51 protein-coding genes and 6 pseudogenes (1 of these 57 running past the window's edge) are annotated in these 56,888 nt (G+C 61.9%); 27 read left to right on the forward strand and 30 right to left on the reverse strand.

Annotated elements, in window-relative coordinates:
• Nucleotides 1-70 precede the first annotated feature (70 nt).
• Both AC1DK4_RS25830 and AC1DK4_RS25835 read left to right on the forward strand, forming a co-directional pair.
• On the forward strand, nt 71-463 hold the full coding sequence (locus tag AC1DK4_RS25830) for a hypothetical protein (RefSeq protein ID WP_441621633.1): 393 nt from the start codon (nt 71-73) through the stop codon (nt 461-463).
• Between the two features lie 310 nt (nt 464-773).
• Nucleotides 774-1,331 (forward strand): hypothetical protein, encoded by a 558-nt coding sequence (locus tag AC1DK4_RS25835; RefSeq protein ID WP_441621726.1) that lies wholly within the window; start codon nt 774-776, stop codon nt 1,329-1,331.
• Between the two features lie 157 nt (nt 1,332-1,488).
• Here AC1DK4_RS25835 and AC1DK4_RS25840 read toward each other — a convergent pair.
• The 9 genes and pseudogenes from AC1DK4_RS25840 to AC1DK4_RS25880 all read right to left on the reverse strand — a co-directional run.
• A pseudogene (locus AC1DK4_RS25840) lies at nt 1,489-1,908 on the reverse strand (plasmid pRiA4b ORF-3 family protein); the annotation flags it as partial.
• 72 nt (nt 1,909-1,980) lie between these two features.
• A complete protein-coding gene (locus tag AC1DK4_RS25845; RefSeq protein ID WP_441621635.1) occupies nt 1,981-3,015 on the reverse strand; it encodes a LacI family DNA-binding transcriptional regulator in 1,035 nt (344 codons plus the stop codon).
• 66 nt (nt 3,016-3,081) lie between these two features.
• Nucleotides 3,082-4,008, reverse strand: a complete 927-nt coding sequence (locus tag AC1DK4_RS25850) for a tripartite tricarboxylate transporter substrate binding protein (RefSeq protein WP_441621718.1) — start codon at nt 4,006-4,008, stop codon at nt 3,082-3,084.
• A gap of 121 nt (nt 4,009-4,129) precedes the next feature.
• Nucleotides 4,130-4,273: pseudogene (locus AC1DK4_RS25855) on the reverse strand (porin); the annotation flags it as partial.
• 77 nt (nt 4,274-4,350) lie between these two features.
• On the reverse strand, nt 4,351-4,701 hold the full coding sequence (locus AC1DK4_RS25860) for a cupin domain-containing protein (RefSeq protein ID WP_441621637.1): 351 nt from the start codon (nt 4,699-4,701) through the stop codon (nt 4,351-4,353).
• The gene (locus AC1DK4_RS25865) at nt 4,698-5,675 is read right to left on the reverse strand and encodes a quinone oxidoreductase family protein (RefSeq protein WP_441621638.1); all 978 of its coding nucleotides are present in this window, start codon (nt 5,673-5,675) and stop codon (nt 4,698-4,700) included. Before AC1DK4_RS25865 ends, AC1DK4_RS25860 begins: the two co-directional genes overlap by 4 nt.
• A gap of 49 nt (nt 5,676-5,724) precedes the next feature.
• Nucleotides 5,725-6,609 carry a beta-keto acid cleavage family enzyme gene (locus AC1DK4_RS25870; protein ID WP_441643521.1) on the reverse strand — a complete coding sequence of 295 codons (885 nt, stop codon included), beginning with the start codon at nt 6,607-6,609 and terminating at the stop codon, nt 5,725-5,727.
• A 33-nt stretch (nt 6,610-6,642) separates the two neighbouring features.
• Nucleotides 6,643-7,392 carry an SDR family NAD(P)-dependent oxidoreductase gene (locus AC1DK4_RS25875; RefSeq protein ID WP_441621642.1) on the reverse strand — a complete coding sequence of 250 codons (750 nt, stop codon included), beginning with the start codon at nt 7,390-7,392 and terminating at the stop codon, nt 6,643-6,645.
• A gap of 60 nt (nt 7,393-7,452) precedes the next feature.
• Complete coding sequence (locus AC1DK4_RS25880) at nt 7,453-8,391, reverse strand: dioxygenase family protein (protein ID WP_441621643.1); 939 nt, start codon at nt 8,389-8,391, stop codon at nt 7,453-7,455.
• Nucleotides 8,392-9,354: 963 nt separating this feature from the next.
• On the opposite strand from AC1DK4_RS25880, the gene AC1DK4_RS25885 reads away from it, so the two are divergent.
• The 3 genes from AC1DK4_RS25885 to AC1DK4_RS25895 all read left to right on the forward strand — a co-directional run bounded on the left by AC1DK4_RS25885 (nt 9,355) and on the right by AC1DK4_RS25895 (nt 12,337).
• Nucleotides 9,355-10,242 carry an alpha/beta hydrolase gene (locus AC1DK4_RS25885; protein ID WP_441621645.1) on the forward strand — a complete coding sequence of 296 codons (888 nt, stop codon included), beginning with the start codon at nt 9,355-9,357 and terminating at the stop codon, nt 10,240-10,242.
• Nucleotides 10,239-11,285 carry an Ldh family oxidoreductase gene (locus tag AC1DK4_RS25890; protein ID WP_441621647.1) on the forward strand — a complete coding sequence of 349 codons (1,047 nt, stop codon included), beginning with the start codon at nt 10,239-10,241 and terminating at the stop codon, nt 11,283-11,285. The genes AC1DK4_RS25885 and AC1DK4_RS25890 overlap by 4 nt, the downstream gene beginning before the upstream one ends.
• 188 nt (nt 11,286-11,473) lie before the next feature.
• Nucleotides 11,474-12,337, forward strand: a complete 864-nt coding sequence (locus AC1DK4_RS25895; RefSeq protein WP_441621649.1) for a helix-turn-helix transcriptional regulator — start codon at nt 11,474-11,476, stop codon at nt 12,335-12,337.
• A gap of 25 nt (nt 12,338-12,362) precedes the next feature.
• Here the strand turns inward: AC1DK4_RS25895 and AC1DK4_RS25900 are convergent, their stop codons facing one another.
• The 3 genes from AC1DK4_RS25900 to AC1DK4_RS25910 form a co-directional block, all read right to left on the reverse strand.
• Nucleotides 12,363-13,499: an acetamidase/formamidase family protein gene (locus AC1DK4_RS25900; protein ID WP_441621651.1), complete on the reverse strand. Its 1,137-nt coding sequence runs from the start codon at nt 13,497-13,499 to the stop codon at nt 12,363-12,365.
• A gap of 75 nt (nt 13,500-13,574) precedes the next feature.
• A complete protein-coding gene (locus tag AC1DK4_RS25905) occupies nt 13,575-14,225 on the reverse strand; it encodes a c-type cytochrome (RefSeq protein WP_441621653.1) in 651 nt (216 codons plus the stop codon).
• Between the two features lie 34 nt (nt 14,226-14,259).
• A complete protein-coding gene (locus AC1DK4_RS25910) occupies nt 14,260-15,267 on the reverse strand; it encodes a Bug family tripartite tricarboxylate transporter substrate binding protein (protein WP_441621655.1) in 1,008 nt (335 codons plus the stop codon).
• Nucleotides 15,268-15,573: 306 nt separating this feature from the next.
• Between AC1DK4_RS25910 and AC1DK4_RS25915 the strand changes: the two genes are divergently transcribed.
• A complete protein-coding gene (locus AC1DK4_RS25915; protein ID WP_441621657.1) occupies nt 15,574-16,353 on the forward strand; it encodes an alpha/beta fold hydrolase in 780 nt (259 codons plus the stop codon).
• Between the two features lie 49 nt (nt 16,354-16,402).
• On the opposite strand, the gene AC1DK4_RS25920 is transcribed toward AC1DK4_RS25915, so the two are convergent.
• The 3 genes from AC1DK4_RS25920 to AC1DK4_RS25930 form a co-directional block, all read right to left on the reverse strand.
• Nucleotides 16,403-16,912, reverse strand: coding sequence for a GlcG/HbpS family heme-binding protein (locus AC1DK4_RS25920; RefSeq protein ID WP_441643522.1), 510 nt, complete (start codon nt 16,910-16,912; stop codon nt 16,403-16,405).
• Nucleotides 16,913-16,984: 72 nt separating this feature from the next.
• Nucleotides 16,985-18,037, reverse strand: coding sequence for a porin (locus AC1DK4_RS25925; RefSeq protein WP_441621660.1), 1,053 nt, complete (start codon nt 18,035-18,037; stop codon nt 16,985-16,987).
• A gap of 212 nt (nt 18,038-18,249) precedes the next feature.
• A complete protein-coding gene (locus AC1DK4_RS25930; RefSeq protein WP_441621728.1) occupies nt 18,250-18,564 on the reverse strand; it encodes a hypothetical protein in 315 nt (104 codons plus the stop codon).
• Here AC1DK4_RS25930 and AC1DK4_RS25935 point away from each other — a divergent pair.
• Both AC1DK4_RS25935 and AC1DK4_RS25940 read left to right on the forward strand, forming a co-directional pair.
• A complete protein-coding gene (locus AC1DK4_RS25935; protein ID WP_441621720.1) occupies nt 18,558-19,373 on the forward strand; it encodes an SLC13 family permease in 816 nt (271 codons plus the stop codon). The two genes, AC1DK4_RS25930 and AC1DK4_RS25935, sit on opposite strands and share 7 nt — an antisense overlap.
• Nucleotides 19,374-19,651: 278 nt before the next feature.
• The gene (locus AC1DK4_RS25940; protein ID WP_441621662.1) at nt 19,652-25,159 is read left to right on the forward strand and encodes a trifunctional serine/threonine-protein kinase/ATP-binding protein/sensor histidine kinase; all 5,508 of its coding nucleotides are present in this window, start codon (nt 19,652-19,654) and stop codon (nt 25,157-25,159) included.
• Nucleotides 25,160-25,193: 34 nt separating this feature from the next.
• Here AC1DK4_RS25940 and AC1DK4_RS25945 read toward each other — a convergent pair whose 3' ends face one another.
• Nucleotides 25,194-25,802, reverse strand: a complete 609-nt coding sequence (locus AC1DK4_RS25945; RefSeq protein ID WP_441621722.1) for a response regulator transcription factor — start codon at nt 25,800-25,802, stop codon at nt 25,194-25,196.
• A 523-nt stretch (nt 25,803-26,325) separates the two neighbouring features.
• On the opposite strand from AC1DK4_RS25945, the gene AC1DK4_RS25950 reads away from it, so the two are divergent.
• The 9 genes and pseudogenes from AC1DK4_RS25950 to AC1DK4_RS25990 all read left to right on the forward strand — a co-directional run bounded on the left by AC1DK4_RS25950 (nt 26,326) and on the right by AC1DK4_RS25990 (nt 34,356).
• Nucleotides 26,326-27,012, forward strand: coding sequence for a hydrolase (locus AC1DK4_RS25950; protein WP_441621664.1), 687 nt, complete (start codon nt 26,326-26,328; stop codon nt 27,010-27,012).
• A gap of 117 nt (nt 27,013-27,129) precedes the next feature.
• The gene (locus AC1DK4_RS25955) at nt 27,130-28,119 is read left to right on the forward strand and encodes an alpha/beta fold hydrolase (protein WP_441621666.1); all 990 of its coding nucleotides are present in this window, start codon (nt 27,130-27,132) and stop codon (nt 28,117-28,119) included.
• Between the two features lie 6 nt (nt 28,120-28,125).
• Nucleotides 28,126-30,072, forward strand: a complete 1,947-nt coding sequence (locus tag AC1DK4_RS25960) for an amidohydrolase (RefSeq protein WP_477131865.1) — start codon at nt 28,126-28,128, stop codon at nt 30,070-30,072.
• A 59-nt stretch (nt 30,073-30,131) separates the two neighbouring features.
• Nucleotides 30,132-30,566, forward strand: a pseudogene (locus tag AC1DK4_RS25965) (DoxX family protein).
• On the forward strand, nt 30,563-32,176 hold the full coding sequence (locus tag AC1DK4_RS25970; protein WP_441621669.1) for an MFS transporter: 1,614 nt from the start codon (nt 30,563-30,565) through the stop codon (nt 32,174-32,176). Before AC1DK4_RS25965 ends, AC1DK4_RS25970 begins: the two are co-directional and overlap by 4 nt.
• Nucleotides 32,177-32,213: 37 nt before the next feature.
• Nucleotides 32,214-32,507 carry a XapX domain-containing protein gene (locus tag AC1DK4_RS25975; RefSeq protein WP_441621671.1) on the forward strand — a complete coding sequence of 98 codons (294 nt, stop codon included), beginning with the start codon at nt 32,214-32,216 and terminating at the stop codon, nt 32,505-32,507.
• 4 nt (nt 32,508-32,511) lie between these two features.
• Nucleotides 32,512-33,267: pseudogene (locus AC1DK4_RS25980) on the forward strand (porin); the annotation flags it as partial.
• A 46-nt stretch (nt 33,268-33,313) separates the two neighbouring features.
• A complete protein-coding gene (locus tag AC1DK4_RS25985; protein ID WP_441621673.1) occupies nt 33,314-33,421 on the forward strand; it encodes a hypothetical protein in 108 nt (35 codons plus the stop codon).
• A 542-nt stretch (nt 33,422-33,963) separates the two neighbouring features.
• The gene (locus AC1DK4_RS25990; protein WP_441621675.1) at nt 33,964-34,356 is read left to right on the forward strand and encodes a response regulator transcription factor; all 393 of its coding nucleotides are present in this window, start codon (nt 33,964-33,966) and stop codon (nt 34,354-34,356) included.
• 57 nt (nt 34,357-34,413) lie between these two features.
• On the opposite strand, the pseudogene AC1DK4_RS25995 reads toward AC1DK4_RS25990, so the two are convergent.
• Nucleotides 34,414-34,863: pseudogene (locus AC1DK4_RS25995) on the reverse strand (response regulator transcription factor); the annotation flags it as partial.
• A gap of 180 nt (nt 34,864-35,043) precedes the next feature.
• Between AC1DK4_RS25995 and AC1DK4_RS26000 the strand changes: the two are divergent.
• On the forward strand, nt 35,044-36,150 hold the full coding sequence (locus tag AC1DK4_RS26000) for a porin (protein WP_441621676.1): 1,107 nt from the start codon (nt 35,044-35,046) through the stop codon (nt 36,148-36,150).
• Nucleotides 36,151-36,221: 71 nt separating this feature from the next.
• On the opposite strand, the gene AC1DK4_RS26005 is transcribed toward AC1DK4_RS26000, so the two are convergent.
• Nucleotides 36,222-36,503, reverse strand: coding sequence for a DUF1275 family protein (locus AC1DK4_RS26005; protein ID WP_441621678.1), 282 nt, complete (start codon nt 36,501-36,503; stop codon nt 36,222-36,224).
• Nucleotides 36,504-36,625: 122 nt separating this feature from the next.
• Here AC1DK4_RS26005 and AC1DK4_RS26010 point away from each other — a divergent pair.
• Nucleotides 36,626-37,081 (forward strand): annotated as a pseudogene (locus tag AC1DK4_RS26010) (DUF4158 domain-containing protein); the annotation flags it as partial.
• Nucleotides 37,082-38,055: 974 nt separating this feature from the next.
• On the opposite strand, the gene AC1DK4_RS26015 reads toward AC1DK4_RS26010, so the two are convergent.
• The 10 genes from AC1DK4_RS26015 to AC1DK4_RS26060 all read right to left on the reverse strand — a co-directional run bounded on the left by AC1DK4_RS26015 (nt 38,056) and on the right by AC1DK4_RS26060 (nt 47,600).
• Nucleotides 38,056-39,408, reverse strand: a complete 1,353-nt coding sequence (locus AC1DK4_RS26015; protein WP_441621679.1) for an epoxide hydrolase family protein — start codon at nt 39,406-39,408, stop codon at nt 38,056-38,058.
• A 112-nt stretch (nt 39,409-39,520) separates the two neighbouring features.
• A complete protein-coding gene (locus AC1DK4_RS26020) occupies nt 39,521-40,879 on the reverse strand; it encodes an epoxide hydrolase family protein (RefSeq protein WP_441621681.1) in 1,359 nt (452 codons plus the stop codon).
• 217 nt (nt 40,880-41,096) lie between these two features.
• The gene (locus AC1DK4_RS26025) at nt 41,097-41,480 is read right to left on the reverse strand and encodes a VOC family protein (RefSeq protein ID WP_441621683.1); all 384 of its coding nucleotides are present in this window, start codon (nt 41,478-41,480) and stop codon (nt 41,097-41,099) included.
• Nucleotides 41,481-41,620: 140 nt separating this feature from the next.
• The gene (locus AC1DK4_RS26030) at nt 41,621-41,800 is read right to left on the reverse strand and encodes a hypothetical protein (protein WP_441621684.1); all 180 of its coding nucleotides are present in this window, start codon (nt 41,798-41,800) and stop codon (nt 41,621-41,623) included.
• 637 nt (nt 41,801-42,437) lie between these two features.
• Complete coding sequence (locus AC1DK4_RS26035; RefSeq protein ID WP_441621686.1) at nt 42,438-42,881, reverse strand: winged helix-turn-helix transcriptional regulator; 444 nt, start codon at nt 42,879-42,881, stop codon at nt 42,438-42,440.
• Nucleotides 42,856-43,305, reverse strand: a complete 450-nt coding sequence (locus AC1DK4_RS26040) for a YkgJ family cysteine cluster protein (protein ID WP_441621688.1) — start codon at nt 43,303-43,305, stop codon at nt 42,856-42,858. Before AC1DK4_RS26040 ends, AC1DK4_RS26035 begins: the two co-directional genes overlap by 26 nt.
• Nucleotides 43,283-45,139 carry an RNA polymerase sigma factor RpoD gene (gene rpoD, locus AC1DK4_RS26045; protein WP_441621690.1) on the reverse strand — a complete coding sequence of 619 codons (1,857 nt, stop codon included), beginning with the start codon at nt 45,137-45,139 and terminating at the stop codon, nt 43,283-43,285. The genes AC1DK4_RS26040 and rpoD overlap by 23 nt, the downstream gene beginning before the upstream one ends.
• 148 nt (nt 45,140-45,287) lie before the next feature.
• Entirely contained in the window at nt 45,288-46,433 is a 1,146-nt protein-coding gene (locus AC1DK4_RS26050) for a DUF1275 domain-containing transporter (protein ID WP_441621692.1), read from the reverse strand.
• Between the two features lie 65 nt (nt 46,434-46,498).
• Nucleotides 46,499-47,314 carry a fused MFS/spermidine synthase gene (locus AC1DK4_RS26055; protein ID WP_441649935.1) on the reverse strand — a complete coding sequence of 272 codons (816 nt, stop codon included), beginning with the start codon at nt 47,312-47,314 and terminating at the stop codon, nt 46,499-46,501.
• Between the two features lie 34 nt (nt 47,315-47,348).
• The gene (locus tag AC1DK4_RS26060; protein ID WP_441621724.1) at nt 47,349-47,600 is read right to left on the reverse strand and encodes an HPr family phosphocarrier protein; all 252 of its coding nucleotides are present in this window, start codon (nt 47,598-47,600) and stop codon (nt 47,349-47,351) included.
• A 172-nt stretch (nt 47,601-47,772) separates the two neighbouring features.
• Between AC1DK4_RS26060 and AC1DK4_RS26065 the strand changes: the two genes are divergently transcribed.
• The gene (locus tag AC1DK4_RS26065) at nt 47,773-47,976 is read left to right on the forward strand and encodes a CopG family transcriptional regulator (protein ID WP_441621696.1); all 204 of its coding nucleotides are present in this window, start codon (nt 47,773-47,775) and stop codon (nt 47,974-47,976) included.
• Between the two features lie 200 nt (nt 47,977-48,176).
• A complete protein-coding gene (locus AC1DK4_RS26070) occupies nt 48,177-48,503 on the forward strand; it encodes a hypothetical protein (RefSeq protein ID WP_441621698.1) in 327 nt (108 codons plus the stop codon).
• Between the two features lie 127 nt (nt 48,504-48,630).
• On the opposite strand, the gene AC1DK4_RS26075 is transcribed toward AC1DK4_RS26070, so the two are convergent.
• Together AC1DK4_RS26075 and AC1DK4_RS26080 are read right to left on the reverse strand one after the other, a co-directional pair.
• Nucleotides 48,631-49,053, reverse strand: a complete 423-nt coding sequence (locus AC1DK4_RS26075) for an ACT domain-containing protein (RefSeq protein WP_441621699.1) — start codon at nt 49,051-49,053, stop codon at nt 48,631-48,633.
• A 152-nt stretch (nt 49,054-49,205) separates the two neighbouring features.
• Entirely contained in the window at nt 49,206-49,643 is a 438-nt protein-coding gene (locus AC1DK4_RS26080; RefSeq protein WP_441621701.1) for a universal stress protein, read from the reverse strand.
• Between the two features lie 397 nt (nt 49,644-50,040).
• Here AC1DK4_RS26080 and AC1DK4_RS26085 point away from each other — a divergent pair, with 397 nt between their 5' ends.
• The 6 genes in view from AC1DK4_RS26085 to AC1DK4_RS26110 are tightly spaced (at most 7 nt apart) and all read left to right on the forward strand, a layout consistent with a single transcriptional unit that may run on beyond the window.
• Complete coding sequence (locus AC1DK4_RS26085; RefSeq protein WP_441621703.1) at nt 50,041-50,319, forward strand: ribbon-helix-helix protein, CopG family; 279 nt, start codon at nt 50,041-50,043, stop codon at nt 50,317-50,319.
• A 3-nt stretch (nt 50,320-50,322) separates the two neighbouring features.
• Nucleotides 50,323-52,347, forward strand: a complete 2,025-nt coding sequence (gene hyfB, locus AC1DK4_RS26090) for a hydrogenase 4 subunit B (protein WP_441621705.1) — start codon at nt 50,323-50,325, stop codon at nt 52,345-52,347.
• A 7-nt stretch (nt 52,348-52,354) separates the two neighbouring features.
• On the forward strand, nt 52,355-53,302 hold the full coding sequence (locus tag AC1DK4_RS26095) for a respiratory chain complex I subunit 1 family protein (RefSeq protein ID WP_441621707.1): 948 nt from the start codon (nt 52,355-52,357) through the stop codon (nt 53,300-53,302).
• Between the two features lies 1 nt (nt 53,303).
• Complete coding sequence (locus tag AC1DK4_RS26100; protein WP_477131866.1) at nt 53,304-53,963, forward strand: formate hydrogenlyase; 660 nt, start codon at nt 53,304-53,306, stop codon at nt 53,961-53,963.
• A gap of 1 nt (nt 53,964) precedes the next feature.
• The gene (locus AC1DK4_RS26105; protein ID WP_441621710.1) at nt 53,965-55,419 is read left to right on the forward strand and encodes a hydrogenase 4 subunit F; all 1,455 of its coding nucleotides are present in this window, start codon (nt 53,965-53,967) and stop codon (nt 55,417-55,419) included.
• Nucleotides 55,420-55,423: 4 nt separating this feature from the next.
• Nucleotides 55,424-56,888 carry the 5' portion of a hydrogenase large subunit gene (locus tag AC1DK4_RS26110; RefSeq protein ID WP_441621712.1) on the forward strand. The gene runs 83 nt beyond the window's last position, so only the first 1,465 of its 1,548 coding nucleotides appear in the window; it begins with the start codon at nt 55,424-55,426; its stop codon lies off the right edge, out of view.

Genomic DNA, 56,888 nt, shown 5'->3' on the forward strand with positions numbered 1-56,888 from the left:
TTGAACCAGAGCGTCCACAGTGGCTTGCAGTTCGCTTCGTGTGTCCATGATGTTGCTCCGCGCAGGTGACATGAGAACAAGCATTAGCTCGCAAATGCAATTGTGCAAGCGAGCCCGGGGCCCGTGGCCGGTGCTTTGGTGGCCGCCCGAACGCTTCGCGCAGCTTTCCCTTCGCCCGCGCCAGCCCGTCGGGCGGGCATTCGATCGAATTCGCGCCCAGATTCAGGCGAACGATGGCAAGCTGCTCCGATGGCCATTCAATCCGCGACAGAGGATTTCTGTACAGACTGATCGCCTTGAATTGGTCGGCGCGGCGACCATAAAGGCAGATGTCTTCGAGCAGATTCTTGAAAAGCCCCTAGCCCGATTTTGGGGGAACAACATGCGGTGGATGCCCATCTCTCACGACAGCTTTTTGTTGTATTTTCAATACATCCAAAGCGAGGCCGCCTGGCACATATAGGACGACAGTGATTGCCATCACGTGCCGCAAGATGCACAAAAGTTTGGTGCAAGTATTACATGGTGCACATTACGCGGAAAGCGGTGGAATCGCTTGCATGTTTTTGTTGCGAGCAGCTCATTCCATTGGCGTTACGGCCACAGCTATGCCCCTAGCAGATCCGCTAATCGCACATTTCCAAGAGCGCCTTCTTCGGGCATCTGGCTTGTGCCGTGTAAAGTAGTTGCGCACGCAATCGGGCAGAACTCATGGTTTCCGCAGAACGGCGATTGACACGGACTGCGGGGCGGAAAGACGGGGTAGAAGGACAATGTTTTCAGAGCAGGTTGGAGAGATGTTTGCGGCACTGGCGGAATTAACACCGCCTCAAATTGAAGACTTGCGGGCGATGATGGATACGCTGAACGGTGAGGGTATTCGCAATACAGGTCAGCCTCTGGCCGACCGTTACGACGGCGGCACGCGTGTTGGGAACAGTGACGTTCTGGGCCAGCAACAGCGGATGTTTTACCGCGATAGCGACAAATCCTTGAACGCTGACAGAGGGGCACCAAGTTTTCGGCTCAGTAAGGCCAGCATGTTCGTTGGCACCGATTCTCTCCCGTGCGATCTTAGCGGAACGACCTACGTGCTTCCGGCGGCCAACATGGAGACCTGCGGAGTCGTTTCCGCGCTCAACGCTCGCGATTCCGTTGACAAGCCTCTGGACGCCAACGCTGCCACTGTAGCTGTGCATGCGGTACTGGCTGGCGGCGACGCACACGAAGTGCATGGCCAATCGCTTGAGGCAGCGGATGCCTCTTCAATCGAGCCGGAAGAAACAGGGCTGACCCACTGCCAAGGCGCGGTTGTCGCAACCGATCATTGACGGTCTGACGGTCAAAGCGACGATCCAGCCAAGTCAACCACCGGTCGACCGCGTCGCGTAGGTCTTCCAACACGATAGGCCCTTCGCGCAGTGACTCGATCCAATCGACGAACTCATATTCACTGTGTTCGTCCCTGGCCTCCAGATACCTCTCGATCCCGCCCATGTCCTCGGGTGGACATGGCCCGAAACCCGCCACGCAACGGGGCAGCCGAGCAGGATGTTGCCGCAGCATACGCCGCTCCATCCGTATCTCGTGGCGCCACCACGCGTTGAAGTCATACACGTAGACGAAGCCTTCGTGTTCGCGGAGATGAAACGCGGTCAGCGGCAGTTCGTTATCCACGGTGCAGAACTGCAAGACGCCCTCATGAACTTCGCCGTAACGCCGGCCACGAATACTGAACGTGTGCAGATGTTCGTCGGCCCAGCCCATGACGACCTGGATGACATTGTGCAATTGCCCGAGCGTCAAGTGCTCGGGAACGAGGACGCGTCGCCAAACCGACGGGCTGAGGCCGCGCAGAGCAATGCGAAGTTGAAGGAGGGAGGTCGCCGGCCCGGGATCGGAAGCCATGCGCGTATTTTAGGTGCCTCATTGGCCTCTCGGCGGTGGTCCGGTCGCTCGCCCCCGTTTTGGCGCGGTCTCCTACCGGGAGGCCGGCGGCGGCGCCGTGGATCCGCGCACCACCAGCTCGGGGCGCAGTTCGATGACGACACTGGCCGTCAGCGGCTTGGCGATCCGGCGCAGTAGCAGCTCGGCGGCCTGTTCGCCCATGTCATGCACGGGTATCCGGATGGTCGTGAGCGGCGGCGTCAGCGCGTCGACGAATGGCATGTCATTGTGGCCGACGATGGATACGTCTTCCGGGCAGCGGATGCCGCGTTCGCGCAAATAGTCGTAGCAACCCATGGCAACGAGGTCATTGCCCGCGGCGATGGCGGTCAGGCAAGGCAGGGCCTCGAAGAGTTGCGCGCAGGCCTTGCGACCCGCTTCACGCGCGTAGCTGTCAGCCTCGACGACCGCATGTTCACCGCGACGCAGCCGATGGCGCTTGACCGCGTGCAGGAAGCCCTCGCGGCGCGACTCCCCGGTCGAGGTACTGGCCGGGCCGGCAATATGCCCGATGCAGCGATGTCCCAACGACACCAGATGGTCGACCGTCAACCCCATGGCCAGCGCACTGTCACTGACCACGCACGACGCCCTGCCCGTGTGTTCGCCGCGATTCACCATCACCACGGGGATGCCGACCTTCACGCAGTAGTCGAGCAACGGATCGTCTCGCTCGGCGGTCGCGAGAATCAGCCCTTCCACCTGCCGGGCCAACATCTGTTCGACGACAAAGCGCTGGCGGGCACGCTCAATGCCCGCATTCACGACAATCGGCACATAGCCCATCCTGGCAAGCACCGACTCGATTCCCGCCAGAATCGGCGGAAACACCGGGTTGGCGATATCGGGCAGGATTACGCCAACCAGCCCTGAGCGTTGCGTACGTAGCCCCGCCGCAATGCGGTTGGGACGAAAACCGCGTGCCTCGGCCAGCTTGAGGATGCGCGTGGCGACCTCCTCGGCCACAAGGTGGCGCGTCGCGGGGTTCATCACGCGCGATACCGTGGAATAGTGCACATTGACCTCTGCGGCGAGGTCTTTGATGGTCACGCGTTTGCGCTCGGACATGGGACGGCGGAAGCCAGGCTGGATCGTTGAGATGCGCCATTCTAGCGTCTGCCGCGCTGGCGCCCGTCACTCTCCGGCGCGCACCCCCGATTGCTTGACCACTGGCGCCAGCTTGACGATCTCAGCCTGGATATAGCTGGCAAATTCCTGAGGCGTGCTGGATCGGGGCTCCGCGCCTTGCGCAGCTAGGCGCTCGCGCACGTCGGGGGCGGCCAGCGCCTTGCCGATCTCGGCATTGAGGGCGCTGACAATCTCCTTCGGGGTCGAGGCCGGCGCCAGGATGCCAAACCAGGAGTCGAATGCATACCCGGGAAGCCCCGATTCCGCCACGGCGGGGATGTCGGGGAGCGCAGCGGCACGCTTCGGCGTGGTCACGGCCAGCGCACGGAGCCTGCCCTGTTTGACGAATGGCATCGCCGATACGGTAGGCGCGAACATCATGTCGCCACGCCCGGCCATCACATCGGTCAGTGCCTCGCCGGTGCCCTTGTACGGAATGTGCATGATGTCGATGCCCGCCTGAATCTTGAACATCTCGCCGCTCAGGTGCGTGGAACTGCCCGAACCGGCCGAGTCAAAGTTCATCGCGCCCGGCTTGGCCTTCGCCGCCGCGACAATGTCGCGGACCGACTTGTACGGACTGGCGGCATTGACCACCAGCACATTCGGGACCGAGGCCACCAGCGATACCGGGGCGAAGTCCTTCAACGTGTCGTAGCCCAGCTTCGGATACAACGTGGCATTGATCGCATGCCCCACCGAGACCAGGATCAGGGTGTAGCCATCGGGCGCGGACTTGGCAACCGTGGTGGCGCCCAGCGTACCGCCGGCGCCCGGCCGGTTGTCGACCACGACCTGCCAATGGCCGCTCTCGCCCATCTTGGTGCCAATGATCCGCGCCAGGATGTCGGTGGCGCTTCCCGCGGAAAATGGCACGACCAGCCGAATCGGCTTGGCCGGATACTGGGGCTGCGCGCTAGCGAGCGTCGGCATGGCGGCGGCCAGCGCCAGCGCCAAAGCCGCAAGGCGACGGAAAACACGGGGCCGGAAAGCAACGGGGCGGAAAAACAGTCGAATCATGATGGTCTCCTCGCAACAATGTCCTGTCCGGGCGTCAGAAGAAGTGCCGCATGCCGAACGCGATCGCTTGCGGATCGGCGCTGGCCTTGACGCCAAGCTCGTTGATGGCAAAGTCGTAGGTCGCGTTTTTCTTGTTGTTGATGTGGCTGAAATACGCGTAGAGCGCCGTGCGCCTGGACGTCTTCTTTCGCATCTGGGGTCTCCTCCTGTTTCTATGGATGGTGTGCAAACGTTTGCAAAGGCAAACAAAAAACACTACGGTGCTGCCCGCGCGGGATACGGCATCGCCAGCAGCAGCATGGCCGGCAGGTTGAATGGATTGGTGACCTGGCGGGCCTCTCCCGGCGCGAGCCTTACCGAATCGAACCGCCCTAGGGTGACGCTCTCGGACGGGGTCCGGATGCAGACCTCGCCTTCCAGGACGACGTAGTGCTTTTCGACTGGCGACGCATCGAGCGAGGTATGRCCGCCTGGCAGGATGACGGATACGCCCATCCACAAGGCATCCGAAGGGCCCGCCTCATGCCCCTGGAGACGCAGGCACTGCATGCCCTCGTGGTTGGCCGGGTAGTAGGCCGGCGCCTGCGCAAATCGTGTCGTATTCATGGCGTCAGCACCACGCGCTCGGTGGCGCCTTGCAGCACGGCGCGATAGGCGTCCTTGGCATCGGCCAGCGCATACGTATAGTCCGGCAACACGGGGAACGGCTTGAGCTTGCCGGTGGCGAACATCGGAGCCAGCGCGTCGAGAATCCCGGCACAGGCCTGGCTGTCCATCGCCAGGGTGTCCACGCCCACGTAAGTGTGCTGCCCCCGGTAGAACGCGAAGATATCGAACGGCACCGGCTTCTCGATGGTCGAAATGAAGATCTGCGTGGCGCCGATTGCCATGGACAGGTTGGCCTGTTCGAAGTAGGGACTGCCCACCGTGTTGTAGACGATGTCGGCGCCATGGCCACCGGTTTCGTCGCGGACCACGTCGGAAATGGTCTCGCGGCTGGAGTCGATCATGCGCACCGGGCCGCTGGCGTGGCCACGATACGGCCCCGCCTTACGCTCCACGGCGAAGACGCGCGCGCCAAGCGCGGTGGCGATCTGGATCGTCGCCTGCCCGACTTTGCCGTTGCCACCGCCGACCAGCACCACGTCACCCGCCTTGGGCATGCCAGCACGCCGCAGCCCTTCGTATGCCGTAATGAATGGCACGCCCACCGCACCGGCTTCCATCAGCGACAGCGTTTCCGGCTTGGCACGCACGGCGTCAATGCCGATGCGCAGGTACTTGCCATGCGTGCCATCCCGACGGATGCCGAGCTCGCCGCCGCTTCCCCAGACCTGCTGGCCGATCCATTGGCTCGGTCCGTCGATGACGACGCCCGCATAGTCGCGTCCCGGCGTGCGCGGCCAGATCGCGTGCGGCATCAGGCCAAGCGTGGCCTTCACATCGCTGGGATTGACGCCCGCGCTGGCCACTTCGACGATGCACTGGCCGATGCCAGCCTCCGGTCGCGGCATCCCGACCAGCGACAGTTCGAGCGCATCGATGGTCGGAGCTTTCTGGTGAACCTGAATGGTGTTCATGATGAATGGGATAACAAGAAACGTGGAGGATTTGGGACTTCTGGAACGGTCAGGCTTCGCGCAGGCCCAACTGCACACGCGCGTCGGACGCGGAAGCGATCTCGCCGCCAAGCGACTTGACGATGTCACGGGCCTTGGCCACGAGCGCTGCGTTGCTAGGCGCCAGAACGCCCTTCTCGAGATAGATGTTGTCTTCGAGACCGACACGCACGTGACCGCCGGCCAGCCACGCCTGCGCGACGATCGGGAATTCGGCGCGACCAATGCCGAATGCCGACCATCGCGCGCCTGGTGGCAGCATGCTGCGGGCATAAAAGATCGTCTCCGGCGTGGCGGCAAAGCCGTACTTCACGCCCAGCACGAAAGTCCAGAGCCCGGGACCATCGAGCACGCCATCACGTATGAAGTCGAGTGCCAGATTCAGATCGCCAGAGTCGAAGATCTCCAGCTCGGGCATGACCCCTGCCCGGCGGATCACTTCTGCCATCTTGCGTACGTTTGCCGGCGTGTTGATCACCACATCCGCACCCGAGTTCATGGTGTTGAGATCCAGCGAGCAGACATCGGGACGCAAGGCCGCAATATGCGCGACGCGCTTGAGCGGATGCAACAGCGTCGTGCCAGGCGCGGCCACGCGCGGTTCGTTCTCGTCGGGCACGAAGCGTCCGCCCGGCCCTGTGGTGAGATTGATGATCAGGCTGCGATTGCGGGCGCGAATCCGGTCGATGACGTCGGCATAGTAGTCGAGCTCCATCGATGGCCGCCCAGTCTTCGGGTCGCGCACGTGAATATGCGCAGCCGCAGCGCCGGCCTCGGCGGCCTCGAGCGCGGCGTCGGCGATCTGGGCCGGCGTCACTGGCAAGCCGGGGTGCTGCTCGGGTGTCACGATATTGCCGGTCACCGCGCAGGTAATGATGGTCTTTCTTGCGTGCATGGACAATTCGAAAAATAAGGGCTTGAGGAATAGTCAGCCGAGCTGGCGGCCGCCGTCGACAACAATGGTGGTGCCCGTGGCGAACCGCAGCGACGTGGCACATGCAGCGATGGCATCCGCCACGTCTTGCGCATGGCCGATGCGGCGCAGCGGCGTGGTTTTGGCGGCCCGGTCATTGAACGTGCTGTCGCGGCCGGGTACAAAGGCCGTATCGACCACGCCCGGAGAAACATTGAGGACGCGAATCTCGGGGGCCAGCGCCCGGCCCAGCGACATCGCCATCACGTCGAGGCCGGCCTTGGCGGCACAATACGCAACGTTGCTGCCCTGCCCCGTGCGGCCCGCAATCGAGCCAACATTGACGACCAGGCCGTCGCCCCCGGCTCGCAATGCCGGCGCGAAGGCACGAATCGCCGCGAACTGGCCCCGCCAGTTGACTGCGAACAGTTCGTCGATCAGGGTGTCGTCGAGGGCGTCGAGATCGCCGTGTGGAATGGCGCGTGTGAATCCTGACGTATTGACGAGAATGTCCACGCGGCCATAGTGGTGCTGCACATCGGCAGCCAGCTCCCGAAGCGAAGCGCTATCGGCCACCTCGGCATACGCGGCCATATGGTTGCCGGCAGGCAGGCCCTCGACCGTTTTCGCGGTGCGATCGGCATTGCGACCGGTCAGCACCACGCTGGCGCCCAGATTGGCCAGCGCGCGGCCTGTGGCAAAGCCGATACCGCCGGCTCCGCCAATGATCACGGCAACCTTGCCGGAGAGTGTAGTAATGGTCATGGTGTGGCGCAGTGAATAGGTGGACAGCCTTGTGTATCAGTCGATCAGTCGATCAGTCCATCAGCCGATCGGAGGTGTTGGAAACGTCTGCTCGCCGGGTTCGAGAGTGAAGTCGAACTGCAGCGTGTAGTACGGCGCGGGCAGGTCGCCCCAGGGGCTCAGCCCCGTGTCCACAAGCTGGAACGCGCCGACGAGTTGGCGATGCACACCGAACGTGACATCGGTCTCCAGGATGTCGGAGTCGTCGGCAAAGACCTGCGTCACGAGCGTGCGATATCCCGGTGCGGCAACGATGAAATGGATGTGCGCGGGCCGATACGGATGCCGGTGCTGGGCGGCAAGCAACGTGCCGACCGGGCCATCGGTGGGAACCGGATAGCCGGCGGGACGCACCGTACGGAAGTGATAGTTGCCGTCGGCATCCGCGTGAAACATGCCACGCAGGTTACGGTCGGGTTGGCGCGGGTCCTGGTTGTCATACAGGCCGACTGGCGACGCCTGCCAGACTTGCACCATCGCACCAGGCAACACCGAGCCGTCCGTGGCACGCACCGTGCCGCTGACGAACAATGGCAAGCCGGGAGAGTCGTCTTGCACCACGCAGTCACCGCACTGGTAGCGCGGCGCATTGGCGCGATAGAACGGTCCCAGCAACGCGCCGGGCGTGCGGCCACCCTGCGTGCTGTTGTTGATCGTCGTGACCAGCGTCGACAGGCCGAGTACGTCGGCGGCCAGCACGACTTCATTGTTGGTGGCGTGCGTCGCGTGCCCCAGCGCGGCGATGAACGCCAGGCCTCGCTCGAATTCCTCGTCGGTGGGCCTGACCTCGCGGAGGAAGGCGTGCAAATGCGATACCAGCGCGGCCATCACGGTCCGCAGGCGATCGTCCTCCGTCCTTGCCATTGCCTGCACGACGACCTCGGTCACCGACGCCTCCCCTTCGATCAGGGCAAGCGCACTGACCGGCTTGGGCGCCGGCTTGGCGTGTTTCGTCTCCATAACCATCTCCTTCTTTTGCAAACGTTTGCATTATGATCGGTTCCGCGCGAATGGCAAGCACGGAAGCGGAGACGGAAAGTGGCTGAATATCTACTTGCGCGTGGAAAACACCGCGAAATCAAGGCGCCGACGATGGCATCCGGTCAAACCCTAGCCATGGCTGGGAACGGATTCAGGCCTCAGCGTGGCAAACCTCTCCGAGGTTGTGCCCGTTCGGGCCAATGACGAAGGCGGCATAGCAATTCGCGCGATAGACCACGGCGACCTGCTGGCGACTCTCGGCCGTGAAGGCCAGATGCAGGTGCGCCGGTTTCTCGTCGGCATGCCGCCGACTCATAGATTCTTGCTTAAATCGTAGTTATACGGATCCGTCGTGAATCGCTGCGATTGCTGGGCGCTCAGCGTCTGGCTGGCACAGCCAAACACGCCAAGCGTCAGTACGCAAAGGATCGCTGCGGCGAGCTTTCTTAACATGATTCCCCCTCAGCCAAAGAATGCCCCTGCGGGCGAGGTTGAATTTTTATCTTAGTGTCTTATTCAGGTTCCAGCCGAAAATTTCGAGGCTAATGTGCCATATTGCGCACACGACATTTGACATTATCTTTTTCGATTTTAAAGCCCGGCATTGTTTGCAGGCTGCCTTCTCCGCTGTCAGAAAATAGTGCTGGCTGTCTCACATCAGTTCTCGCAAGAAGACCTTGTACAGATGAGGGAGAGTGATCGAACAGTCGTGCGATCTGACAAAGCGTGTGGCCATTGCGCCGCCCCGCCCACATTATTGCCATCAGAAGGGAACATTACAGACTCTGCATTCTTCGCGCATCAGGGCAGCGAAACAGTTCGAACCCGAGCGACGCAACCGAAAACTAAGCGGACGATCCGGTAAGTCCGTGGATGCTTGGGCAGCCAGGAAAAGGGCGAATTCGTAGAAGATCGTATGCCAATGAACACGGAGAAATCAGGATGCACAAAGAAGTCATGTTTGAGTCGGATGAACTGCAACTCACGGGGGCCTTGCATTTGCCCGCCGATCTCGCCGATGGCGAACGTCGCCCTGCCATCGCAGTCTTGCATGGATTCGGCAGCAACAAGGATGACGGCATGGTGAAATTGGCCACAAACCTGTTTTCGTTGCTCGGCTATGTGGTCTTACGCTTTGACATGCGTGGCTGTGGCACGAGCGACGGCGAACGTGGCAAGGTACTGTGTGAGGATCAAGTCTGCGATACGCTCAACGCTGTCAGTTATTTGCAGAGCCTGCCCGAAGTGGACCCGGCGAAAATTGCCGTGATGGGGCACAGTTTCGGGGCTGCTGTTGCCGTCCATGCAGCCGGCGTGGATCCTCGTATTGGCGCTTGCATATCATCAGCCGGTTGGGGCGACGGGGCGGCAAAACTCCGCCAGCAACATGCTGGTCCGGGTGCCTGGGAGCGCTTCGAGGCAATGGTGCAAAAGGGCCGTGCGCAGTTGGCTCTTGGCCATTCGATGCAGGTCTCGCGCTTCGATATCGTGCCAATTCCTCCGGAGATGCGTAGCAATCTGCCTGCTGGGAGTTTTATGGAATTCCCGTTCGAAGTGGTAGAAAGCATGCTGCGCTTCCAGCCAAATGCCGTGGTTGGCAACATCGCTCCGCGTCCGCTCCTCCTTTTGCACCCTGCGGATGATTCAGTTACCCCCACGGATCAGTCGATCGGCTTGTTCCGCAACGCAAAGATGCCGACGGAGTTGCATCTGCTGTCGGAAATCGATCACTTCATTTTCTCCGATGACAACCGTGCGGCGCTGAATCTTGTCACGGAATGGCTGCACAAATTCTTCCCGGCTCGCAGCATGCGTTCGGAGGCGGCATGACTGCGCGCCCACCAAGCTTGACCAGCGGCACTGATCTACAAGCCCTTGCCAAAGCGCTGCTAGTCTCCGCCGGCCTTGAGGGGTCGGCTGCGGCCCTCGTGGCAGAAGGCCTGGTATGGGCTGACATGCGTGGTGCGCCAGGACATGGCGTATCTCGCATCCCGCAGTACATTGCGTGGTTGACCTCCGGCGAGATGAATGGTCAGGCGCATCCGCGTGTCGGGCTCGATTTGCCCGCCTTGATGGTCGTCGAAGGCGATCGCTGCGCCGGCGCGCTGGGCATGCGCTTCGCCGCCGGGCGAGCGATGTCCGGCGCAAGGCAAAGCGGTGCCAGTCTGGTGCTCCTGCGGGAGACGACGCATACCGGCGCTCTTGGGTTTCACACAGCGCATGTGGCCGGCGCAGGAATGTTCGCCATGGCGATGGCCGCGTCGGCACCACTCATGGCGTACCATGGCGCCGCTGTGGCAGGCGTCTCGACAGCGCCAGTGTCAATGGCGAGCCCGGGACTGGACTCGCCAATCGTGTTCGACATGGCGTCGGGTGCCATTGCTTTCGGCAAGCTGATGCAGGCACGTGCTAGCGGGCAAGCGCTTGAGCCGGGCTGGGCAATCGACGCCATGGGCAATCCGACCACCGACCCGCACAAGGCAACGACCCCGCTGCCACTTGGCGGCCCGAAGGGTTCCGGCTTGGCGCTGATGGCGGAGATCGCGTGCAGCCTCCTGACCGCCCACCCCATCCTGGCGCCGGCGCTGCAGGCCGGAACCGCCGCGCGTGGCCACACGCAAAACGCGTGGATGCTCGTTGTGGACATCGCCCAGGTGGTCGACCCAGCCGTGTTTCATGCGCAGCTAGCCGATCTGACAACTGCCATCCACGATCTCCCCGCTTCTGCCGAGGGGCCTCCACGGCTGCCTGGAGAGCGCGGCCATGCCGCTGCAAAGGAGCGCAGCGTCAACGGGATTGCGCTGGCGCCGGCGACCGCAGACGCGCTCCGGAACCTCGCCCGCCAGGCAGGTATCTGCACTCCCTGGGTATAGCAATGCGCGCCGTGAGGCTGACAAAGCACAAAACAACATCTCCCTTGACGATATCGCGGGTCTGACATAATCTCGCTGCAAACGTTTGCACCAAAAAGGGGGGCTCGTGGTGGGCGCACAAGCAATTTGTGCGCTTCGTGTCTACGGTTTGTCCGCCTGCCCTCTTGGCGGTTTGAGGAGACACTTGAATGGAAAAAGACCGTCAGATACGGATCGTCCACGGCGGCTTTGGTCGTGCCACCCTGCATCGCATCTCGGGACCGTTGGTCGCCCATGCCCATGCGGAATTTCATCTGATCTTCAAGATCGGTGGCACGGACGCACATTTCAAAATTGACAATCAACCAGCAACGCTTACCGACAACTGCGCCCTTCTAATCAACCCTTGGGAGACCCACGCGAAGAGTTCGAAGGAAGGACCGCCTTCCCTATTGCTGGCTTTGCTGCTGGACCCGGAATGGCTTGGCCGGACGCTCGGCGTGGACAATCCAGCCATCGCGCTACGATTCCGTGACACGCAGGTACGAATGGATGCAGATACCATCGCGTCGCTGATGATGCTTGGTACGTACCTGGCCCGCGATTTGACTGACGACGCAAGAATCGGGGCGTTCGACTGCGAGGTTGCCATCGCGGAGCTGGCGCGCAAAGTGTCCGCCGATCATCTCCAGCGGAGGTCAATGACCGAAGTGCTGGCAAACACGAGGCCACTGGACTATCGGATAAAGCGTGCGACCGAATTCATTCGGAGCCACGCGAGCGAGAATCCTAATGTTGATATGGTCGCCAGCGCCGTGGGCATGTCCCGCAGCCGGCTCTTCCACCAGTTCAAGGCTTGCATGGGCATCTCGCCTCAACAGTATCTCGATTGGATCCGCATAGGCATCGCCACGCAGCTACTGGCAGAGAGGCACGCCACCATCGGTGACGTCGCTCATCAACTCGGATTCAGCGCGCAAGGGCATTTTACGCGCTTCTTCGTCCAACACCTGGGACTCAGCCCTTCGGAGTTCCGCCGCACCGGCATACCAGGCAGTGCGGCGGCGGACTGAGGCATACGCCCGGCACGCACTGCGCTCAGCCGCGTAGAGAACGTGACAGCTTTTCCTGGATCGCGGCATCGAAGATAGCCTTTGGCAGCATGCCGTGCACGGTCTTCGCAGGAATCGAAGTGTAGTTGCTGTTCGTTTGGTTCGAATACTGCGTGATGCGGAAATTCGAGGTGATGCTGGCAAGCGAATAGACATCTTGTCGATCCATGCCGGTCGCGGCGCTTACCCAGTCAAGCATCTGCCGCAGGCTCGCGACCAGCGCCTCATCGAGGTTCTTGCCGAAGCCAAGGATGATCCAGTGACTGGGCGTCTCCGCCATTGGCAGCGCCAGGGGCCGTTGCTTGTGCAGGATGTACTGGATCTGCATGTCTTCCATCGCTGTTTCGATGGCGGTCTGATTCACCACGCCGTCGCCTTGCGCAGCATGCGAATCGCCAGTCCAGACCATCGCACCTGGCCGCTGGACGGGCAGGAACAGTGACGTCCCTTCGACCAGTTCCCGCAATACCAGATTACCGCCGTACGGGCCGCTGAGAATGCCACTGACCGGCTCGTCGCCCGCCGGTTGCACGGCCATCACGCCTTGGAACGGCGCGAGCTTGATGCGGATGCCCGGCGCGAACTCGGTGTATTGACGGTTCTCTTCGAACTTGAAATAGCGCAGGTACGGCTTGGAAAAATCGCTCGGCAGCGCGCCGACGCCTTTGGGCGCCGAGTTCCAACCCCAGCCAATTGGACGCAACTTGACCATCCGGCACTCCACCACATCGCCGGGCATCGCCCCACGCACTTCAACTGGTCCGATGTTCGAGTACGGTCCCTGCGGAAATCGCTTGCGCACAGGTTCTCGATCCTCGTAGCTCATGCCATACTCTGCCCCGTTTGCCCAGTTGACCCATGTATTGGGATACTTCACAAGATCGCCCGAATCGATGCTGGCGATGGGCGCGGCTTTTGGGTCGAGAATGCCGACGCGCACGGTTTCGTTGGCGGACTCGATCCGGTGGGTCTTGCCGGGCCGGATCACGGGCAGGGCATTGGTACCTGGCGCAGCAGGCGGCACGCTCCGCCCTGCCGTCGCCTGAGCTCCCGCTTCCAGCGCAGCGGCACCGAGTCCAAGCGCGCCGGCTGCCTTGAGCCAGTGTCTCCTGTCGATCTTCATGGTTTTGATTTCCTTTCATTGAGCCATCCGGGCATCCGGGCATCAGCTCGGTGCTGGACGGCGATGTGCAACAAATTAGAGAAGCTGCGCCAAGTACTGCGCAACCGCGACAATTTCCTCGTCGGTCATCAGCGGCACCAGCAGGCTCATTAGCTTGCCCGGCCCGCCGCGCGTGCCCGACTTCCATGCGTGCAGTTGCTTCACCACGTAGTCTGGCTGCTGGCCTGCAATACGCGGAAAGTCGGGCGCGATACCCTCTCCGTTGGGCCGGTGGCACGAAACACAAGCCGGCAGTCCACTGGCGGGATTGCCCTTCCAGTAGATTGCCTTGCCGGCCTCGACCAGTTGCGGCCGGGCGGCCTGGCCGTGCGCCGGCGGCTGCTGGCTGAAATAGCGCGCCACCTCGCGCATCTGCGCGTCGCTCATGTTCTGGACCACTGCAGCCATGGTGGCGTCCTGACGTAGCGCCGGCCCGTTGGCGCCACCCTTGAACTGCCGCAGTTGCTTGAACAGATAGTCCTCGTTCTGGCCAGCCAGACTCGGATAGCCTTTCCCGGTGCTCTGGCCAGTGATGCCATGGCACGCGGCACATACCTGCTCGACCACGAGCCGCGCGGGTGACGCGTCGCTCGATTCCGACGCCGCTTGAGCGAGCGACGGCAAGGCCAGCGCGCACAACGCCAGCGTGCAGGCAATCAGCCGCCGGCGAACCATGGGAAGTTTCACGTCTGAGCTCCTCGCAACAGGGTCGTCGCCCTGTCTAGTTCAGATATCCACCGGTCTTGGCTACGATCTGATGCGCGCGCTGCGTCTCGCGCGTCAGTCGCGTAGTCAGCCCGGCCACGCCGGCCTGACTGAAGGCGGTGTCGACGCTCAAGCCTTCCATCTTTGCGCGGATAGCAGGATCGTTCATGATCGCGCGAATCTCGGACCGCAGGGTATCCACCACCGGTGCCGGCGTGCCCTTGGGGCAAAATACGCCATACCAGACTGTGATGTCGTAGCCGGGAATACTCTCTGCTACTGTCGGCACCCCTGGCAACGTCTTGAGACGACTCGCGGCACCCACGGCCAACATCTTCAGCTTGCCCGATTTCACATGCGGAATGTACTCAAGCAGAGGGCCCGTCGCCAGGTCAATGTGACCAGCGATCATGTCGTTGATCGTCGGGCCACTGCCCTTGTAGGGAATATTGGTAATGTCGACCCCGGCCATCGTCTTGATCATTTCGAGCGGATAGCTGGCCGGGCCGCCGTAGTTGATCTTGCCGGGGTTGGCCTTGGCGTAGGCAATCAACTCAGGGACAGACTTGTAAGGCGTGTTTGGATTCGTGACGAGCACCAGCGGTGATTCGCCCAGCGGCGCGACAGGCAGCACGTCGCGCGTCACGTCATACGGAAGCTTTCGATAGAACGCCGCATTGACAGCATGAATGCTGTTCAGAATGCCAATGGTGTGGCCGTCTGGCGCAGCGCGTACCAGCGCTTCCGCACCAATGTTGCCACTCGCACCTGGCCTGTTTTCCACGACGACAGGTTGTCCCAGCGTGGTCGACAGGCGCTGTGCCACCGTCCTGGCCAGTACGTCATTGATGCCGCCCGGCGGAAACGGCACGATGAAGACCATGGGCTTCGACGGCTTCCAGTTGGCCTGTGCGCTGGGGTCAGCCGATGCCGCACTGGCGGCGCCAGCCCACGTCCCGGCGATCGCCGCCGACAGTGTCGCGATCACCGCAGCAACGACGGCGACACGCTTGGTTTTCTTCATGGGTGCGGTGCGAAATGTTGAAGACGTTCGACTTGGCATTGACTCTTATCTCCTCGTGAATCTCTGTACGTGGGCGGCTGCGTTTGCCCGATTCGTACTCTACTGATTCGAGCAGAAGTCGCTTCCCAATTTGGGGAGCCGTTTACCAAAACGTCCTCCGTTCTGCGGCTCCGATACATCCGCCGGCCACTGCCGCATGCCGCATGGACAGGTTCTTACCGGATGGTCCGAGAACTTGCAGGCGGATCGCTGGTGACGCCGGCCGTCATGCAATATGGACGCCCATCGATAAGGGGAGGAAACGTAATGCTTCACACCGAGAAAAAAGATGTGGTCTCCATCGGCCACGGCCCAAACCATGTTATCGCCCTGCATGGGTGGTTCGGTCATGCACGAGGCTGGGGGCCCCTGGTAGATGTACTCGACGTCGAGCGATTCACCTACGCCTTCATCGACTACAGAGGCTATGGGACCCGGCAGAACATGTTGGGCAGGTTTGACTTGCAGGAGATCGCCACGGACGTGTTGAACTTGGGCGACGAGCTGGGTTGGCATCGCTTTTCGCTGATCGGTCATTCCATGGGAGGCAAGGCCATGCAAGGCGTCGCCTTGCTGGCCCCCACCCGGGTCCAAGCTATGGTTGGCATTGCTCCGGTGCCGCCGACACCGACACCGTTCGACGCGCCGACACGCGCCCTGTTCGAGCGCGCCGCGAACGAACTGGAAGCACGAGCCGCTGTCCTCAACCATTCGACCGGCGATCGTCTGAGCCGATACTGGGTGGACAGGATGGCCCGCGCTTCAACGCGGCATGCCGATGTCAACGCCTTTGCCGCTTATTTCCGGGCCTGGGCGGACACCGATCTCTCTGCAGACATTGCGGGCACCAGCATCCCAACGCTGTTGCTGGTGGGTGAGCATGACCCGTCGCTGACCACTGATGTCATGGCACAGACGTACGGGAAGGCGTTTCGCGATCTGACCATCGATGTCATACAAAACGCCGGACACTATCCGATGGATGAAGCCCCAGTGGACCTTGCTACGCGGATCGAGCGATTCCTGATCCAGCGCCACGGCCTGTAACTGACGCAATATGTCACGTGCCCCGAGTTGCTCGGGGCAGGCTATCAGATCAGGGGGCCTCGGTGGCACCGATTGCTGCCAAGCCGCGGCGCCCGACCTCTTCGTCCGCATCCGAGGGCCCGCCGCTGACTCCGATTGCGCCGACAAACCGGCCTTCAACATATACACCCAGGGACCCTTGCGACGGGAAGACCGGTCCGCCATACACAAGGGAGCTCATCTGGCCGAAAACGATGGGGTTTGCCTGATATCGTTTTACAAGCTCGGCTCCAGACACTCCACCAGTCGCTGCTGAAGCGATTGCCTTGCCGCGTGCGACATCAAACGTCGCAAACGGCGCCCCGTCCATTCTTACGCCGCTTAGAAAATGGCCGGAAGCGTCGACTATGACAATGCTGACAGCTAGTTTTCGGTCCTTGGCAAAGCGACTGGCGGCATCCGTAAGCCGAACCGCTGCGTCCGCGCTAAGGGTCTGCAACTGTGTCGTGTCTGCCGCAGACGCGACCGACGCGCAGATAAAGTGCATGCCCAAGACCAAGGCGATACCGGGAAGCTTCATGATTTTCCTATGATTGATGTCTCTTCGAGGCACCGTATCAGGCCGGCGCCAGTGCCGGCCTGACGGCCTGGATCAGAAGAGGTGCCGCATGCCCATCATGACCCCGCGCGGATCGCTCACGCTGGTCGCAGTGACCCCGTTCGGGATGTTGGAGAACGTGTAGTTTGCAAGATTCGTATTCCAGATCTTGCTTGCGTTGGCATAGAGCGTAGTGCGCTTCGACATGGCGTACTGGTAGCCGATCGAGGCCTGCTGCCCACGATTCGGTGTGCCCACCGATTCTTGAAAGCCATACGCCAGCAGCACCAGGCCAGCTCCGCCCACAGGAATGGTGGCGCCAATATGGAATCCGCGGTCCTTGAGGGTAGATTGCCCAGGTACCCAACGCGTAGCTTGGCGCACGTTCGCAAACAGCTTCACCAAGGGAAATTCATAGGTGGCGCCAAGTGCGCGCTCGTCCCGATCGGCACCCGCCACGGCACTAATGCTGTAGGTGCGTTCGTATGCGACGCCCAGCCACAGGGGACCGCGCGAATAGGTAAGGCTGCCGGCCGCCAACGTGTCGGCATCACGTGGGGCGTCGGTCCGTTCAGCGCCGAACGAGTAGATGGCGCTCCCCTGCAGCCCGCCAAGCTCCGGGCTCTCGTACCGGATAGAGTTGTCGGCACGTGCGGTCAAGCTACTGCCAGCAGGACCGCTATTCTGCAGGCGTCCCAAGGGACCATATGGCGAGAAGCCGAAGGCCGATGCCTGCCCCTCGATGTAGTAGATCGGCGTGTTCTGGCGGCCGAGTGTCACCGCGCCCCATTCGTTGCTGCTCAGACCGACCCAGGCCTGGCGCCCGAACAGACGACCACCTTGCTGCGCTGTGCCGCTGTCAAGTGCGAGGCCGGTCTCCAGCGTGAAGACCGCGGATACGCCCTTCCCCAGTTCCTCTTTGCCACGCAGGCCCCAGCGCGACTGATACAGGCCGCCGTCTTCCACGCGCGCAACATGGCTCGCACCGGTATTGACGTACTCCATGTACTGATCGGCTACACCATACAGGGTTACCCCCGATTCTGCTGCCGCGATGCCAGGTACCGCTGCAACCGCCATTACCCAGAGTGCTCCCATCCTCTTCATGCGCTCTCCTCCTGCTCCGTCCTGATTGACGATATGGTTCCTTCCGGCCTTTTACCGGTGAAGCAAGGGTATGAGTTGATGCTCGGCGGGTAATAACCCAATCGTCCCGTCAATTGGAAGGGTGTGCAGAATGCGACATCGGCTCAAGTCATTGCCAGGCGCGTTAAGCCAATGGGGAACCGCAGGCTTGAAAGCCGGATTTGGACAGCCGTTCAGAGTCGCGACGGGGAAAAAATCTCGACGGGCCAGCCAGCATCACTGTGCTGGACAGCCAACCGAAAGATGCGGGCAAGTTCGGCGCCGATGTGAACGAGGCTCGCCATCCGGGCAAGATCACCCTCGTGACCTTGACTATTACCGACGTGAGCGGCATACACCTGCGGCGGACCCTGTCCGGCCCGCAGCGTCTGCGATTCGCGGTCGGCGTGGCGCTGCGCGTACGCGTCGCCGTCCTGCGCCCTCAGATGCGCATCGACGATGTCATCCACATCGATCCGCGTGTGGGCACCCTGGCGCTCCAATTCCATCCAACGGGGTTGACCCGCCTAACCAGCTTGCCTGTGCCTCCAATATTGGCTCCGCCGCCACATTGATCGGGAACCCACAGAACATGCTGATCGGCCAGACGTTGCACATGCCGTTTTTCGCCTATGTTGGCGAGGCGATGGTGCCAGTCACCTTCGGACTTTTGGCAACTTGGGCATTGATTACTTGGCAGGTAAAGGGTCGCAGGTCGGCTCCCGCAAGCGCTGCGGGCACGTTTGATGAGGCGGCACGGCGTGCCGACGAAGTGCCGCTGGACCGCTGGCAGACTACCAAGGGACTCGCAGTTGCGGCAGTGCTACTCGTGGCGTTCCTTGTCGGGCTTTGGCCGCGCGAGCACGTGGCGCTCATCGGCGCGGGCGTGTTGTTGATGAACCGCAAAATGCATTCCACTCGGACGCTTGGCCTCGTCGACTGGGAGCTCCTGATCCTGTTCATGGCGCTCTTCGTGGTCAATCATGCGCTACAGCAATCCGGCGTCACCGCCGCCGTCATCAACGACCTCGCCGCTGCCGGTCTTCACCTCGACCGGCTTGCACCGCTATTCGGGGCCACCTTTTTTCTGTCGAACCTCGTATCGAATGTGCCGGCCGTGATGCTGCTACTACCGCTGGCGCAGCACGAGCTGGCTGGACCGCTCCTTGCCTTGGTCAGTTCGCTGTCCGGCATCCTGTTCATTAACGGACGAGTTCGGGCCACTGCATTCGGATACTCGAATTCAAAATCGGTCGCTCAAGCAGACGCGGGTGTCCTTTGCTCACTTGACACCGTCCCGCTAATGGGTGTCCGATAAAACGGGGTAACCCAAGGGCGGTCTGTTGATCGTGTTCTCGCTCGAAACGTTGCGCGAGCAACCCAAGAGCCTGTAAAGCCGTCGCAAGGGACGCGAGTGCGGCCCTTGCAATAGAAAATGTGATGCGAGATGCGCGCGCGAAGCATGAAGGCATAGCCCGTGGCAAAATCGCCCACCAAGACCAGCTCACCCGTACGACAGTAGCAGAAACATTTGTTCGACGGATCCGGTCCAGAGACAGCAATGGCAGTTACCGATTTGAGAGTGGAACAGGGCAGATGAACTCATTATTTTCTTTCGGTACTGAGACTGGCGTCGGCTTCCAGGTCGCATGGGAGGACGGCGATCGCGTTGTCGGTCGAGGCTCGCGACTCGGCCCAGATGGCGAGCCGAAGGCTGTGCTGGCTGTGTGGCCCGCGGCCGAGCACCCGCTGCCCTCTAGCCTCGCTCGCCTCGCACACGAATACGACTTGAAGGGCGCGCTGGACGGCAGTTGGGCGGTGCGGCCGCTAGAGCTTGTGCGGGAACATGGTCGGACTGTTTTGCTGCTTGAGGACCCCGGCGGCGAGCCGCTTGCCGGGCTACTGGGCGCCCCCATGGAGGTAGGCCGTTTCTTGCGCCTGGCCATCAGCATCACCACGGCCCTGGACCAGGTCCACCAGCGGGGTCTTATACACAAGGACATCAAGCCGGCCCATATACTGGTGAACGATGCCGCTATCGAGGCGCGGCTCACGGGCTTCGGCATTGCCTCGCGCCAGTCGCGCGAGCGCCAGGCACTGGCGCCACCGGAAGAGATCGCCGGCACGCTGGCCTACATGGCCCCCGAGCAGACCGGACGCATGAACCGGCCAATCGACGCGCGGAGTGACCTCTACTCGCTCGGCGTCACGCTCTATCAAATGCTCACGGGCGTGCTACCGTTCACCACCGACGACCCGATGGACCTGTTGCACAGCCATCTCGCCCGACAGCCAACCCCGCCGGCGGAACGGGTACCGTCGATCCCGCCATTGCTTTCCGCCATGGTGATGAAGCTGCTTTCCAAGACGGCGGAGGAGCGCTACCAGACCGCAGCGGGGCTGGAGGCCGATCTACGGCGCAGTTTGGCCACATGGGAAAACCGGGGAAGCATTGACACCTTCCCGCTCGGCGAGCACGACCTGCCTGATCGCCCATTGATTCCGGAGCGGCTCTATGGACGGAAGCGCGAGATTGAGACCTTGCTCGCAGCCTTCGATAGGGTGGTGACCCAGGGCACGTCAGAGATTGTGCTGGTCTCCGGCTACGCCGGTATCGGGAAGACCTCGGCCGTGCTTGCGTTGCGCAGCGCACTGGCTCTCAGGAATGGTCTCTTTGCCTCGGGCAAGTTCGATCAGTACAAGCGAGACATCCCGTATGCGACGCTGGCACAGGCTTTCCAGAATCTGGTCCGCCCACTACTGGGCAAGAGCGAGGCCGACTTGGCGCCCTGGCGCGCCGCACTGGCGGAGGCGCTGGGCCCGAATGGCGGCCTCATGGTGCCGCTCATACCCGGGCTCGGGCTGATTCTGGGGCCGCAGGCGCCGGTTCCGGAGCTGCCGCCGCGCGACGAACAGCTCCGATTCCAGATGGTTTTCCAGCGCCTGCTTGCCGTCTTTGCTCAACCCGCGCGTCCGCTGGCACTCTTTCTCGACGACCTGCAGTGGCTGGATGCGGCAACACTTGATCTGCTCGAGTATCTGGCGACCCAGCCGGAGGTACGCCACGTGCTGCTTATCGGAGCCTATCGGAATGATGAAGTCAAGCCTGGACATCCGTTGCTACTGCGATTGTCGGCAATCCGCCAGGCCGGGGGGCGGGTAAATGACATTGCACTTTGCCCCCTTGGGTTCGACGATGTAAGCAGACTCATCGTCGATGCCTTGCATTGCGCAACTGGGGACGCCGCACCTCTGGCCCGCCTGGTGCAGGAGAAGACTGGCGGTAACCCATTTTTCGCTATCCAGTTCCTCACCGCCCTGAGCGAAGAGGGGCTGCTCGTTTTCGATCATCGTGGCGCGCGCTGGTCCTGGGACCTTGAGCAGATTCGGGCGAAGGGCTTCACCGACAATGTGGTCGATCTCATGCTCGCCAAGCTGAGACGCCTTCCCGCGGCGACCCGTAACGCCCTGACGCAGTTGGCGTGTCTCGGTAATGACGCGCCGATCGCCATCCTGACCATGGTCCAGGATGCCAGCGAGGCGGAGCTGGACGCGGCCCTGTGGCCGGCGGTACGCGCCGGACTTGTGTTGCGTTTGGGAAATATCTACCGATTCCTGCACGATCGTATCCAGGAGGCGGCCTACGCCCTGATTCCTGAAGGCGCGCGGCCGGCAGCGCACCTCGCTATTGGCAGACAGCTCGCTGCGGGCACGCCGCCCGAGGCAATAGCTGAGCGTGTCTTCGAGATCGTCGGCCAGCTCAACCGTGGCGCCGACCTTATCACCGCGGCCGAGGAGCGGGAGCAAGTGGCTGAGCTGAATCTGCTCGCCGGCCAGCGCGCCAAAGCGTCCACGGCCTACGCCTCGGCGCTAACCTATCTCACCGCCGGTGCAGCGTTCGTGCAGGGGGACGCCTGGAAGCACCGGCCAAAGTTTGCTTTCGCGCTCGAGTTCCATCTCGCCGAATGCGAATTTCTGACCGGCGCGTCGGCCGCGGCGGACGCGCGCCTGGCCGAGCTTGCGTGCCGTCCCGCCAGCCTCCCCGATCTGGCCTCCATCACCCAGCTGCGGCTGGAGCTGTTTCTGGCCCTCGGCCAGCGCGAGCGCGCCGTCGAGGTGGGCCTCGACAGCCTGTACCGGGCCGGCGTCCAGTGTTCGGCACACCCGACAGATGAGGAGGTTCTGCAGGAATACGATCGGATGTGGCGGCAACTTGGCGACCGCCCGATCGAGGCGCTGCTCGACCTGCCGATGATGACCAATGCGGTCGCGTGCGAGACAATGGATGTCCTGACCGCGCTAATGCTGCCGGCCTGGTACACCGACGTGAACCTGGGCTCCCTCATCATCGGACGGATGGCAAACCTCAGCCTCGAGCATGGCAACAGCGACGCGTCGTGCCTCGCCTATACCTGGCTCGGCATGCTCCTGGGGCCTCGGTCCGGCGACTACAAGGCGGCATTCCGCTTCGGCCAGCTCGGCCTGAACCTGGTCGAGCAGCGCGGGCTGGACCGCTTCAGGGCCCGCGTCTACCAGGCTTTCGGCGGCCACGTGATGCAATGGACGCAACCCATCCGTGCCTCGCGCAGCCTGGTGCGGCGCGCTTTCGACGTGGCCAGCAAGCTTGGTGACCTTACCTATGCGTCCTTCGCGCGCAACAACCTCATTACGCAGTTGCTCGCCTGCGGCGATCCGCTTGCCGAGGTGCAGAACGAAGCCGAGGCCGCGATCGGCTTCGCGCGCCGGGCGAGGTTCGGTCTCGCCGTCGACCGGGTTACCCCCCAGCTCCAGCTAGCGCGAACTCTGCGCGGCCTGACCCCGATCTTCGGCGTCTTCGATGATGATGATTTCAACGAGGAACAGTTTGAGCGGTATCTGGATGAGGCTCCGGGCCCCGCCCTCGCCACCTGCTGGTACTGGATCCGAAAACTGCAGGCACGCCTCCTCGCCGACGACCACGCAGCCGCCATAACGGCGGCGGACAGGGCAGAAAGTCTCCTCTGGACATCGCCATCGTTCTTCGAGCAGGCGGAATACCACTTCTACGCAGCGTTGGCGCGGGCCGCATGCTGCAGCACGGCCGCCGCGCCAGAACGGACCCAGCACCTGGAGGCATTGGCCGTACATCATCGCCAGCTCCTTATCTGGTCCGAGCATTGTCCAGAGAATTTCGAGAACAGAGCCGCACTGGTTGGCGCGGAAATCGCCCGCCTCGATGGGCGCGAAGTTGATGCAATGGGCCTCTACGAGCAGGCCATCCGCTCTGCACAGGACAATGATTTCATCCATAACCAGGCACTCGCCAACGAGTTGGCCGCGCGATTCTATGCTGCGCGTGGCTTTGAAAAGATTGCCCGCGTGTATTTGCAGGATGCCCGCCATGGCTATCTCCGCTGGGGCGCCGGCGGTAAGGTGCGGCAACTCGATGCGTTGTATCCGCACCTCTGGGGGGAAGAGCGAGCACCCGCACCGACGACGACGATCGGGGCGCCAGTCGAACACCTGGACCTCGCCACCGTGATTGCGGTGTCGCAAGCTGTGTCCGGCGAGATCGTCCTGGACAAATTACTCGACACCCTCATGCGCACCGCGATTGAACAGGCCGGCGCGGAACGGGGACTGCTGATCCTGCCCCGAGGGGCCGATCAGCGCATCGCAGCAGAGGCTACGACCGGTGGCGATATTGTCACGGTGCAGCTCCGCGACGAGAGCGTGACTGCGACTGCGCTGCCGGTATCGATGCTCCACTATGTCTTGCGCACCGGCGAGAACATTATTCTCGACAATGCCGCGACACAGAACCCATTTTCCGCCGATCCGTACATTCTGCAGCATCATGCCCGATCGATTCTCTGCCTGCCACTGCTCACACAGGCCAAGCTCATCGGGGTGCTTTACCTCGAGAACAACCTCTCACCACGCGTCTTCGCGCCGAGCCGAACCGCCGTGCTGAAGATGCTCGCCTCGCAGGCCGCGATCGCCCTGGAGATTACTTGTTTGTATCGGGATCTCGCACAACGCGAAGCGAAGATCCAGCGCCTGGTTGAGGCCAACATCATCGGGATCTGTATCTGGCACCTGGACGGCCGAATCCTCGAGGCCAATGACGCGTTCCTCCGCATGCTGGGCTACGACCGCGAGGACCTCGCCTCAGCCCCCTTGCGCTGGACGGACCTGACGCCCCCGGACTGGCGCGAGCGTGACGCACGGTTGCTCCAGGACCTTCGGATCAACGGGACCTTGCCGCCGTTCGAAAAAGAGTTCTTCCGCAAGGATGGAAGCCGCGTGCCCGTCCTGCTAGGGTGCGCGACATTCGAAGAGGGTGGGGACCAAGGTGTCTCCTACATACTTGATCTAACCGAGCGCAAGCGCGCCGAGGAGGCACTGCACCAGGCACAGGCCGAACTGGCACACGTTACCCGCGTGACGACGTTGAACGCGCTGACCGCCTCGATCGCTCACGAGGTCAACCAGCCGTTGACCGCCATCGTCGCCAACGCCAATGCGGCCCTGCGCTGGCTCGCTCGCCAGCCGCCCGATCTCGCCGAGGTGCGAGAGACGTTGGGGCGCGTCGTTCAGGATGGCCATCGGGCTGGCGCAGTGATTGGAGGAATGCGTGCGCTGCTTAAGAAGACGGCCGCCGTCACGGTGCACCTTGACATGAACACCCTTATCGAAGAYACGATTGGCCTCATCCGGGGAGAGGTAAGCCGCCATCAAGTCCTGCTCCGGACGGAGCTGGCGCCGGACCTGCCGCCGGTTGTGGGTGACCGGGTGCAGTTGCAGCAGGTGCTCCTGAACCTGATGATGAATAGCATCGAGGCAATGAAAGAGGTGGCAGAGCGGCCGCGGGAATTGCTGATTCGGTCAAGCCTCGACGCATCCGGCGCTGTGCTGGTTGCCGTTCAGGATGCTGGCATCGGACTGGAGCCGGAAGATCCGGAGCGGGTTTTCCAGACGTTCTTTACTACCAAGGCCGAAGGTCTGGGCATGGGCCTGGCGATCTGCCGGTTGATCGTCGAGGCACATGGAGGGCGGCTGTGGGCCAGCCCCAACGCGCCTTGCGGGGCCGTGTTTCAGTTCACCCTGCCGCCTCAAGACTAGATGCCGCCCGCCGACGGCGGGCGGCTACAGGGACTCAAAGCAGCGACTCGCAAATGCCGAGCTGCTGTGCCATCAATACAAGCTCGGCAAAGGTGCGCGCCTTCATCTTGCGCATGGCCTGGCCGCGATGAATTTTCACGGTGACCTCGCTGATACTTAGCTCGCTGGCGATCTGCTTGTTCAGCAGACCGGTCACCACCATGCGCATGACCTCGGCCTCACGCGGCGTCAGGCCCTGGTAGCTGGCTCGCAGTTCATCCAGCTTACGCATGCCATGGCGGCGATGCTGATCCTTTTGCAAGGCGGCCGCCACGGCATCGAGCAGGACCTGCTCGCGGAATGGCTTCGCCAAAAAATCCTCAGCACCAGCCTTCATAGCGGCAACGGTCATGGGGATGTCGCCGTAACCAGTCATAAAAATGATTGGGACTTGGATGCCCATTTGGGACAGCCGAGTCTGTAGGTCCAGGCCACTCTGCCCGCGGAGCCTGACATCGAGCAGAAGGCAAGTGGGCGCGTCCGGGAACTCGAATGCTAGCAGTTCGGCAGCGGATGCGAACAGTGCGACGCGCATCCCGACTGATCGGAAGAGGTTCTCCAACGCGCCGCGAAGCATCGCGTCGTCATCAACGATTAGCACCATCGCTTCATCACTCGCACTGGTGTCCGCGGTTACGAAGCTGTTGATTGTCACAGTCAATCTCCAGTGCACTCATCGGTGCGCGGGTCTGGGCAGGCCCACTCACGCCAATTTGGCATGATCCCCGCAAAACTTTGTATTACATCACATTGCCGAGATCCTGAATACTTATACCATGGGGTTAGTTCGGCGTGGCTCTCGGAGCCAGCCCCAGCCAGCCAGCCAGTATGCAGGGTGCAACACATCAGAGTCGCACACAGCCCTATGTCTCCTCACGCCGCAAGGGCCGGGGAAGCTATTCCCGTTTGCTGTGGCACGGCCTAGCGGTGTCGCGATGAAACCAAGGCGCGCACGACTAATACGAATCGACAATGGCCATGGCCGACAGCGCCGACTATTCTTGCGTCAGGTTGCGATCCGGATACAAACGCCAGTCGCGGCCCTTATGCCTAGCCGCCCCGACGCGGCTCTGTCGCGGCGGCTGGTGCCGCGGCAGCCCTACTCTCGCCCCCAACAGGAGCACGCAATGTCCAATCCCAAGCTTGAAGTCCTCACCCCGCAGAACAGCCAGCTGATCTTCATCGACCATCAACCGCAGATGGCTTTCGGCGTCCAGTCGATGGACCGCCAGGCGATGAAGAACAACGTCGTCGGCCTGGCCAAGGCGGCCAAGATCTTCAATATCCCGACGACGATCACCACCGTCGAGAGCGAGTCGTTCTCGGGCTTCACCTATCCGGAACTGCTCGACGTGTTTCCGGACCAGAAGACGCTGGAGCGCACCTCTATGAACTCGTGGGACGACCAGAAGGTGCGCGATGCGTTGAAGGCCAACGGCCGCAACAAGGTGATCGTGGCCGGCCTGTGGACTGAGGTCTGCAACACCACCTTCGCGCTGTGCGCCATGCTCGAAGGCAACTACGAGATCTACATGGTCGCCGACGCTTCGGGAGGCACAAGCAAGGAAGCCCACGATTATGCGATGCAGCGCATGGCCCAGGCCGGCGTGGTGCCGGTGACCTGGCAGCAGGTGCTGCTCGAATGGCAGCGCGACTGGGCCCACCGCGACACGTATGACGCCGTAATGAAGCTGGTGAAGGAACACTCGGGCGCCTACGGCATGGGTGTCGACTACGCGTACACGATGGTCCACAAGGCCGCCCAGCGCACGGCCACGGCGCATGAAGCCATCGCCCCGGTGCCCGCACGCTAAACAGCTGATCAAGAAAAAGACAGTCATCGGCCTACGCACGATTTCCGCGCATAGGCCGATGCAACCAGCGATCTCATTCATCCAGGATTTCGTGCCAACTTTCGGCTAGCCCTGATCATGCAAAAAGAACACACCCAGGACCCAGGTCACAACATCGATGCATCGCGCCGGCAACTGCTGGTAGGCAGCACCGTTGGCGCCGCGGCCGCATCAGTGGCTTCGATTGTCGCACTAACGCCCACGGCCGCGGAAGCCGCGCCAGCCAGCAGCCGCGCCACAAAGCAGGACCACTACGTCACGACCAAAGACGGCACGCGCATCTTCTACAAGGACTGGGGCACGGGCCGCCCGGTGGTGTTCTCCCACGGCTGGCCGCTCCATGCCGACGCCTGGGACGCCCAGATGCTGTTCCTCGTGCAGAAGGGCTTTCGGGTGATCGCCCATGACCGGCGCGGCCATGGCCGTTCGGACCAGCCCGCGCAGGGCAATGACATGGACACCTACGCCGACGACCTGGCCGCGCTGCTGGACGCCCTCGACATCAAGGGCGCAACGCTGGTCGGTCACTCCACCGGCGGCGGCGAGGTGGCGCACTACATCGGCCGTCATGGCACGAAGCGCGTGGCCAAGGCGGTGCTGATCGGCGCGGTGCCGCCTATCATGCTCAAGACCGCGGCCAATCCGAACGGCCTGCCGATGGAGGTGTTCGACGGCATCCGCAAGGGCGTGGCGGAAAACCGCTCGCAATTCTACAAGGACCTGGCCGTGCCGTTCTTCGGTTTCAACCGGCCCGGCGCCAAGGTTTCGCAAGGCACCATCGATGCGTTCTGGGCGCAGGGCATGGCCGGTGGCCTCCTGGGCCAGTACGCCTGCATCAAGGAGTTCTCGGAAGTGGACTACACCGAGGACCTGAAGAAAATCACCGTGCCGACGCTGATCCTGCACGGTGACGACGACCAGATCGTACCTATCGGCAATTCGGGCCGCCTGTCGGCCAAGATCGTCAAGAACGCCACGCTCAAGGTATATCCGGGTGCGTCGCACGGCATGTGCGTGATCAACGCCGACCAGGTCAATGCTGACCTGCTGGCCTTCCTGAACGCATAAGCCGAGATGTCCATTACCCGCCGGCACTTCATCGCCTCGGCTGCCGCCCTCGGTGCGGCAGCCTCTTCGGAGCTACTCGCCATGTCACCGACCCCGACTCCCGACCTCATCCTCGTCAACGGCAAGTTCGCCACGCTCGACCGTACCAACCCGCAGGCCGACGCCGTGGCCATGCGCGATGGCCGCTTCGTCGGCGTCGGCACGCGACAGGACATCATGAAACTGGCCGGGGCGCAGACGAAGGTTGTCGACCTAAACGGCCGGCGGGCCATCCCCGGGCTGATCGACAGCCACATGCACATCATCCGCGGCGGCCTGAACTACAACATGGAGCTGCGTTGGGACGGCGTGCGCTCGCTGGCGGACGCCATGCGCATGCTCAGGGACCAGGTCGCCCGCACGCCCGCCCCGCAATGGGTGCGCGTGGTGGGCGGCTTTACCGAGCACCAGTTCGCAGAAAAGCGCCTGCCGACCATCGAGGAACTGAACGCGGTAGCGCCCGACACGCCGGTGTTCATCCTGCACCTGTATGACCGCGCGATCCTGAACGGCGCGGCGCTGCGCGCGGTGGGCTATACCAAGGACACGCCAAATCCGCCGGGCGGCGAGATCGTGCACGACAAGGCTGGCAATCCCACCGGCCTGCTGCTGGCCAAGCCGAACGCGACGATTCTGTATGCGACGCTCGCCAAGGGGCCGAAGCTGCCGCCCGAATACCAGAAGAACTCCACGCGCCACTTCATGCGAGAGGTGAACCGCCTGGGCGTGACCGGCGTGATCGACGCCGGCGGCGGCTACCAGAACTACCCCGAGGACTACAACATCATCGAGGAGCTGCACAAGGACGGGCAGCTCACGGTGYGGCTGGCGTACAACCTGTTCACGCAGAAGCCGAAGGAAGAACTCAGCGACTTCAAGACGTGGACGTCGACGGTGCAGCCCGGCCAGGGCGATGACCTCTATCGCCACAACGGCGCCGGTGAAATGCTGGTCTACACGGCGGCGGACTTCGAGGACTTCCGCGTCGAGCGCCCCGACATGGCGCCGTCGATGGAAGCCGATCTGGAGCCGGTGATCCGCCTGCTGGCGGAGAAGCGCTGGCCGTGGCGGCTGCATGCCACCTACGACCAGACCATCTCCCGTGCGCTGGATGTCTATGAGAAGGTAGCCAAAGACATCCCGTTCAACGGCCTGAACTGGTTCTTCGACCACGCCGAGACGATTTCCGACCGCAATATCGACCGCATCGCCGCGCTCGGTGGCGGCATCGCGGTGCAGCACCGCATGGCCTACCAGGGCGAGTACTTTGTCGAGCGCTATGGCGCACGCGCTGCCGAAGCCACGCCGCCGGTCAAGAAGATGCTGGAAAGAGGCGTGAAAGTCGGCGCCGGCACCGACGCCACACGCGTGGCCTCGTACAACCCGTGGGTCTCGCTGTACTGGCTGACCACGGGCAAGACCGTCGGCGGCATGTCGATGTATCCACAGGCCAACCTGCTCGATCGCGAAACGGCGCTGCGCCTGTGGACCGAGGCCAACACCTGGTTCTCATCTGAAGTGGGCAAGAAGGGCCAGATCAAGGTGGGCCAGCTGGCCGACCTGGCCGTGCTGTCGGCCGACTACTTCGCCGTGCCGGGCGACGACATCCAGGACATCACGTCTGTGATGACGGTGCTGGGCGGCAAGGTGGTCTATGGCGACAACGAATTCGGCAAGCACTCGCCGGACATTCCGCCGGCGATGCCGGACTGGTCTCCGGCCCGTCATGGCAGCCAGTACCAGCCGCGCCCGACGGCCAAGGCAAAGCAGCTCGCGATGAACACCGCCTGTGGCTGCGCCAGCTCGTGCGGCGTGCATGGTCATGCTCACGCCAAGGCCTGGACATCGAGCGTGCCGACGTCGGACGAAAGCAGCTTCTGGGGGGCGCTGGGCTGCTCGTGCTGGGCGTTCTGAACGTTCCCGGCCGCTAACGCATCTCGCAATCCGTACCGTATTGAAACCGGAGACCCGCCATGCATTCCTCGTCTTCTCCGCTGGTGGCAGCCGGCAATTCCTCCCACCTGCTGCCGCGCTGGGTGCGCTGGATCGCCCTGCTGCTGCTTTGCGCGGCGTACCTGCAAGGCGGGCTGGTCAAGCTGTTTGACTTCTCCAGCGCAGTGACAGAGATGCAGCGCTTCGGCCTGTCGCCCGCCGTGCCGCTGGCTGCGGCGACGATTGCGCTGGAGCTTGGTGCGTCGGCAATGATCCTGACCGGCTTCTGGCGCTGGCTAGGCGCACTGGCGCTGGCGGCGTTCACGCTGATGGCCACGTTCCTGGCCAACCGGTTTTGGAGCGCACCGCCCGAGGCGTAGTTCATGATGGCTAACGCGTTCTTCGAACATCTGGGCCTGGTGGGTGGGTTCCTGCTCGTGGCGTGGGATGACCTTCGCACGCGGAGACAACCATGACGCAATCTGCCACCTCGGCAGCCAGGCCTGCATCGGGGGGCACGTTTGCCCCGCTGGCCCAACCCACGTTTGCGGTACTGTGGGTGGCCACGATCCTCGGTAACATTGGCAGCTTCATGCGCGATGTGGCCAGCGCATGGCTGGCAACCGATCTTTCCACTTCACCGGCGGCGGTCGCCACGATCCAGGCGGCTGCCACGCTGCCAGTATTCCTGCTAGCGATTCCGGCCGGTGTGCTCTCCGACATCCTCGACCGGCGCCGCTTCCTGATCGTGATCCAGATCGGACTGGCCATGGTCAGTGGCACGCTGATGCTGCTGGCGTGGCGCCAGGCGCTGACAATCGAAATCCTGATTGGGCTGGCGTTCGTCGGCGGTGTGGGTGCGGCGATGATGGGGCCGACGTGGCAGTCGATCGTGCCCGAACTCGTGCCGCCGAGCACGCTGCGACAGGCCGTGGCGCTGAACTCGCTGGGCGTGAACGTCGCCCGTGCGATTGGACCGGCTACCGGGGGTCTGCTGCTCGCGGCATTCGGCGCGGCTGCCACGTATAGCGCAGACCTGCTCAGCTATGTGTTCGTCATCGCTGCGCTGATCTGGTGGAAGCGTCCCGAAAAGCCAAGCGATCCGCTGCGCGAACACTTCTTCAGCGCTTTCCGAGCAGGCTTACGCTTCACACGCGCGCACAGCAAGCTGCACGTAGTATTGGCGCGCGCTGCCGTGCATTTTGCCTTCGGCAGCGGCGTATGGGCGTTGTTGCCGCTGGTAGCCCGTCAGCTGCTGCATGGCGGTGCCGGCCTCTATGGCGTGTTGCTGGGCGCAGTGGGCGCTGGCGCGATCCTTGGCGCGCTGACGATGTCCAGGCTGCAGCAGCGGCTCGATGCAGATGGCATGGTGCTATTGTCCGCGATCGTCACGGCGGTCGTCATGGCGGCTCTGTCGAGCGCACCACCCATATGGCTGGCATTGCCGCTGCTATTGCTGCTTGGCGCCGCGTGGATCATGGCGCTGACCACGCTCGGCGGCGCGGCGCAGGCGATCCTGCCGAACTGGGTGCGCGGCCGCGCGCTGGCGGTCTACCAGATGGTGTTCAACGGCGCGCTGGCAGGTGGCAGCCTGGTCTGGGGCTTTGTGGCGCAGGCACTGGGCACACCGCATGCGCTGCTGATCGCCGCGGCGGGGCTGGTCGTTACCGCGCTGATCCTGCACCGCATGCGGCTGCCGCGCGGCGAAGAAGACCTCGGTCCCGCACGTCACTGGCCCGAACCGGAGATGGCCGGCGAGATCGCGCACGACCGTGGTCCGGTGATGATCCTGATCGAATACTGCATCCCGCCCGCCAACCGCGATGCGTTTCTGCATGCGGTGCACAAGCTGTCGGAAGAGCGTTTGCGTGACGGCGCGTTCAGCTGGGGCGTGATGGAAGATCCGGCCAACCCCGAACTGCTGACCGAGTGGTTCCTGGTCGAGTCGTGGGCCGAGCACCTGCGCCAGCACGAGCGCGTACCGCACGCCGATGCCGATGTGCAGCGCGACTTGGCCAGCTTCCACGTGGGCGTCGAGCCGCCCCACGTGAGACACCTGCTCGGCCTGGGCTTGCCGCCGGCGTGACGTCGCACCGATTTCCCCCTCTCCAACCTTGTCACATATGAAACTCTATCTCATCTCCCTTGGCGCCGGCATCCTGGTCGGCATTATCTATGCACTGATGCAGGTCCGCTCGCCTGCGCCGCCCGCAATTGCTTTGATCGGGCTGCTGGGCATGCTGATTGGCGAGCAGGTTGTGCCRCCGGTCAAGCGCATGCTGGCCGGCGAGCCCGTCACCATTGCATGGTTCCGCGGCGAATGCGTCCCGAAGATTACGGGTACACCGCCCAAAGCGGACACGGCCGTTGAACCGTCGGCATCCCTCCCCGCGCGTAGCAAGGAAGGGAACCAATAACAGCATGAGCCGCTCCCGAAAGCAGCCCGAAGCACCTGCCAGCCGCACTAACGCAATCGCGCCCCGGCGCATTCACGTGGCCCTGGCTGCGTCTTTGGCCGCGGCCGCGGCACCTCTGCCGTGGCGGACAACAACGTCGCGATCTATGGCCGGCTGAACACGGCGATCGAGTATGTGACCGTGACCACCGCAACCGACGGCACCAGATTGGGCAATACGGCGCGGCTCACGAATAACCGCTCTGTGTTCGGCTTACGGGGCGAGGAACAGTTGGCCAACGGGATCAAGGCGATCTGGCAAATCGAAAGCGCCCTGTCGATTGACAACGGCACGGGGCAAATCGCCGCGCGAGATACCCGGCTCGGCCTTCAGAGCCCGTACGGCACCCTATTCATGGGCAACTGGGACACACCATACACAAGTGCGACCAAGAGCTACGACCCGTTACCCCACCACTGCGGGTTACATGGCGCTGATAGGCAATGGCGCTGCCTCTACCAGCGACAATGTCCAGAACACCAGCTCATTTGATCGACGGCAGAAGAACTCGTTGTACTACCAGTCGCCGACGTGGCACGGCTTGAGCGGCGCCATCGCCTGGGGATTGCCGGAAGAGAAAACAACGGTGCCGCGCAATCCGGCGCTGTATTCCTTTGCCACCGCCTATGACCACGGCAACCTGAACCTGACGCTCGCCTATGAAATCCACCAGCACTATCAGACCAGCGGACGCAACGACGACGCAATCAAAGCAGGTGTTCGACGACGGCCAGAGGCAGCGGCTGTTCGCGAACATCGCGGTGGCGATGCAGGGCGTGCCCGAGGAGATCGTGCGCGTGCAGATTGAGAATTTCACCAAGGCCGATCCGACCTATGGTGAAGGAATCCGGCGTGCAGTGAACTGCCTAAAGTAAGCTGACCGATTCACCGCTGTCCTGCTCCGGAGGGCAGCGGGAACTTGAGTCGGTACCAGCAAGACTGGCACTTGCCGCGGTCTGCGATCGAGCGGCTGGCGGCACCAAGCCAAGTCTCGTGCCTTCGACGATTTCAGCAAGATAACGCGTCACTGCGGGCAAGCAGGCCGACTGCAGGCTAAGGACGCGACGCTGCTCCGCTACTACAGCAGCATCGACAATCCCAATAGCGCCATCTACCATCAATCATCAATCATCAAACGGTCCCGGGGCCGCCCGCACCCACAAGGACTTTTGAATATGCGGTGCCATTTCGAAGCAACCATGTATGTAATACCTTGGTATGAATCGGACAGAATAGCTGGCCGGCTCACTATCGCGGGGGGACTGATTTTCCTGGCCAGCGTGACTTCATCGCAACGTAGCGTGGGACGTGCACCCGAGGAATCGGCAATACCATCGTATGATAGGGTATGCACCGGTTTGGCGTTACTATTCCAGCAGAGCATTGCCAGCGCTCAACGCGTATACAAGGAGTCAGTGTGATAGCTCGCGCCACGATCGCAATAGTTGACGACGATGTCGCTGTCCGAAATGCCGTGGGCGGGCTGCTGCGTTCGCTCGATCTTGGCGTGCAATTGTTCGGAGGCGGTCAAGAGCTACTGCGGTGCACTTCGCTGCCTTGCCTGTCCTGCGTGATCACAGACGCGAAAATGCCCGGCATGGACGGCTTCGCTTTGATAGAGGCCCTGCGCGCACGCAATCTCGATATGCCTGTCATTTTCATGACTGCATTTGCGCATGAGGGATTCGATCAGCGTGCCATGGCATTGGGTGCGACGTGCGTCCTTTACAAGCCCTTCCAGGATACGGACATGATCCACTGCATTGAAAAAGCGTTGCGTCCTCGCAAGACGGACACTCCTCCATCGTGAGTGTGTCGTGCAGTCCTTACATGACCTTCGTCCTCTGCACGCCGCCCGATGCCGTCCCTACGCTCGGGTTGCGGTTCTAAGCTGTCGAGGCCGCAGCCGGATAGCAGGCTGCTCAGCAGCTTCGGACTTAGAGGGAAGCAGCACGAGACCGAGAGTTTGCGCAAGTAGCACCAGATAAGCGAAACTCCGAGCCCTCATTTTTCGCATTGCCTGGCATCGATGAACTTTGACAGTCACCACGCTGATGCACATGGCGGCGGCAATCTCCTTGTTTGTCAAACCTGATGTGGCATGCGCCATGACCTCACTCTCCCGCAGCGTCAGGGAACGAAAGCAGTCGCGCGCTGCAGCCAGTCGGCACAAATGCTCACGTCGCGAGCCCTCCTTCTGTAGTGCCTCCGTGACGGCATCGAGCAGTTCCTGTTCACGGAACGGCTTGGAAAGAAAGTGTTCTGCTCCCGCCTTCATGGCAGCAACCGTCATCGGAATGTCCCCGTAGCCGGTCATGCGCCATCGCAAACAGCTCGCCGCTCAATTCACGGCCTGGCGCGAATGCACTGAAGTCGCCCAAGATCCGTCAATGTCAGCCGGGAACGGGCTATTATTCCAAGGCACTGCGCGCAGTGTTTTCGCCAGGACAAGCACTGTAGAGAGGTTTCCCAATATGCTAACAAGGAAAGAGGCGATATGGAGATGAAACACTTTGCAGCCACCGTCGCCGTCTTGGCTGCCGGTAGTGCGTATGCCCAGTCCAGCGTGACACTGTATGGCCTGATTGACGTTGGCATCGAGTACCAAAACCACCAACCCGGCGGCGACCATGGCGTGACGCGCATGACCTCCGGCAACCTGGCAGGCAGCCGCTGGGGCCTGCGCGGCGTGGAAGACCTCGGAGGTGGCCTGAAGGGTGTCTTCGTGCTGGAAAACGGCTTCACGGTGGACGACGGCAAGTCATCCTTCGCAGGCCGCCTGTTTGGTCGCCAGGCCTATGTTGGCCTGCAGAACAATTGGAACGCCCTGACCCTGGGCCGGCATCAGACGCCGTTCCATGATTTCAACGTTGACTTCGACCCGATGGCCGTCAGCACCAACTACTCGATCCTGGGGCAGGACGCCGCTTTCGGCAGCCGTGCCGATAACTCGGTCAAGTACATCGGCACCTTCAGTGGCCTGTCCGCCAAGGCGCTGTACAGCTTTGGCGCGAACACCGGCGCCGGCGCCTCTGGTGAAGTCCCTGGCAGCCCGAGGATCGGGCGCGAGTACAGTGCCAGCCTGACCTACGCTGCGGGTCCGTTCGCTGTCGGCGCCATCTACGACTCAACCAATCCCGGCGCGGCCGCGACCGGTCCCCTGACGGAGGCCGAAATCCGCCGCGCCGGCCTGGCCGGCTCGTACTCCATCGGCCCCGCCAAGGCCTACGCCGGATATCGTTGGGCCAAGGCGCTCGGTGGCGCCACGCTCCCGGGTAATCTCGGCGCTAACAACGTCTCTAATCTGTACTGGCTGGGTCTGCGCTATCAGCTGATCCCGGCATTGTCCCTGACCGGCGTTGCCTACTTCCAGGACTTCCGGGGCACCAAGGCGGATCCGTGGAGCTTCGTGGCATCGGCTGACTACGCGCTGTCCAAGCGTACCGATGCCTACTTGAACCTCGGTTACACCAAGAACAAGGATGGCTCGAATTTAGGCCTGACCGCAGGTGGCACCGGCTCCATTCAGGGGACCGGCTTCGGCACGGTTTCCGGCTCGGAAAACCAGTTCGGTGCGGTGCTTGGCATCCGTCACAAGTTCTAGCAGGCTGGCCCGTCAGTCTTGATCAGGGGGCGAGGGTCGCGTCATGGTTGAACGCGCCGCCTCGCAGGTTTTCACGCCAGCACCAGCCTGGCCTGCCACCGCTGGCGGCATAGCGCCGCCAGCAGCAGTACCGGCAGCAGGACACAGCAGAAGCTGACGGCAGCGAACGCCAGCGCGCCCAGCACCGCACCGGCGGCAAAGCCCGCCACAGCGGGCAACATCTTGCGCAAGCGCACGTGGATCGCGCCTGCCTGCTCAGGCCCGGCCGACGACAAATCGACCAGGTCGATCACGATCTGGGTAGTATTACCGGTCATGATCGTGGTAGCGGCCCCTGACCAAGATACGCCCAAGCCGCTATCATAATCCTTCTGGTTATATAAGAAGCGATACTAATTACTTGTGGAAATAAGCAGCAAACTGTCACCTGACCCAGCTAGGCTGGCCGGCCTTTCAGCGATTGTCGAGATCCTGTATGGCCACCGTCGAGCGTACCGCCTACCCGCGTTTCCCGAAGGTCTTTTCCCTCAAGGAATTGCGGGCCTGTTACACACCAAGCGCGGAAGAGCTGGACTGGGCAACCCGGTCCACACGCGGGCAAGAATCCCGACTTGGTCTGCTGGTGCTCCTGAAGGTCTTTCAGCAGTTACACCACTTCCCGGACCTTGACACTATTCCTGCCAGCGTGACGGAGTTGGTGCGCATCAGTGCCGGCCTGAGCCTAGGTACGAAGTTTGGCTACGACCGGAAGGTGTCGCCGACCTTGTTCCGGCACTACAGGGCCGTGCGAGAATTCCTTGGCATCCAGGCCTACCTCGGCACCGCTGCCAACGAGGTTACTATCCGCGCTGCGCGCGACGCCGCCGAAACGATGGACCAGCCGGTAGATATCATCAACGCGACGATCGATGCGCTGGTCCTGCGTCAGATCGTTGCTGACGTTGAATACGCCTATAGGCAATACCTCTCCGCTCGCATTGGCGGCAGTCCAAGGCCGCACTGAGCACTGCCCCAACGTTACGATTCCTCCTCGTCGAAACGGGGGCGCAATGGAGAGCCAGAAACGCGTGGGGTATCACGATTTAAAAGCCTATACGCAGCTCCTGTCCTCTGGGAAGCATCAGGGATTCGTCCTGGTGAAACACCACACACTCGCTGGCATTGTTCAGACGGTCTTTCGAGCGGGAAGATCGATCACGGAGGAAGCTGAGGCGTTTGCACAAGCAGAAGGCAAAATGGAGCATCTAGTCAATATTCTCACGGCTTAAGCAATCGTCGCGGGCCTTGCCACGCGTCGACCGTCTTCCGGTGCCGCGCCGCGCAATCCCCTAGCGCCCCCAGCAGATCCCGCATAACCCATTCCTGCCAGGCGTCATTTCGGCCAGTAACGCGCACGCCCGGACGATGTCGGGCTGGTCGAAGCCTTGATGAATCGCGCAAGCGACGCCTCGACCGCCTTATGCGGATTTGTGCGCTCTTGCGAAGTTCGCAGCGTTGTCCATGACAGGGGGCACGCAGTTCAAGCGGAGCGCGCGTTGGGCTGTGGTGATTTCGGTGCATGGCGCCCATGAGCCTGCGGCCCACTTGCCCCTTCGAATGACTGCTTGAGCATTAGACGCAGTCGTAGAGGCTGCCCCAGGCCGAAGGGCAGCTCTTGCCGACTGACACTGGCGTCGCGGATCTCGGGGTCGATCAGGCGCTTGTCGGCCATCGGGCGTCATTCGTCTGAGCGCCGGACCGGACATTCAAGCGTCTGCCTCGAACAAATAGCGGCCTCTCACCCGTCGTTGATGTTCAGTATGGAGCCGCCTGTAGATTACCGAATGCCGCGGGCCTATTCCGCGCTCCACGCATTGTCGTAGAAGACATGCGCTCCGATACATGCGCATCGGAGCGTTTCGCGCTTTATGTCCGCAAGGGCCTTAATCCTGCGCGCACTTCACTCGCGAAAATCATCGGTTCTTCCCACGCCGCAAAGTGCCCACCTGTTTCAGGTTTATTGAAGTAGATCAGGTTGTGATAGGCCTTTTCGGTCCAGCTCCTCGGCGCCTGGTAATTTTCCCCCGGAAACGCGCTGACGGCAGCCGGCACGTTGACGTCGGCTGCAAGGAAGAAGTTCGAGTGCGATTCCCAGTAGAAACGCGCTGCCGAGATGCCAGTATTGGTCAGCCAATATAGCGTGATGTCGTCAAGCAGGTCGTCTCGCGTCAGCGCGCCGGCGGAATGGCCGTTGACGGGATGACCGAGCACGGCCGCGCTCAACGCCGCGGCGGGCTGGCCGTAACCGTCGCCATGGTCGAGGAGCCAGGAAGCCAGCGCGACGGGCGAGTCGGCGAGTCCATATAGCGTTTGCGGGCGCGTACCCATTTCGAGTGCATATCCGCGCTTTCTCTTGAAGTTTGCGCTCAATTGCTCATACCCATGCTTTTCCTCATCCGACAAGCCAGCGGGCGTCGGATCGCCCGCGACAAGCGACTTGAGAATGTCCGCCGGCACGGACGCAGGGAAGTTCACGTGTATGCCGATCAGTTCAGGTGGCGCCTGCATGGCCATGATGTTGGTCAGAACGCCGCCGAGATCGCCGCCTTGCGAAGCAAATTTGTCGTAGCCAAGGCGCTTCATAAGCACGACCCACGCGCGCGCGGTGCGCTCCGGCCCCCAGCCAGTCGTGGTGGGCCTGGCAGAGAATCCGTAGCCAGGCAAGGACGGAATCACGAGATGGAACGCATCTGAAGCCGGAGCGCCGTACGCGGTCGGATTGACGAGCGGATCAATGATCTTGAACTGTTCGATGACTGATCCAGGCCAGCCGTGCGTCACGATCAACGGCATCGCGTTTTCGTGCTTCGACCGTACATGGATGAAATGGATATCGAGCCCGTCGATCTCGGTCATGAACTGCGGATACGAATTCAGTCGCGCTTCGCATTTGCGCCAGTCATAGCCGGTCGCCCAGTATTGAGCGAGCCCTTGGATGGTTGCGAGCTGAATGCCCTGCGATTCGTCGGGCACGGTCTCACGGTCCGGCCAGCGCGTGGCCTTGATGCGCCGCCGCATGTCGACGAGCTGCGATTCGGGGACGTGAACGCGGAACGGGCGAATCGCGGTCTTGTCGCCGATCGCAGGCTCCGTGATCTTGCCGAATGCCAGGCTTGTGCCTGCGAAGCCGAGCGGGCTCAGCGAGCCGGCGGCGGTCGCTGCGACGGCCGTACCGACAAAGTGCCGGCGCGATGAGGATATGGGAGCGTTGTTTGACATGGGATCGGTCTCCAGCCTTAAACTGTGTGTTGCCTTGCGAGTCAAGTCAGATGTGTGCAGCCTCACGAAGGCTTATATGCTCATTGGCTTGCGGCCCGTGAGCTTGAACAGGTCAATTGTCATGCGGGCGCATCGTCTCTACGCGAACTGGCTTGAAGCCCGCGCGAAGCTCTTCGGAAAAAAGCATCGGCTGCTCCCAGGCCGCAAAGTGCCCGCCCTTGTCGACCTTGTTGTAATAGACGAGATTGGGATACGCCCGCCCCGTCCAACTCCGCGGCGCCTGATATTGCTCGCCGGGGAACACGCTCACGGCCACCGGGATCTTGACGCCTTTGGCATTAAAGAAGCCGCCCTTGTATTCCCAGTAGAGACGAGATGCCGAAACACCAGTATTCGTCAGCCAGTACAGCGTGATGTTGTCGAGGATTTCGTCGCGCGTCAGTTCGCCTGTAGCGCTGCTGGTCCGCTGCAGAGCCGAGGCGACTGCCGCAGCCGGTTGACCATCGGCATCGTTATGGTCGAGGAGCCACGCGGCGAGGCCGACAGGTGAATCGGCAATGCCGTAGAGCGTTTGCGGACGCGAGCCCATCAGCCGGGCGTAGTTCACTTCCTTGAACGTCAGGTCGAGCTGCTCGAAGGCGCGTTTCTCCTCCGCTGACAGGCCGGCTGGCGCCGGGCCGCCGATCTGGAGCACCTTGTCGATGTCGGCTGGAACCGTCGCGGGCATATTGGTGTGGATGCCAAGCAGTCCCTGAGGAGCCTGCAATCCCATTTGATCGACGACAAATGCACCCCAGTCGCCGCCCTGGGCGACATAGCGGGTGTAGCCGAGGCGCTTCATCAAGACTGCCCATGCCTTGGCCATGCGCTCGGGACCCCAGCCGGTGCTCGTCGGCTTGCCTGAAAATCCATAGCCGGGCATTGACGGAATCACCACGTGGAAAGCGTCCGATGCGCTCGCACCGTGGGCTGTGGGATTGGTCAATGGATCGATGATCTTCAGTTGCTCGATGATCGAGCCGGGCCATCCGTGGTTGATGATCAGCGGCAAGGCATTGTCATGCTTCGAACGAACGTGGATGAAGTGAATGTTCAACCCGTCGATTTCGGTTATGAACTGCGGCAGAGCATTCAGCTTCGCCTCGACCTTGCGCCAGTCGTAACCGGTCGCCCAATAGCGCGCGAGTGCCTGAATCGTCGCGAGCTGCACACCTTGGGATTCATCCGAAACAGTTTCCCGCTCAGGCCAATTTGTTTCCCTGATGCGTCGACGCAATTCGACGAGCTTTGATTCCGGAAAATTCACATGAAACGGATGCACGGCAACCCCGTCACTGCCCTGAAGTGGGGCACCTGTAGTCATGGCATTTGCATGCTGTGAGAGATTGAAAATTCCGAGCGATCCCGCGGTAACGCTTGCCGCCGCGGCTGCGGAAAAGCGACGGCGATTGAAATTGGGCTTATCTTGCATATCAAATTTCTCGGCAAGTGGAAGGATTGGGGCGTCGTGGTCGTCAGTGGTGTTACTCCACCGAGTACACAGCTTGTAAATTGATTGACTGGCCGTTTATCGATTGACGCGATATCGGGAATGGTTCCGCCCTCGCTTCGTGGAGGACTTGCGGCAAAGCCGCTGGATGCCCCGTGGCCAGGGCCGTTCGAACGAGCCTTCGTCGCTGTCGGCTGTGTCAGGCAGGAATGCGATACAGAGCGCAGAGCTTGTTGCCATCCGGATCACGCACATAGGCGAGATACAGCGGGCCCGCTTCCGTGTTGCGTACACCAGGCGGATCCTCGACGGATCTGCCGCCGTTGGCGACCGCGGCGGCATGCAGGGCATCCACCTGGTCCATCGACTGGCAGGTGAAGCCAATCGTGCCGCCATTGGCGGGGGTGGCCGGCTGACCATCAAGTGGCCGGGTCACTATCAACAAGCCCTTGTCGGAGAGATAGGCATAGTCGCCGATAGCTCGGAGCAGGCCCTCGCCATAGCCGAGCGTGCCCAGAACGGCGTCGTAGAATTTCCTGGCTCTTTCCAGGTCGTTGGTGCCGACCACTACATGACTGAACATTGCGGGGTCCTTCCTTGGGAAACAGGTTGAGCGCGGCCGGTTCGACAGTCAGAGCCGGCAAAGCGACCGCACGACATGCCACGATTTCAGGATCGAACTCGTGCGGCGGCACGTCTTCATCGGATACGCCTGCCTACCTCTCAGTGGGACTCCACATGCGCACCGTCGGTGTACGGACTGCGTGGTTCCTGCACCGAACGGGCGCTGTCGGTGTACGGGCCACCCGCGCCGTGATGGGACAGTCCGGCTGCCTGCGCCCCGGCAGCGGCGGTAACCAGGGCGATAGTGAGTACGAAGCGCTTGGCGATGTTGCTAGTCATGATCGATTTCCTTGAGGTCATTGAGTAAAAAGTCGCTTCTCGCAGTGGCGCCTGCTGCTTAAGATTGACGGTGCGTGACGTCTCACACATCGGTACGTCTTAGTGTAGCTATGAAAATCATAGTATCAAGAAAAACAAGGCTTTGCGGTGATCTGCTCACAAACGGCAGTTGGCCGAAGGGGCGTCGCGACTACGAAAAGCAACGACAGACGGCGACCGATGAACGGGAGATCAGTGGGTAGCGCCGACGATTAAGGCTGAGACGGTAGCCCGTGGCGGCAAGCTCGCTGTCATCAAAGGAGCGTGCTAGGCGAAGAGGATTCGATAAGGCTGCCCGCAATAGCAGGAGCGACACCGCAGCGGTAGTGCGGCGGATGACCCGCAGTGCGCGCATGCGCTGCGCGTGTTGGAGAGGCGGTCGGGAAGTGTGAAGGTGGCGCGATCAGTCGGAGAGCGCCTCGGCCGAATGCCGACCTCGCAACCGCTTGATCGAGTGGAAGGAGTACCAGGTCTCGGATATCAGAAATCAGCCGGGAACAGGCCGATTCGCTTCTGGACAGCCGTTCGCGCCAGACTAAGGCATGCGCTCAGTGGACAGGCGACATGGGCGCCTCGTGCCGCCATTCGTGATGTCTAGTTATTTCCGCTTGAAGGAAGCACGTCGCGCTGCGCGTTCCGTCGCGAAATCGTTACCCATTGAAGCGTGCAGATCCTTGCGCTCCACCGGTTTCCCGCAGTGCGGGCAGATGCTGGCAAGCCCGACGTCGTCCCCGCATTCGCGATGCACGAAATGCATCGCCAGTTCCCTGTCCTTCTTCTTTGCCCACGTTTCGCCCCAGGCGCGCAGCGCGTAGATCACGGGATAGAACGCCCACCCCTTGTCCGTCAGACGGTATTCATAGCGCAACGGCTTTTCGCTATATGGGTGGCGTTCGACCATGCCGTCCGCTTCAAGCGCCTTCAGTCGGGAGGCCATCATCTGTGGCGTAGCTTCGGTCTGGATCTGTATTTCCTCGAACCGCGTTGCGCCCATGTAGGAGACCGCGCCCGCTACCTCAAACCAACACGTGACGCGTTTCAAGGAAAAAGCGCTGAATCTGCCGTTCTATAGACGGATCGACCATCGCCTCCGGCCGGTTTCCGTTCGGGCAGGCCAGTCGTGGTGTTGTCCCGAACAACCGGCAAATCAACGGGCGCTCAGCATACACTTGACACCCCTTGTTGCCAAGATGAGGGCAACTAAGGTTTGTAAGCGCAGCTTCGTGCTCGGCATCGCTCTTGACGGGAAGCCTCGACATCTCTTCCGTTGAGGTCGTCACCGGTCCACAGCAGTCATGGCATCCAGGGGTGCACTCGAATGAGGGAATCCGTGAGCGAAAGAATCTAATTTTTTGACTAATCATTTGTGCGGCTACCCCCATTGGCCTGTCCGCGTACCTCTGGTCGACCTGCCGGCCTGCTAACGCATCGCGTGCGAAGCACTCACGACTCGCCGCGATAGGCATTCAGGCGTTCGGTGCTCTCGGGCTTCCGTAGCTTTCGCAGGGCCTGGCTTTCCAGTTGCCGAATACGTTCGCGGGTCACGCCGAATTGCAGGCCAATCTCATCCAGCGTGTACTCGGTCGCAGTGCCGATCCCGAAGCGCATCCGCAAAATCTTCGCCTCCCGCGCACCCAGCGTCGACAAGACGGCTTCCAAGTCCCGCTTGAGCCCCGCTTGAACTGCCGCATCAAGAGGAGAGGCGGTGATCTCGTCCGCCAACGTGTCTCCCAGCAACGCATCCCCGCTCTCCCCAACCGGCATATCAAGCGATACCGGCTGCTTGACAACGTTCAAAATGGACTTGATCTTCTTCTCGCTCATCCCCACCTTGGCCGCCAAGATATCCGACGTCGGCATTGCTCCGGTTTCACTGAAGCACTCGCGCGAGGCCCGATTGATCTTTCCAACGACCTCCACGAGGTGCATCGGGATGCCGATGGTGGGTGCCTTGTCAGCAATAGAGCGAGTCACCGCCTGGCGAATCCACCAGGTCGCGTAGGTCGAAAATCGATAACCACGGCGGTAGTCGAATTTATCCGCCGCCCGCATCAGCCCGATGTTGCCCTCTTGAATGAGATCCAACAGTGGCAAGCCACGATTGATGTATTTCTTGGCGATTGAGACGACCAGGCGAAGGTTAGCCTCGATCATCTCGGCTCTTGCTTGGCGAGCCTTGACCTGCGCTCTTGTCACCAGCCGGCCGACTTCCCTCAGATCCTCAAGGGGAATAGCGGCGCGAGATTCTATGGCAAGCAGTTGTTGCTGCAGCGCCTGGATTTCCAGAAGCTGCCGCGGCAGCAAACCGTTGGGGGTAGGACAGTCCGCCCCAAGCGCTTCCGGCCAGTCGAACTGGATTTCACGACCCTTTAAGCGCTGCGCGAACTCATCGCGTGTCATGCCGCATTGACCGATCARGATTCCAGCGAGTCGCCGTTCCGTTTGACGAACGTCCTCAAGATGCACGTTGAGGACTCGGCTGAGCCGCTCAATCGCGATTGGGCTGAAGCGCAGCTTGGCGAGCACACATCGAATCGCTGCCAGCGCCTGCATATCGCGGAGCGTGCCACCTTCATGAGGCCCGTGGGACGCGGTCAATTCGATAACCCGCGCTCGCACGCTGGCGAGCCACTCGAGTACATCCCGCTTCAAGGCGGCAGCTGACGTTGCCTTCGAGGCGGTGTTCGGACTCCGGGCGCAATCATCGGGCTCTCCATCCTCCTCGCCTACGCTGGCGTCGAGCTGTAACCCGGTATCCTTGCCCGGATTGTCAGCGGGCACGGTTTGGGCATCGACGACGTGATCAACGAGTTCATCTACGGACAACTCGTCGCGCTCGACTTGCTCGGCCATGGCTAATATCTCGGAGACGACGGTTGGACACCTCGCCATTGCGTCAACCATTTCCATGATTGCCTCTTCATGGCGGGTCGCGATCTCTACCTCGTTGTCGCGCGTCAGCAACTGGACGGCGCCAATTTCCCGCAGATACATCTGCACGGGATCGGTGGTACGACCGAATCGGTTATCGCTCTGCGTGATGGCGGCGGTAGCTTCCTCCAATGTGGCCTCATCGGAGCTTGAGACCGGCGCGTCCTCGATTAACAGCATCGTGTCAGCAGGCGCTCTATCCACGACCTCAATGCCAAGCTCCGCCAACATCGCCAGAATTCTGTCAGTAATGCTGGCTTGGTCCTTGCCGTCAGGAAGATGGTCGCTGATTTCACCGTGGGTCAGGAATCCGCGCTCCTTGCCGAGCGCGATCAGCATAAGCAGGCTCGTTTGTTGGTTATCGTTCATCTGACACACAAAAGTCGTGCATGGGACGCGCATTCATTCGCAGCACTCCCAAAGCACGTTATCCATGGCTCCACGCCATCACGCTGTTCCCAATTTGGCACCAAGTTGCCCAACCATGGGTACACCACTTCTATTTCGAGCGTTCGAGTCAAACTTGCAGCCGAGCCAGCCAGGCCACCACCACTGCAGCAGCGGCAAGCCAGAGCGCAACAATCACGACGACCGCGACGCGACTGACGGGGCGCTCTGCAGCGAGCGCGGCGGCGGCGCGATGCTGTTCCATCACCTCAGCCGGGATCAACCGGACCACCAGCAACACGCCGAGGGGTACCAGCACCACGTCATCCAGATAGCCCAGGACCGGGATGAAATCCGGAATCAGGTCAATAGGAGATAAGGCATAGGCGGCGACTAACACGGCTAGCGCTTTCGCATACCGAGGCGTGCGAGGGTCGCGCGCTGCCAACCACACCGCGTGGACGTCTCGCTTGACCTCGCGTGCCCATACGCGCGCACGAGCGGCCTGCCGCGGGAGGAAATCCGAGCGCAACATGTGGATCCGCACATCATCCATGACGGGTACCGCACCAAGGGCGAGCAGCAATGTGGCCAATGGAAGGGTGACGCTGAACCCAACATGCCTGAAGCCCACAGCCCCGACTACGCCGCCGGTAAAGAACAGCGCGACCAGCGTCACGAGCACTCGCAGTTTTCTCCGGTCGGCCAGCACAATGGGCTTGGCGGCATCGGCTTTGGCCAGGTTCCAGTAGAACAGCTTACCCAGTTCAATGCCGATGTCGGTGACCATCCCCGTGATATGCGTGGTCCGGATCTCGGCCTTCGAGAGCTTGGTGATCATGGCATTCTGCAACCCCATGATGAAGCAAAGCACCATGACCGTCGCCGGCACGAACAGCCATTCGTGATGCTCGAGATTGCTGCCTAGCAGACCAAAACATACCAGCAACGCCGCCTCCAGCATCAACGGCAGCGCGTATTCGCTGTGCAGGCGCTCGCGCCGCCCCCAGTTGATCAAAATCGCAGAGCAGGCCGCGCCCGCCAGAAACGATAACAAGGCACCGAGGCCGTCCAGAATGAGCCCGACACTGCCGAGCGCTAGATTGTCAGCCATGGCGGACACGATGCCCGACATATGGGAGGTGTACTGCTGCACCGCCAAGAATCCGCCTGCATTGGTGGCGCCCGCCACAAAGGCAAGATAACGCGCCAGTTGCCGGTTGGCTTCTGGACTGCGCTCCCTTCCAGTCAGTCTGCGCAAGTATCGGATCGGCATGGTCGCATCGGTGGGCGTTACCTTCGGTTCAGGCCGTGTCTATCCAACATCGGCCCGCCAGCTCATCAGCCCGTGAGCTTCTGCAAGAATGTGTGATCTGACGCGAGCCGTTTGCCCTGTTTCAGACGACGCGCGGCCGCGCGCAGATTCAGGGGATGCGTGGTTTCCAGTATGCGCGCGCGCATCAGCAGTTCGTCCAGCGAGGGTAGTGCCCGCGCGCTCTTCCAAGCGAGCAGCGTGTAGTTGCAACTGTCCTCGGACAGGGAAATGGAAAATGAGTCGCCGAACACCGAACGAACTTCGTCCAGATAGGAAGGGATATCGGAATCGCTGTCGAGGAAGTTCGCGACCAATACCCCCTCGTCGGCGAGCCGGGCATGGCACGCTGCGTAGAAGTCCGCGCTGCCCAGTTGTGTCGGCATGCCATGAGCGAGAAAACCATCCACCAATATGACTTCCGGCCGCGCGTCCTGATTCTTKACATACTCGGCGCCATCCGCGCAAACCACCTCGAGCCGTTCGTCGTCGGGCGGAATATGAAACGTATCGCGCAATGCAATCACCGCCGGATCGATTTCGATTGCGACCACCTTCGCATTCGGAAGATGCCGATAGCAATACTTGAGTAATGATCCCCCGCCGAGGCCGATCATCGAGATCCTGGTGGGTGCCGGCTGCAGCAGTAAAAACGCCATCATCGTCCGCGTGTAGCCAAGAACAAGCTTGTCGGGGTCGCGTCGCGACATGATGCTTTGGGTAGCCAGCGCATCGAAATGCAGTGAAATTGCAAGTGGGGTTTCCGGTACGGTCGGCGTGCCGTCGTCGGGGGCTTCGGAGAGAAACTTTAAGTAGGCTTCAAAGGAGGTGCGATTGGGGTCCATGTGTGGGGCTCCATCAGGCGTGGTATTCAATTCCTCACTCCGTCAGCAGTGCGGCGATGACTTTCACGGCAGCAACTTCATCCGGGCCGGTGGCCTGAATACGTACCTGAGTTCCCGCCCGCGCTGAGAGTCGCATCACGTCCATCACATTCTTGGCGTTCGCTGTGCAGTCATTGCTGACAAGCAGGATCTCGGACTCGAACTGGGCAGCGGTAAAGGTTAGCCGCGCTGAGCCGCGACCTTGCAAGCCCATGCGGTTGGTCATTTCAATTGTCGCGTCTAGCACATCGCCCTCAAATAAAAAGCGGCCCCTAAGCAACTTCCAGGCGCTTACCCATATGGCTTGCCGCCGGCGGCGGAACATGCTCGTCTGGGTATGCCCGAACCACAGGCTGCACTTGGCCGCTCACTTGTATATAATGATAACGCTATTATCATACAACACTACTCTAAGCTGCATGGAATCCAAGACCGCTCGTTTCACCGTGTTGATCGACCCCGTGAAGAAGAAAGCCTTTGAAACCCTGTGCGCGGCGCAGGATCAGACGCCGTCGCAGGTGGTGCGCCAGTTGATCCGCGACTATTTGGAGCAGCATGGGGTGGCCTATGCCACCCGGCCCCAGGTTGGCGCTACGGTTCTGGCTAAGAATGACCGCGAGTGACCGATGTCCGCATAGCGGACTACCAGCCTCACCCTGCAGGTCGGCCTCGGCATCGCACTGATAATGACCACTGCGAGGCATCCCGAGATGCCTACCGCCCAATCGGGACCTTCCATGCGTGGTGCTGGCCTCAATCTCATACTTGGCTTTACGGCATGCCGAGACCGGAGTCAGGGTCTGGCAACTATCGGGAGGCATCCATGCACAAGCCGGCGGTCACTTATCGCGTCACGCCGCGCGCAAAAGCGCTCGATGACGGTAGCTACCAACCGAAGGTGCTGGTGGCTATCTATCGGGGTGACGCCTTGCTTAGAGATGTCGCGCTTTACGCGAGATGCGACGCTTGTCCGCTGCGCGACACTGCGGCAAGGCTTGCTGAAGCGCTGGCCTTGCGGATTCAGGCGGTACTCAAGGATGTACAAGAGACGGACGACGTCGCCACGGCCGCTATTCAGACACTATTGCGACGCATTGGGCTCAGGACGAGCCTACGATCAGCCACCATGCGTGGTGCTGGCGTCAACTAGCCGGATTCGGCAACAGGCAGGGTGGCGCAGGACCGCAGTCCATGCCCTTCAAGCGGGCAATGTGAATACGTCTCCTCGGCGCTCCGGCGCCCCACTACTCCTCTCCTTGATGCATAAGCGCTGGACCTCAGGCAGCCTGGAGAACCTCAACTACCTTATTGGCTTCGGCTTGCGAGTCGACTGCCACATAGGCGACAAACTGCGTACCGATCACCGAAGCGGAGAACCCGCGGAGGTTCAAATTCGCTTTGGCAAGCTTCTCCGTCAGCGCCGATGCGATGCCCGGTTGGTTAATCCCCATGACACGAACGCAGTGCAGCGTTTGTGTCACGTTGAAGCCAACCAGAGCCGCGGCCACAATCTCTCTATCACCCTGTAGTGGGGTGACAAATACGACGCCGTCACCAGGTTTGTCCGGATTGCGGCGCGCGATGATGAGTTGCAGATCGGCTCCCACATCGCATAGGGGGGCCAACGATCCGGCCAGTCCACCTGGCTTGTCCGGAATCCCTGCCACCCAAACCTCCACCTGTTCCACAAGCAGTTCCATGGTCGCCTCTCCGTCCTCCATACGGCCAGTGGAGATGGTCACTCCCCCGGTCGGTTCGTAGTCCTGTCGCCGCTTGCTTCCAGGCGAATGGACGTCCATGGCATTGCCAGCCCATTGTCGCCAATGCCTCACGCGCTTCGATGCCATGGTATCTAGCGATACACCAGTACAGGGATCTTGCTGTGAGTCAGGACCTTCTGCGTCTCACTGCCAATCACCAGTCCCTGCACGCCGCGCCGCCCATGCGACGCCATCACGATGAGGTCACAGCCCTTATCCTCGGCTGTTTTGATGATGGCTTCGTACGGGTGATCGTTGACCAGATACGTCGTATCACAGGGCACCCCTGCGGCGGCGGCTTCGCTCGCCACGCCTTGTAGATATTTCGTGGCCTCCTCCCAGGATTCCTGCGTGAAACGCTCTCGGGTGTCCGTCAGCATTTCAGTGTGATAGGTCAGAACATGGTAGTTCGGGCCAACCCGAAGCGCCGTAACCCGGGCGTTCATTTGCTGCGCAAGGGCAAGCGCCTTATGGCAGGCGGCATCAGATAGAAAAGAGCCATCGACCGCGAGCAGAAGATGCGCAAACATATCTTTCTCCTTGTCTGCCTGGATTCGAGGCCATCGAAAGAGTCGATCACCGTTCCCTATCGCCCACGCCTCGTCACCCTCAGGCAGATGAGGGTTCTCACAAAATGCCACGTGAGCAAAGGTTCCAAAGACCAGCTAGGGCGCGCCTGCGCACAAGGTCAATCTGGGACGGAATATGTTAATAGGATTAACATGTTGATTACACCGCTACTGCATTACATTAGGTTCTGTAGCATATGCAATCTTCATTCCGTATGCTAGGTTGTCGCAAGCAATTAGCGACCTTTGCCGTCGCTTCATTGACGGTGAACCGCGGCGGCGGCAAGCACTTTTGGGTCGCACGGCGTTCATGTATGATGTGACGCATCTGACCATCGTATTGGCATGTTGAGGCTCCATGGAGATCAAGACTGCTCGGCTGACGCTGCTCATCGATCCCAACAAGAAGGCCGCTTTCGAGCGCCTTTGTGCACAACAGGATCTGACGGCATCGCAAGTGGTGCGCCAGCTCATCCGCGAATACCTCGCTCAACATGGGGTCCAGTACGTGCCCAGCGGGTTGCACGCGGGCAATACCGAGCCTGCTGACGACGGAACACCGCCACAGGAACAGGCACCGGCGCAGGCCGAAGCGCCCCCCCCCACCAGACGGCGCGCCACACGTCGCAAGGCCTAGGCCATGAGCAGCGTGCCCCCCGTCGCTCAATGGCTCCATATCGACTGGGTGCTTGTTGTTGTGGGGGCTTGGTTGTTCGTCGGGGCCGCAGGCGTTGCCGCGCTGCAGCGGCTGACCCTGGTGTCTCGCGTTCTTTTCCCGCTCGGCGGATTGCTTGGGCTGGCGCTTTTCGGCCTGGCACTTGCCGCTGTGCTTGGCACGCCCGAGGTCGCCGTACTAGCCATTGGACTGCCAGCACTGCCCTTCCACATCCGGCTCGACAGCCTCTCCGCCTATTTCCTAATGGTGATCGGTGGTACGGCGGCGGGCATCTCTATATTTGCAGCCGGATATTTCCGCAAGGGTGAGGGCACGCCGCCAGGCTTGCTGTGCCTGGAATATCACCTGTTCCTGGCCAGCATGGCCGGTGTCATCCTGGCCGACGATGCCTACTCGTTCATGGTCATGTGGGAGACCATGGCGCTGTCGTCGTTCTTCCTGGTGACAGCAAACCACCGCATTCGAGAGGTACGCAGCGCCGGCTACCTTTACATCACGATGGCGCGTATCGGCGCGATCGCGATTCTGCTCTGCTTCGGTGTTCTGCAGGCCAACACCGGTGACTACACCTTCGCGAACATGCGTGACCAGGCTCTGACGCCCTTCTGGGCCTCGGTCGGCTTCCTGCTTGCCGTGTTCGGCTTCGGCGCCAAGGCCGGCGTCCTGCCCTTGCATGTCTGGCTGCCGGAGGCACACCCGGCCGCGCCTTCGCCGGTCTCCGCGATGATGAGCGGCGTCATGCTCAATACAGCCATCTACGGGCTGTTGCGCGTGTCCTTCGACCTGCTGTGTATGCGTCTGTGGTGGTGGGGCGCGCTGCTTCTGGCCGTCGGCCTGGCCACTGCCCTGTTCGGCGTCGTCTTTGCCGCGGTGCAGAGCGACATGAAGCGCTTGCTGGCCTATTCGTCCATCGAGAATATGGGCCTGCTGTTCGTCGCCACGGGCCTGACCCTGATCTTCTCGGCCTACGACATGAGGCCGATGGCGGCACTGGCCCTGACCGCGACGCTCTATCACGTCGCAAGCCATGCCTTATTCAAGAGCCTGCTCTTCCTCGGCACGGGCAGCGTACTGCATGCCACCGCCGAGCGAAGTCTCGGCAAGCTGGGCGGGCTGATTCGGTACATGCCTTGGGTTGGCTGGCTTACGCTACTGGGCGCGCTGGCCAGCGCCGGGCTGCCTCCGCTCGGCAGTTTCGTGTCGGAGTGGCTGCTGCTGCAGAGCTTCCTGTTCACGCCAGGCCTGCCCGTGCCGCTGCTGACGATGCTGATCCCGGTGGTCGCTGCGCTAATCGCGCTGGTGGCGGCCCTAGCCGGCTACACGATGGTCAAGTTCTTCGGTGTGATCTTCCTCGGCCAGCCGCGCGAGCACAAACTCGCCCACGCGCATGACGCCGGTCCCTGGGAGCGCGCAGGCATGATATGGCTCGCCCTCGGCTGTGTGACGCTTGGCCTGCTGCCGACGCAGTTCATCCAGCTGATCGACCCGGTAACGAAGCAGCTGGTTGCCGCCGGTTTGGGCGCCCGAGCGGCTACCAGCAGTTGGCTGCTGGCGCCGAGCAGCCTAGGTCAAGCCAGTTACGGGCCGGTGATCTTCCTCCTCGGCATCCTGACTAGCTTTGCGCTCGCCTACTTGCTCGTGCGCTGGCTTTACCATGGCCGGCTGCGCCGCGGCCCACCATGGGCCTGCGGATTTCCCTGGGGCACCGCGCGCATGCAGGATACCGCCGAGGGTTTCGGCCAGCCAATCCGTCAGATCTTCGAACCCTTCTTTTTGATGCAGCGCGACCTGCCGACGCCGTTCGACGAACAGCCGCGCTACCGGGTGACCGTCGAGGACCGCTTCTGGCGTTGGCTGTACCTACCCACTGCCGAATTGGCTTCATACCTGGCGCGACTGGCCAGCCTGATGCAGCAAGGGCGCATCTCGGTATATCTGCTATACAGTTTCCTGACACTAGTTGCCACGCTGCTGGCGGTGATGCGATGAGGCTTCCATGACGGTCTCCGGCTTGCTGTCGCAGTCGCTAGAAATCGCGATTTCGATCGCCCTGGCGCCGCTACTGACGGGTTGGGTCAATCAATGGCGTTCCTGGCTGCAAAACAAATCCGCGCCCAGCCTCTGGCAGCCATATCGCATGTTGCACAAACTGTTCAACAAGGAATCGGTGGTGGCCGACAACGCGTCGCCGCTGTTCCGCGCCACACCCTACGTGGTGTTCGGCTGTATGGCCCTGGCGTGCGCGATCATCCCAACGCTCTCGACCGACCTCCCGCTGGCACCTGCGGCTGATGCGATCGCGCTGGTCGGCCTGTTCGCGCTAGCGCGGGTTTTCATTTCGCTGGCCGCGATGGACATCGGCACGGCCTTCGGCACCCTGGGGGCGCGGCGCGAGATGCTGATCGGGTTTCTTGCCGAACCCGCATTGCTGATGGTGCTGTTCTCGGCCTCGCTAGTCTCCAAGTCGACGTCGCTCACCACCATCGTCGAGACACTCGCCCATCGTGACCTCGCGATCTACCCCGGGCTGGCCTTTTCCGGCGTTGCCTTCACCATGGTGTCGCTGGCGGAGAACGCCCGCGTGCCGGTCGACAACCCCGCCACGCATCTGGAGCTGACGATGATCCATGAGGCACTCCTCCTGGAGTACTCGGGCCGCCACCTGGCACTCATCGAGTGGGCGTCAAGCCTGAAGCTGTTCGCCTACTCCTGTATCGGACTGGCGTTGTTCTTCCCCTGGGGCATCGCAGAGGCCCAGGCGCCGTTGTCCATGCTGCTGGCGCTGCCGGCGCTGCTGTTCAAACTCACCGTGGGCGGCATCCTGCTTGCCACGCTGGAGACAGTGAGTGCCAAGATGCGCATCTTCCGCGTCCCCGAGTTCCTGGCCACTGCCTTCTTGCTGGCGGTGATCGGCATGCTGGTGCATTTGCTGCTTGCCCGCTGACATGAGCACCTTACTGACCCAGTTCGTCAACCTGCTCGGTGCGGTGCTGCTCATCCTCGCCTTCGGGATGATCTCGCAGCGCCGCGTCCTTTCGCTAATCCACCTGTTCACGCTGCAGGGCGCCACCCTGGCATTGGCGACGGCCGTGGTTGGCTACGTGACCCGGCAGCCGGACCTGTACCTGTCGGCCGGCGTGACATTCGTGCTCAAGGTGCTGCTGATCCCCTATCTCCTGCACCGCGTCATCGACCGGCTTGATATCCGCTGGGACGTGGAGACGCTGATCAATATCCCGACCATCATGGTGATCGGCATCCTGGTGGTGATCTTCGCGTTCAACCTGGCCATGCCTATCTCGCGGCTGTCGGTGAAGCTGGCCAGCGGCACGCTCGGCATCGCGCTAGCCTGCATACTGCTGTCGTTCCTGATGATGATCACCCGCTCCAAGGCCATACCGCAGGTCATCGGCTTCCTGGCCATGGAGAATGGGTTGTTCTTTGCCGCCACCTCGGCAACCYACGGCATGCCGATGGTGGTTGAACTTGGCATCGCGCTGGATGTGCTRATCGGCGTGCTGATCCTGGGCGTGTTCATGTTCCAGATCCGTGAGCAGTTCGACAGCCTGGACATCCGCCACCTCGAGAAGCTGAAGGAGGACTGAGTTGATTGCGCTAGCCTTCCTGCTTGCAACCCCGCTCGCCGGCGGGCTGGTGCTGGCGCTGGTGGGCCATCGCGATAGTGCGCGCGATGTCAACGTCGCGTTCAGCCTGGGCACCTTCATCGCGGCCTGCTTGCTCACCGGTCGGATCATCGACGACGGTCCCACGCTCGTGTGGGACCGTGCGTTCTACATAGACGCCTTGAACGTGTTTCTGGTCACTCTGACCGCGTTCGTGGGCCTGACCACGTCGATCTTCTCGCGGCCTTACATGCGCGTGGAGCGCGACCACGGCAAGATGACGCCGCCGCGGCTGCGCCTGTACCACAGCATGTACCAGCTATTCACGTTCACGATGCTGTTGGCACTGACGACCAACAATATGGGCATCGTGTGGGTCGCGATGGAGGCCGCCACGCTGACCACGGTACTGTTGGTCAGCGTCTACCGGACCGCAGCCAGCCTCGAGGCAGCCTGGAAGTACTTCATCCTGTGCGGCGTGGGTATCGCCCAGGCACTCTTTGGCACCGTACTGCTCTACATGGCAGCCGAGCAGGTCATTGGCACCGAGGGCGGCGCGCTGCTGTGGACCAACCTCGATGCGGTCAAGGGTCGGCTGGACCCGAATATCATCACCCTGGCCTTTGCCTTCCTGTTTATCGGCTATGGGACCAAGGTCGGCCTGGTGCCGCTGCACAACTGGCTGCCGGACGCGCATGCCGAGGGGCCGACCCCGGTGTCCGCCGTGCTGTCCGGCCTGCTGCTCAATGTGGCCCTATACGCCATCCTGCGCTGCAAGGTGTTGACGGACGGCGCGCTGAACAACCATCTCACCGGCCACCTGATGATGGGCTTCGGCCTGGTTTCCGTCGTGGCGGCTGTCTTCCTCCTTATCCGCCAGCGGGACGTCAAGCGCATGTTCGCCTATTCGTCCATCGAACATATGGGCATGATGACCTTCGCTTTCGGCATGGGCGGGCCGATCGCCAGCTTCGCCGGACTTCTGCACATGACGGTGCATTCGCTGGTCAAGTCCGCGATCTTCTTCGCCGTCGGCCATGCGGCGCAGAAAGCGGGTACGCAGGTCATGGACGAGATCCGCGGGCTGATCCGCGTCAGCCCCACGGTCGGCTGGGGCCTGATGTTGGGCGTGCTGGCTATCCTGGGAATGCCGCCTTTCGGGGTATTCGCCAGCGAATTCCTGATCGTCACCACCGCGATGCGTGAGCAACCCTGGGCCACGCCCTTCCTGCTGGTCGCGCTCGGCCTGGCTTTTGCGTCGGTATTCAGTCGCGTGCAGCCGATGGTCTTCGGCGAGACCACCCTGAAACCCCTGGCACACCCGCCGGCGCTGATTCCGGTGTTCACACACCTCGTACTTGGATTGATGCTGGGACTTTATATCCCGCCGTATCTGGATGCATGGTACCGCCAGGCGGCTGCCATGCTGGGGAGTTGAGCGCATGGCTCTGCCTGAACTCGGACTCAAGCTGAATGGCCTGCCGGCACCGCTGCCGGTATGGCACGGGCTGGTCAGTCCCGACGCATGGAGCGCGGCAGCGCGCACGGTTAATGACACGGGAGGGCGCCTCATATCGGTGTGGGGTGTCGACCGTAGCGCCGCGGGGGGCGCGTTGGCGGCATGTGCCGCGTATGCCGTACCGGAGGGCCTGGTCTGGCTCGAACTGCGGCTCGACGATCCAGCGCAGGGAGTTCCGGATCTGAGCGCCATATTCCCGTGCGCCGGGCGGATGCAGCGCGCCATGGTTGACCTTTCGGGCATCCATGTGCACGGCAGCCGCGACCGACGCCCTTGGCTGGACCATGGCCTGTGGCAGCCCGAGTCATTTCCCTTGCGACACGGGACGCAGCCGCTGGTCGCCGCGGGCAAGCTGCCGACGGCCTACCCTTTCGTACGCGTCGATGGCGATGGCGTGCATGAGATCGCCGTCGGCCCGGTGCACGCGGGCATCATCGAACCCGGCCACTTCCGCCTCTCCGTCGTCGGAGAGAAGGTGCTGCGGCTGGAAGCCCACCTGGGTTACACGCACAAGGGCATCGAGCGACGCTTCACCGAAGTCGCACCGATTGAAGCCCACCGGCTAGCCGGCCGTGTATCGGGCGACTCGACGGTGGCCTATGCCTGGGCCTACTGCATGGCGCTCGAGTCCGCGTCGGGCAGCGAGATACCGACAAGGGCAGCCTGGCTGCGTGCCATGATGCTGGAGCGCGAACGCGTGGCCAACCACCTGGGCGATCTCGGTGCCTTGGGCAATGATGCCGGATTGGCCTTTGGGTTGGCCCAGTTCTCGCGACTGCGCGAGGACTGGCAGCGCCTGTCTAAGGAGGTATTCGGTCACCGGCTCATGATGGATGCAGTGGTGCCCGGAGGTGTTGCGATCGACCTGACGCCGCCGATGCTGGATTGGCTGCGCAAGCAGTGCGACGGCATCGAGCGCAAGGTCCGCGCACTGCGGATCGTGTATGACGAACATGCCGGCCTGCAGGACCGTTTTCTCACCACGGGGCGGGTGGCGCCACAACTCGCAGCCCAGCTTGGCCTCACGGGGCTCGCCGGGCGCGCCAGCGCGCAAGCGGCGGACCTGCGCTGCGACCACGCATGGCCGCCCTACGATCGGTTAGACGTCAGGATGGCCACGCACCGAAACGGCGATGTCGCCGCACGTGTGGCGATGCGCTTCGACGAGACGCTTGAATCCCTGCGGCTCGTTCGCGCCATCTGCTCGGAGCTGCCGGGTGGCGCGATATGTGGTGACCTCCGGATGCTGAACAAAATCTCCATCGGAGCAGGCTGGGTAGAGGGCTGGCGTGGTGAAGTCCTTGTCGCCCTCGAGATCGCCGGCGACGGCCGGATCTTGCGTTGCCACTGCCATGATCCCTCTTGGCAGAACTGGCCAGTGCTTGAAC

The sequence above is a fragment of the Cupriavidus sp. 05N38 genome (assembly GCF_056397345.1).

What these genes read in the sequence shown, in the direction of transcription:
- AC1DK4_RS25830 (WP_441621633.1), top strand. Translation starts at nt 71, where the DNA reads ATGAGAACAAGCATTAGCTCGCAAATGCAATTGTGCAAGCGAGCCCGG.
- AC1DK4_RS25835 (WP_441621726.1), top strand. Translation starts at nt 774, where the DNA reads ATGTTTTCAGAGCAGGTTGGAGAGATGTTTGCGGCACTGGCGGAATTA.
- AC1DK4_RS25845 (WP_441621635.1), bottom strand. Translation starts at nt 3,015, where the DNA reads ATGTCCGAGCGCAAACGCGTGACCATCAAAGACCTCGCCGCAGAGGTC.
- AC1DK4_RS25850 (WP_441621718.1), bottom strand. Translation starts at nt 4,008, where the DNA reads ATGCCGACGCTCGCTAGCGCGCAGCCCCAGTATCCGGCCAAGCCGATT.
- AC1DK4_RS25865 (WP_441621638.1), bottom strand. Translation starts at nt 5,675, where the DNA reads ATGAACACCATTCAGGTTCACCAGAAAGCTCCGACCATCGATGCGCTC.
- AC1DK4_RS25870 (WP_441643521.1), bottom strand. Translation starts at nt 6,609, where the DNA reads ATGCACGCAAGAAAGACCATCATTACCTGCGCGGTGACCGGCAATATC.
- AC1DK4_RS25875 (WP_441621642.1), bottom strand. Translation starts at nt 7,392, where the DNA reads ATGACCATTACTACACTCTCCGGCAAGGTTGCCGTGATCATTGGCGGA.
- AC1DK4_RS25880 (WP_441621643.1), bottom strand. Translation starts at nt 8,391, where the DNA reads ATGGAGACGAAACACGCCAAGCCGGCGCCCAAGCCGGTCAGTGCGCTT.
- AC1DK4_RS25885 (WP_441621645.1), top strand. Translation starts at nt 9,355, where the DNA reads ATGCACAAAGAAGTCATGTTTGAGTCGGATGAACTGCAACTCACGGGG.
- AC1DK4_RS25890 (WP_441621647.1), top strand. Translation starts at nt 10,239, where the DNA reads ATGACTGCGCGCCCACCAAGCTTGACCAGCGGCACTGATCTACAAGCC.
- AC1DK4_RS25895 (WP_441621649.1), top strand. Translation starts at nt 11,474, where the DNA reads ATGGAAAAAGACCGTCAGATACGGATCGTCCACGGCGGCTTTGGTCGT.
- AC1DK4_RS25900 (WP_441621651.1), bottom strand. Translation starts at nt 13,499, where the DNA reads ATGAAGATCGACAGGAGACACTGGCTCAAGGCAGCCGGCGCGCTTGGA.
- AC1DK4_RS25910 (WP_441621655.1), bottom strand. Translation starts at nt 15,267, where the DNA reads ATGAAGAAAACCAAGCGTGTCGCCGTCGTTGCTGCGGTGATCGCGACA.
- AC1DK4_RS25915 (WP_441621657.1), top strand. Translation starts at nt 15,574, where the DNA reads ATGCTTCACACCGAGAAAAAAGATGTGGTCTCCATCGGCCACGGCCCA.
- AC1DK4_RS25920 (WP_441643522.1), bottom strand. Translation starts at nt 16,912, where the DNA reads ATGAAGCTTCCCGGTATCGCCTTGGTCTTGGGCATGCACTTTATCTGC.
- AC1DK4_RS25925 (WP_441621660.1), bottom strand. Translation starts at nt 18,037, where the DNA reads ATGAAGAGGATGGGAGCACTCTGGGTAATGGCGGTTGCAGCGGTACCT.
- AC1DK4_RS25930 (WP_441621728.1), bottom strand. Translation starts at nt 18,564, where the DNA reads ATGGAATTGGAGCGCCAGGGTGCCCACACGCGGATCGATGTGGATGAC.
- AC1DK4_RS25945 (WP_441621722.1), bottom strand. Translation starts at nt 25,802, where the DNA reads ATGGTGCTAATCGTTGATGACGACGCGATGCTTCGCGGCGCGTTGGAG.
- AC1DK4_RS25950 (WP_441621664.1), top strand. Translation starts at nt 26,326, where the DNA reads ATGTCCAATCCCAAGCTTGAAGTCCTCACCCCGCAGAACAGCCAGCTG.
- AC1DK4_RS25955 (WP_441621666.1), top strand. Translation starts at nt 27,130, where the DNA reads ATGCAAAAAGAACACACCCAGGACCCAGGTCACAACATCGATGCATCG.
- AC1DK4_RS25970 (WP_441621669.1), top strand. Translation starts at nt 30,563, where the DNA reads ATGACGCAATCTGCCACCTCGGCAGCCAGGCCTGCATCGGGGGGCACG.
- AC1DK4_RS25985 (WP_441621673.1), top strand. Translation starts at nt 33,314, where the DNA reads ATGCAGGGCGTGCCCGAGGAGATCGTGCGCGTGCAGATTGAGAATTTC.
- AC1DK4_RS26000 (WP_441621676.1), top strand. Translation starts at nt 35,044, where the DNA reads ATGGAGATGAAACACTTTGCAGCCACCGTCGCCGTCTTGGCTGCCGGT.
- AC1DK4_RS26015 (WP_441621679.1), bottom strand. Translation starts at nt 39,408, where the DNA reads ATGTCAAACAACGCTCCCATATCCTCATCGCGCCGGCACTTTGTCGGT.
- AC1DK4_RS26020 (WP_441621681.1), bottom strand. Translation starts at nt 40,879, where the DNA reads ATGCAAGATAAGCCCAATTTCAATCGCCGTCGCTTTTCCGCAGCCGCG.
- AC1DK4_RS26025 (WP_441621683.1), bottom strand. Translation starts at nt 41,480, where the DNA reads ATGTTCAGTCATGTAGTGGTCGGCACCAACGACCTGGAAAGAGCCAGG.
- AC1DK4_RS26030 (WP_441621684.1), bottom strand. Translation starts at nt 41,800, where the DNA reads ATGACTAGCAACATCGCCAAGCGCTTCGTACTCACTATCGCCCTGGTT.
- AC1DK4_RS26040 (WP_441621688.1), bottom strand. Translation starts at nt 43,305, where the DNA reads ATGCCTATCGCGGCGAGTCGTGAGTGCTTCGCACGCGATGCGTTAGCA.
- AC1DK4_RS26050 (WP_441621692.1), bottom strand. Translation starts at nt 46,433, where the DNA reads ATGCCGATCCGATACTTGCGCAGACTGACTGGAAGGGAGCGCAGTCCA.
- AC1DK4_RS26065 (WP_441621696.1), top strand. Translation starts at nt 47,773, where the DNA reads ATGGAATCCAAGACCGCTCGTTTCACCGTGTTGATCGACCCCGTGAAG.
- AC1DK4_RS26070 (WP_441621698.1), top strand. Translation starts at nt 48,177, where the DNA reads ATGCACAAGCCGGCGGTCACTTATCGCGTCACGCCGCGCGCAAAAGCG.
- AC1DK4_RS26075 (WP_441621699.1), bottom strand. Translation starts at nt 49,053, where the DNA reads ATGGAACTGCTTGTGGAACAGGTGGAGGTTTGGGTGGCAGGGATTCCG.
- AC1DK4_RS26080 (WP_441621701.1), bottom strand. Translation starts at nt 49,643, where the DNA reads ATGTTTGCGCATCTTCTGCTCGCGGTCGATGGCTCTTTTCTATCTGAT.
- AC1DK4_RS26085 (WP_441621703.1), top strand. Translation starts at nt 50,041, where the DNA reads ATGGAGATCAAGACTGCTCGGCTGACGCTGCTCATCGATCCCAACAAG.
- hyfB (WP_441621705.1), top strand. Translation starts at nt 50,323, where the DNA reads ATGAGCAGCGTGCCCCCCGTCGCTCAATGGCTCCATATCGACTGGGTG.
- AC1DK4_RS26095 (WP_441621707.1), top strand. Translation starts at nt 52,355, where the DNA reads ATGACGGTCTCCGGCTTGCTGTCGCAGTCGCTAGAAATCGCGATTTCG.